This window comes from Rhizobium grahamii CCGE 502 (assembly GCF_000298315.2).
GTDB lineage: Bacteria > Pseudomonadota > Alphaproteobacteria > Rhizobiales > Rhizobiaceae > Rhizobium > Rhizobium grahamii.
This window is the reverse complement of the sequence record NZ_AEYE02000013.1, coordinates 168860-223841: the sequence shown is the minus strand read 5'-3', so window position 1 is coordinate 223841 and position 54982 is coordinate 168860. Positions and strand designations below refer to the sequence as shown.

Below are 54982 nucleotides of genomic sequence, written 5' to 3'. Positions count from 1 at the left end.
CTATGTGTCCGTGCTCTTCCGGCCACCGAACAATCCCTATGTCGCGCAGAAAGTCTTCGACTTTCGCAGCGCCCGCATGGGCAAGCTTGTCCCATCTCACGCTGGTTCGTCGTTTGCGCTGGCCCGGCAGCTTGAAGCGGGGCAGGGCGTCGGCGTGCTGGTTGACCAGAAGTTTGGCAAGGGACTGAATACGAAGTTCTTCGGCCTCGACGTAAAGACCAATCCGCTGCTCGGCAAGCTCGTCCGGCAGTTCAACTGCGACGTCTATCCGGCACGCTGCATTCGGCTTCCGGGAAATCGCTACCGGCTGGAAATAGAGCCGAAGCTTGCGATGCCTCGGGATGCCAACGGCAATCTCGACATGGTCGCGACCGCGCAGCTCCTGAACGACAAGGTCGAAAGCTGGGTTCGAGAATATCCTGAGCAATGGCTTTGGTATCACGACCGCTGGAAGATAAAGCACGACGTGCTGAAGTAAACGCTCTGGCGATCCCTACATCTTGTCATTGAAAAACAGTGATATGCGTTCATTGAATGTGAACGAGCGTCATGTTACCAATTTCCATCAAGGCGAGTGGCCGGGCGCCGGCGGCTTCAACTTGTGTGATGCAAAGCTCGGCCGATCTGGGTGGCATTCTTTTAGCGGATGTATTTGGAGGCGTCTTGCTGGGGCTTTTTCGGGCGTTTTCATTGTGTTGTTCGCAAATCGACGCGGCCATCGCTGCGGGGGATGATCTGCGCGTAAGCGTACTCGATTGCTCGGTCGAGCCACTTGTCGATGCTATCCTGGCGCATCCCGCAACGACAGTTCTCGAAGTTCACATGCAGCTCGAATTTGTTGGCTGCCTTATCGAGCAGTATGCCGAAGACAGCGAGTCCGTGCGCGGCTATGTCGGATTGCTCTCATCCTTGATGGACAAGTATTTCGGTAGCGCGACGCCGCGGTGGCGGATGCCTCCGGTGGAACGGCTGCCTGTAGCCGATCCCTTCGCATTTACGCCGAACGTCGATAACGGCAACTTCCTGAACGCTGCAATCCTCGATGCAATGCCGGACCGCGTCGCCGTGCTGACGCGAGACTATCGCTACCTCTATTCCAACACCGTGAACTCGGCATATCTCGGCCGGAAGCCAATCGACATGATTGGGCGTCATCTGATCGAGTTCATCGGCGAAAAGCGCTTCTACGAGGGGGCGAAGGCGAAGCTCGACGAATGTTTCGCCGGACGTGGCAGCGATTATGCGTACGAGCGTCGCGACGGCGCCGCCATGAGGACTGTTCGCTGCCGCATGTCACCGCTTCGCGATTCGTCGGGAAGCGTCATTGGAGCTCTGATCGTCCTACAGCACGCCGGAGCGACAGCGTCCACCGTCGCGGCTTAGTCAGTTCTTGGTCCAGACGGCGAGTTCATACCCATCCGGATCACTGAAGTGAAACCGGCGTCCGCCGGGGAATCCGGTGATCGGCTTCACTATGGTTCCGCCGGCGCTTTCCACACTTGAAAGGGCGGCTTCAAGATCGTCAGCATAGAGGATGATGAGAGCTCCGCCGGGCCGCGGAGTGCCCAATGTCGTAAAGCCGCCCTTGAGCCGCCCATCATCGAATTCGCAGTATTCCGAGCCGTAGTCGGTAAAGGACCAGCCGAAAGCCTTGCCGTAGAACGCCTTCGAGGCCTCGATGTTGTTGACATTGAATTCGACGTAATCGATGCGTCGGTTGTCCGTTGGTGTGGCCATGATTGCCCCCTATGTTTCCATCAATGCCTTCAGTGCCGCCAGATCTTTCGCAATATGGGCGGCATCGGCCTCGAACTGCTCATCGGTCATGCCGGGGATGCGTAACAACGTGAACATAATCTCGCAGCCATCGCCATTCGGCACGATCCGGAGCGCGTTGTAGACCCGCAAACCGCTCTCGATCGTCACCGTGTGATCGATGACGCCGAACTCGTTGTGCGGGACAAAGCTGACCCTCACCGTGCCGAGCGCCCCGGTGGCAATCCAGTCGTCGCCGCTGCGCTCCAGCCCCGAGGCCAAGCCGGACGCCCAAAGCGGCATGTTTTCAGGGGCCGCGGCAAAGGCATAGACATCACGCCAGTTCCGGTCGATGGAGCGGTGGACGATCTTTGCGAGCATCGTAGACATGGCGCTTTCCTGCGTGGTTCTAAATGGAAATAGCAGAATGTCCGTTTTCGTATTGAACAAAACGGACATTCAACCGCCCAATTGCTGCTGGAGCTGCATTGGCGTCAGTGTCGAAATTTCGCGCGCATCGCGGGTCATGTGAGCCTGATCCGCATAGCCAGCCGCTGCGGCCAGTTCCGCGAGTGGGAGGGCCTTCGGACTTCGACATAGACCGAGCATTCCCTGAAAGCGGCGAATTCGAGCGAGCATTTTCGGCCCATAGCCGAAATGGGTATGGCAGCGCCGGCGAAGCTGGCGGGCGCCGATGGAAAGTTCGTCCAGCATTACATCGGCGACGCTCCCTGACTGCGAAAGGTCGCTCGCTCGCATAAATACCGATGCCATGTCACTGGCTGGTGCCGTATGTCTGGTGGCCGCCTGCTCAAGTGCGGTCTTCAATTGCAGCAGGCGTTCGTACGGTTCCGCACAGCCTCCCAGCCGTTCATTCAATCGCAGCGCCGCTGCGCCCCAGAAATCCTCCAGAGGAATGGATCGGCCGACAATCTCGCAGAGTGGCACCCGGAGCCAGTCGGCGGCGGCGCCCGGGGTGAACCGAGCCCCCACGATCCTCTCTCCGCCGGCAATCGGTGGGAAGGCACTACGCCGGTCGGGCCCGGCGACCACAAGTCTGCCACCCATCCAGACGATGTCGCAGTAGCCGTCCGGCACAATGGCAATCCTGTGCTCGGGGCCGTCGTGGATATCGTGTGACCACAGGCAGTGAAAATGAGCTGCAAGCAACGGCGTCGGCGCGTACTCCCTGTACCAACCGGCGCGTGACGCCAAAACGGCGGCCTCCTGTGCTGCTGTGCGGCTCATCGTTGCCATTCCTGTGATGCTATGAGGGAATATGGCTTAGTTTGGAATGCCGGCAATGCGAGGCCAATTCGAAGCCGAATCGAACTTGCCGTTTGAGCCAGAGAGTGCCACAACACCGGTCCAAATTGACTCATTGGAGGTGTATCGTGGAAAAGGCAGAAATCGGGCTGATCGGCCTTGCCGTCATGGGTTCCAACCTGGCGCTCAACATTGCGGAAAAAGGCAACAAGATTGCTGTTTTCAACCGTACTCCTGAGAAAACGGATGAGTTCTACGAAAGCGCCGGCGATCTGAAGAAGCAGATCATTCCCTGCAAGACGATCGAAGAGTTCGTCGAGGCGATCCGCCCGCCGCGCCCGATCATTATCATGATCAAGGCCGGCGAGGCCGTCGACCAGCAGATGGAGGCGCTGCGGCCGCACCTTACCAAGGGCGACATCATGATCGATGCCGGCAACGCCAATTTCCGCGACACGATCGCTCGTTTCGATCGCCTGAAGAACACCGACCTGACCTTCATCGGCATGGGCGTCTCGGGTGGCGAGGAAGGTGCGCGTCACGGTCCTTCGATCATGGTCGGCGGCACCGAAGACTCCTGGAAGCGCGTCGAGAAGGTACTGACCTCGATTGCTGCCAAGTACAACGATGATCCGTGCGTCGCCTGGCTCGGCAACGACGGTGCCGGCCACTTTGTCAAAACGATCCATAACGGTATCGAATATGCCGACATGCAGATGATCGCCGAGATCTACGGCATCCTGCGCGACGGTCTCGGCAAGAGCGCCAAGGACATTTCCGGCATCTTCGGCGAATGGAACAAGGGTCGCCTGAATTCCTATCTGATCGAGATCTCCGAAAAGGTGCTGGCTGCGACCGATCCCGTGTCCGGCGGCCCGATGGTCGACATGATCCTCGACAAGGCCGGCCAGAAGGGCACCGGCAAGTGGTCGGCGATCGAAGCGCAGAACATGGGCATCCCGGCAACGGCGATCGAAGCGGCGGTTGCCGCCCGCAGCCTGTCGTCGATGAAGACCGAGCGCGAAGCTGCGGAAAAGATCTTCGGCAAGCCGGAGTACAAGTTCCCGATCGCCTACGGTCCGGAACTCGACAAGGATCTCGAATTGGCGCTGTTCGCCGCCAAGATCGGCGCCTATGCGCAGGGCTTCGCTGTCATGGCGGAAGCGTCACGCGAGTTCAACTGGTCGCTGCCGATGCCTGTCATCGCCAAGATCTGGCGTGCCGGCTGCATCATCCGCTCGCAGTTCCTCGACGAGATCACCTCGGCCTTCACCAAGGCTCCGGATGCAGCCAACCTGATCGTGACGCCGGCCTTCTCCGAGATGGTGAAGGAATCGCTGCCGGCCCTACGTCGTGTGGTCGGTGCCGCTCTGCAGGCTGGCCTGCCGGTTCCGGCCCTGACTTCGGCTTTGACCTACTTCGACGCCTACCGTCAGGGCCGCGGCACAGCCAACCTGATCCAGGCGCAGCGCGACTTCTTCGGCGCGCATGGCTTCGACCGCCTCGACGGCAAGGACTTCCACCACGGCCCATGGGGCAGCGGTGCGGCCACATTCTAAGTTTGCTGAGAGTTTGCCAGCCGGGCTCACCCGGCTGGCAAATCGCATCAGAAGCGGATGTCCTCGATCGGACGAACCAGGATACGGGCGTTGCCAGCATCGAAATCGTCTAGGGTTTCGTTATGGTGCGCGACGATGTCGGCGAAGTTCAGCGTGTCCGAGTCGGCTGTCGTGTGCCCATCGGCAACAAGCGTGACATTGTAGCCCAGCGACACCGCACGCCTGACGGTCGTGTCCACGCAGAACTGTGTCATGCAGCCGCCGACGATGAGATGCGTGACGTTTCGCTCCGCCAACCTGTCGGCGAGATCCGTTTCGAAAAACGAGTCCGAGCTTTTCTTGTGAACAACCGTGTCGCCGTTGACTGGCGAAAGTTCCGGCCGGATCGCCCAGCCGTCAGTGCCGACAGCCAGCCGGTGACCGGGATCGCCGTCGTGCTGCACGAGCACAACGGGTGCGCCGACCCGATGGGCTTCGGTACGCAACGACTGCAGGCGTGAAACGGTTTCGTTCAGCGCTGCATCGATGATGGGTTGACGCTCGGGACTGCTCTTTCCCGCAAGAATGGCGTTTTGAACGTCAATGATCAGCAGTGCCGTGGTCATGTCCCGTGAATCTCCACCGTGATTGCTCGTATTCCAGCGCCGGCAGATAGCATTGCCGTGACGATGAGTTATTTGACCTTTCGCGACCAGACCGGCTGGCTGATGCTTTGCAGCAGCTCCGGCTCAATCCCGTCGATGCGCGCGATGACTGCCTTTGCCATCTCCCGACCGGCATGGCGAACATCCTCATAGGCGGTGATGATCTCCGGGCGGATCCAGTTGAGGATCGGCGCCGATTCCTTTGAGACCATATCCACGTCCACGCCAAGCCGCTTGCCGCCGGCTTCAATGCCGGCGTTGACGGCGATAGCAGCGCTTCCGGCCGAGCAGACGATTCCGTCCGGCGCATTGGGCGCGCGCATCATCGCCTCGACGGCGTTACGGATTTCCTCCAGCGGGTTGTCGATCGTGACGCGCAGCGGTACTTCCTCGGCCCCGTAGTCGTGCAATCCCGTCTGAAAGCCGATGCGGGTATGGGTGTAGTACGTCAGCTTGCTCGGCGGTTGAAGGAGTGCAATGCGCTTGCGGCCCCTGCCGACGAGCTTTTCAACCGCCTGATGCGCAAACGCCTCGTTGTCGAAGTCGTGAAAGGGATGGGTGAGGCCGGCATCGGTGCGCCCATGCGTCGCAAACGGCATGTTGTGCTCGGCGAGCAGGCGGACGCGCGGATCGTCGGGCTCGATGCGGGAGATGATCACGCCATCGGCCGAGCCCGTTTCGAGGATGTAGCGCACCGGCAGCATCGGGTCCTTGCTGTGAGAGTGCGGGGTAACGACGATGTGATACGGCGTGCCGGTCAGCACTTCCGAGATGCCGAACACCATCTGGCTGCTGAAGCCCATGATTTCTTCATCGATGCTGAGGACCAGCGCAATAACATTGGTTTTGCCGGTTCGCAGGCGCACGCCCGCCCTGTTCGGCTGGTAGCCGAGCTGGCGGGCGACCATACGAACGCGCTCCTTGGTCTCCGCGCCGATATCAGGAGCATCCTTGAGCGCCCGCGATACGGTCGTAACGCCAAGCCCCGTCATGAAGGCAATCGTCTTGAGTGTCGGTCGTTCTCGAGTTGCCTCGGAGGCCGCCCCTGCAAAATTTGCTTTGTTTTCCATCCCTTTAGGCCGTCCTGCGCGATTTTGATCCGCTTATAGTGTCTTTTCGAAGCGCTGTAAGCACAATGAGCGCAAAAGCTGCTCCTCCCCTCCGAAGAAGCAAAATCTGTAACGATACAGTTCAAATGTCGAGTGTCTTTTTTCAGAAATGCGAAACGTATGCTCTCATTGGTTGAAACCGGGATTTTTGCCCGGATTTTTTGCGGATGCGAGCACTGGTGAGCGCAAAGATCTTAAGGCGATTCAAAAATACATATAAAAATCATATAAATACGTAGATTGTGCAAGCGCGAGATTCGTCACCTATCCTTGTAGCACACTGTCGAAATACGAGGCAGTTTGACAGGCAATGGTAGCAAATGGCCGGCAAAGGGAAAATTTTCGCGTATGGCTGTTGCGCCCAAATATCGATTGAATTAAGTTTTTCCGGCAACGTTTCAGTGAGGGAGGAGAACTCATGAATTTTCGTTTGATGGCGGCTGCACTTGCCGCTTCCGTCGTGCTGCCGCTCGGTGCGGCGAATGCGACCGATCTTGAAGTCACCCATTGGTGGACATCCGGCGGCGAAGCTGCTGCCGTGGCTGAGCTCGCCAAGGCATTCGACGCGACCGGCAACAAGTGGGTCGATGGCGCGATCGCCGGTTCCGGCGGCACTGCGCGTCCAATCATGATCAGCCGCATCACCGGCGGCGACCCGATGGGTGCCACGCAGTTCAACCATGGTCGCCAGGCGGAAGAACTGGTCCAGGCTGGCCTGATGCGCGACCTGACCGACGTCGCAACCGCCGAGCACTGGAAGGACATCATCCGTCCGTCGAGCCTGCTCGATTCCTGCACGATTGACGGCAAGATCTATTGCGCCCCGGTCAACATCCACTCCTGGCAGTGGCTGTGGCTCTCGAATGCAGCCTTCAAGAAGGCCGGCGTCGAAGTGCCGAAGAACTGGGACGAATTCGTCGCTGCCGCTCCGGCGCTTGAGAAGGCCGGTATCGTTCCGCTCGCCGTTGGTGGTCAGCCGTGGCAGGCTGCCGGCGCGTTCGACGTGCTGATGGTGGCGATCGCCGGCAAGGATACCTTCCTGAAGGTGTTCAAGGACAAGGACGCTGAAGCGGCTGCCGGTCCGGAGATTGCAAAGGTCTTCAAGGCTGCTGACGACGCTCGCAAAATGTCGAAGGGCAGCAACGTCCAGGACTGGAACCAGGCAACCAACCTCGTCATCACTGGCAAGGCCGGCGGCCAGATCATGGGTGACTGGGCGCAGGGCGAGTTCCAGCTTGCTGGTCAGAAGGCCGGCACCGACTACACCTGCCTTCCAGGCCTCGGCGTGAACGAAATCATCTCCACCGGTGGTGATGCGTTCTACTTCCCGCTGCTGAAGGACGCTGACAAGTCGAAGGCGCAGGACGTTCTCGCCAAGACGCTGCTCGATCCCAAGACCCAGGTTGCTTTCAACCTGAAGAAGGGCTCGCTGCCGGTTCGCGGCGACGTTGATCTCGCAGCCGCCAACGACTGCATGAAGAAGGGTCTGGACATCCTCGCCAAGGGCAATGTGATCCAAGGTACCGACCAGCTCCTGTCGGCAGACAGCCAGAAGCAGAAAGAAGACCTCTTCTCTGAGTTCTTCGCAAATCCGTCGATGACGCCGGAAGCCGCTCAGAAGCGCTTCGCTGAAATCATCGGTTCTGCTGACTGATCGTCGCATTCCGATACTGTTGCGATCCGGCTCCGTTTGACGGGGCCGGATTTCCCGGAACTCCCATCGTGATCCGGGTGGCAGCAGCGCTCGGGACTGACACGTGCTGACGCACGGGCCTGTCCCGGTACGGGAGTGAGAAGAGGAGGCGACCGGCAGACGGTTTGCCGCTCTGGATCACAGAGGAATTGCGATTCAGGAGGAATTACAATGACGGGTCAAGCGAAAGCAGGCCGGCCAAATCAACTACTGCGCAATCTGAATTCGAAGATTGCCTCCATCCCTATGATCCTGACCGCGCTGGTCATTTTTCTCGGCGGCACGGCGTGGACGGTGTTCTATTCATTCACAAACTCGAAGCTCCTTCCTCGGTTGAGCTTTGTCGGTTTCGACCAGTACAAGCGCCTTTGGGCTGCTCCGCGCTGGATCGTTTCTATCGAGAACCTTGCCGTCTATGGCGTTCTCTCCCTTATCTTCAGCCTTGTGATCGGCTTCGTGCTCGCGGCGCTGATGGATCAGAAGATCCGCTTCGAGAACACGTTCCGTACGATCTTCCTCTACCCCTTCGCGCTGTCCTTCATCGTGACGGGCCTCGTCTGGCAGTGGGTGCTCAATCCTGAATTCGGCGTCCAGTCCGTTATCCGTTCGCTCGGTTGGTCAAGTTTCACCTTCGATCCTCTCTATACCCCAAGCATCGTTATCTACGGGATCCTGATTGCCGCTCTCTGGCAGGGCACGGGACTTGTCATGTGCCTGATGCTTGCCGGCCTGCGCGGCATCGATGAAGACATCTGGAAGGCCGCACGCGTCGACGGCATCCCGATGTGGAAGACCTATCTCTTCATCGTCATTCCGATGATGCGGCCAGTGTTCATCACGACACTCGTGATCATCGCCAGCGGCATCGTCAAGGTCTACGACCTCGTGGTGGCGCAGACATCGGGCGGTCCGGGCATCGCCTCGGAAGTGCCGGCAAAATACGTCTACGACTACATGTTCCAGGCTCAGAATCTGGGGCAGGGGTTTGCCGCCTCGACCATGATGCTGATCACCGTCGCGATCATCATCGTTCCCTGGGCCTATCTGGAATTCGGAGGGCGTAAACGTGCCTGATGCTATTGCTCTCAAGACTGCCGATGGCGCAGCCGGAAAGTCCTTCTCGGGTCCAAGCGGTCCGAAGCCGAAGCGGGTCATTTCTCCGCGCAACATCATGCTCTACGGCACGCTCTTCGTCGCGGCAGCCTATTACCTGCTTCCGCTCTACGTGATGATCGTCACGTCGCTGAAGGGCATGCCGGAAATCCGGCTCGGCAACATCTTCTCGCCGCCGGTTGAGATCACCTTCGAGCCGTGGGTGAAGGCCTGGGCGACGGCCTGCACGGGTCTCAACTGTGACGGTCTCTCGCGCGGCTTCTGGAATTCGGTGCGCATCACCGTTCCGTCAGTGGTTGTCTCCATCGCCATTGCCTCGGTGAACGGCTATGCGCTCGCCAACTGGCGCTTCAAAGGATCCGAACTGTTCTTCGCGATTCTCGTCGTCGGTGCGTTCATTCCCTATCAGGTGATGATCTATCCGATCGTTATCGTGCTGCGCGAAATGGGGATCTACGGGACCCTGACCGGACTCATCATCGTGCACAGCATCTTCGGCATGCCGATCCTGACGCTGCTGTTTCGCAATTACTTTGCATCGTTGCCGCAGGAGCTCTTCAAGGCGGCGCGCATCGACGGGGCGGGGTTCTGGCAGATCTTCTTCAAGATCATGCTGCCCATGTCGCTGCCGATCTTCGTCGTCGCCATGATCCTGCAGGTCACCGGCATCTGGAACGACTTCCTGTTCGGCGTGGTCTTCACGCGGCCGGAGTACTACCCGATGACCGTGCAGCTCAACAACATCGTCAATTCTGTCCAGGGCGTGAAGGAATACAACGTCAACATGGCCGCAACGATCCTGACGGGTCTGGTGCCGCTCGTTGTCTACTTCGTATCGGGACGACTTTTCGTCCGTGGCATTGCCGCCGGCGCAGTGAAAGGCTGATCCATGAATTCAAGTGTTTCCATCCGTGATCTGTCTTTGAATTTCGGCGCTGTCAGCGTTCTCAAGGACCTCAATCTCGAAATCAACGACGGCGAATTCCTCGTCCTGCTCGGCTCGTCCGGCTGCGGCAAGTCGACGTTGCTGAACTGCATCGCCGGCTTGCTCGACGCGTCGGACGGCCAGATCTTCATCAAGGGCAAGAACGTCACCTGGGAAGAGCCCAAGGATCGTGGCATCGGCATGGTGTTCCAGTCCTACGCGCTCTATCCGCAGATGACGGTCGAAAAGAACCTGTCCTTCGGCCTGCAGGTGGCCAAGGTATCGCAGCAGGAGATCGACAAGCGCGTGGCACGCGCCTCCGAGATCCTGCAGATCCAGCCGCTTCTGAAGCGCAAGCCGGCCGAGCTTTCCGGCGGCCAGCGCCAGCGCGTCGCCATCGGTCGCGCCCTGGTGCGCGACGTCGACGTGTTCCTGTTCGACGAGCCGTTGTCGAACCTCGACGCCAAGCTGCGTTCGGAGCTGCGCGTCGAAATTAAGCGCCTGCACCAGTCGCTGAAGAACACGATGATCTACGTCACGCACGACCAGATCGAAGCGCTGACGCTCGCCGACCGCATCGCGATCATGAAGAACGGCATCATTCAGCAGCTCGCCGATCCGACGACGATCTACAACAAGCCACGCAATCTCTTCGTTGCCGGCTTCATCGGTTCGCCGTCGATGAACTTCCTGCGCGGCGAGATCGCCAAGCAAGGCGACCAGATGTTCTTCACGGCAAACGGCGTCAACTTCTCCCTGGCCGGCTACGATACGCCGGAAGCGCTGCAGGTCGGCCGCAAGGTCATTCTCGGCGTTCGCCCGGAACATGTGAAGGTCAACGAGAACCTCGGCGCAGAAGTTCATGACGCAACCGTCGACATCGAGGAGCCGATGGGCGCCGACAACCTGCTCTGGCTGAAGCATGCCGGCCACACGATGTCGGTGCGTATCAACGGCGCCCGCCGCTTCAGCCCGGGTTCGGCCGTCAAGCTCGGTTTCGATATGTCGCTGGCGTCGCTCTTCGACGCCGAAACCGAGCTTCGCATCTGAAATCGCAATGCGGGCGGAGCCATCGGTTCCGCCCGTTCGTTCAATCGGCCATCTGGCCACCAAGTTCGGCTGCGGCTCGCGGGTGCGGGCATTCCCAAGCGCGGCCCGATCGGGATAATGCTATGACATCCTTGCCGAAAAACGGGTTCAACCTCGACCTCTCCGGATCGTGGACGCTCACCTCCGCCGATGGCGAAGTCACGACGGCGATTGCGCTGCCGGGTGATGTGCATACCGCGCTGCATACCGCCGAACTCATTCCTGATCCCTACTTCGGCCGCAATGAAGAGTCGGTGCAATGGGTAGCGCATCGCGACTGGGTTCTGGAGCGCAGCTTCACGTTGTCGGAGCCGGATGGCGACTGGTACCTCGACATCGATTACCTCGATACCGTGGCCGCAGTCTTCATCAACGGCTCTCCGGTTCTGCTCGCGGACAACAGCTTCCGGCGCTATCGACCCGACGTCGGCGGCCAGCTGAAAACCGGCGAGAACTTTATCCGCATCGTCCTGCATTCGAGCATCGCGGCTGGCGCCGACCGGCAGGGTAGGCAGCCCTTCTATATTCCCTATTCGACGGGCAACTCGCCGATCCCCAACGGCAACATGCTGCGCAAGCCGCAGTGCCATTTCGGCTGGGACTGGAACATCGCGATTGCGCCGCTCGGCCTCTACGGGACGATCGCGCTGCGCAAGCTCGAAACGGCCCGCATTGAGCACGTCACGACGCGGCAGGTGCACAATCTCAACGGTTCCGTGAACCTGCAGGTGACCGCGACCCTGTTTGCCAAGAACCCGGGCATCGTGCCGGTGCATTTCTCGCTCGACGGCGAGCGGGTGCGCCTAGATGTCGGCGTCAGCGCGGGCGAGACGGTCGTCAACCACGTGTTCGAGATCGACAAGCCGCGGCTCTGGTGGCCGGCGGGCAGCGGCGTGCAGGCGCTTTATACGCTGACGGTCGATTTGCCATCGGATGCCGTCACCAAGCAGATCGGTCTTCGCACCGTCGAATTGATCACGACGCCGGATGCTGTCGGCGCCCGTTTTGCGCTGAAGGTCAACGGCCGCGAGATTTTCTGCCGCGGCGCCAACTGGATCCCGGCCGATGCGCTGTTTTCGCTGTCGTCGCCCGAGAAGACCGAGGACCAGCTGCAATCGGCCAAGTCCGCCAACATGAACATGATCCGCGTCTGGGGCGGCGGGTTCTACGAACATGATCATTTCTACGATCTCTGCGACCGGCTCGGCCTCATGGTCTGGCAGGACTTCATGTTTGCCTGCAACCTCTATCCCTCGACCGAGGACTTCCTCGACAACGTCGCGCTCGAGGTCGACTATCAGGTCCGCCGCTTGAACTCGCATCCGTCGATCGCGCTCTGGTGCGGCGACAACGAGCTGGTCGGCGCGCTCACCTGGTTCGAGGAATCGCGCAAGGACCGCGACCGCTATCTCGTCTCCTACGATCGCCTGAACCGGGTGATCGAGCAGGCGATGAAGAAGGCGGCGCCGGATGCGATCTGGTGGCCGTCGAGCCCGGCGTCGGGCTATCTCGATTTCGGCGATGCGTGGCATGCCGATGGCTCCGGCGACATGCACTACTGGTCTGTCTGGCACGAGAACAAGTCGTTCGACAATTACCGCTCGGTGCGGCCGCGCTTCTGCTCGGAGTTCGGCTTCCAGTCCTACACCTCGCTGCCCGTCATCAAGACCTATGCCGATGCCAAGGACATGAACGTCGCGTCTCCGGTCATGGAGCTGCACCAGAAGAACGCCGGCGGCAACGAGCGCATCGCCGGCACGATGTTCCGCTATTTCCGCTTCCCGAAGGATTTCCCGAATTTCGTCTATCTCAGCCAGATCCAGCAGGGTCTCGCGATCAAGACGGCGGTGGAATACTGGCGGTCGCTGAAGCCGCATTGCATGGGCACGATCTACTGGCAGCTCAACGACACCTGGCCGGTGGCCTCCTGGTCGAGCCTCGATTACGGCGGTCGCTGGAAGGCGATGCACTATCTGGTCAAGCGCTTCTTCCAGCCGGTCGCGGTCGCTGCCATCCCATCGGATGACGGCAAGCAGATCCGCTTCTCGCTGGTCAACGACACGCTTGATGACGTCAGCGTCGACCTCTCGATCTCTGTTCTCGACATGAAGGGCGAGCGCAAGCACCTGAAGGATGTGCAGGCGGTCTGCACGCCTGACGCTGCGGTGACGGCCACCAGCATAGACGTCTCCGAGATCCCCTCGGGCACGCTGCTTGCCTGGCGCTTCACGGCGTCGAACGGCATGGGCGGTGAGGGGCACTATGTGCACGGCACCTACAAGGCGCTGGAACTCGAGCCCGCAGGCCTGATGGTCACGCACGAATATGTCGAGGAGGACGGCTCCGTCTGCCTCAACGTCACCGCCAAGGGACTTGCACTCTTTGTGATGATCGAAACCGAGACCGACGGCAAATATTCCGACAACGCCTTCGATCTGGCGGCGGGCGAGACGCGCCGCATCACCTTTACCCCGGCCAAGCCGCTCGAGGGCGGCGCCTTGCCGGACTTCCGTTTCTACGACCTGCAATCTTGTCAGTCCGTGGATTGATCCTGACTGAAATGCAATGGGCACGAGGCCCGAGGAGGATAGTATGACGAAACTGAGTTTCCAGCTTTATAGCGCCCGCAACTTCCAGCCTTATTCGGCGATCTTCGAAAAGCTCGGCAAGGCCGGCTACCAGGAAGTCGAAGGCTTCGGCGGCATCTATGCCGATCTCGACGACGCCGGCCTGAACGGCCTGCGTGCGGAACTGGACAAGAACGGTCTTGTGATGGCGAGCGGCCATTTCAGCCCTGACTTCCTTGACGGCGAAGTCAAGAAGTCGCTGAACATCGCCAAGATCCTCGGCATGGATTCCATCTATGCACCGCATCTCGCGGCCGAGCAGCGCCCGACCGATGGCGCCGGCTGGCTGGCCTTCGGCAAGCGCCTGCAGGAAATGAGCAAGCCCTACAAGGATGCGGGCTACGAGTTCGGCTGGCACAACCACGACTTCGAGTTCGTCAAGCTCGCGGACGGTTCGCTGCCGATCGAGCGCATCTTCGAAGGCGCGCCCGATATCTCCTGGGAAGCCGATATCGCCTGGGTCGTTCGCGGCGGCGCGGATCCCTTCGCATGGATCGAGAAGCTTGGCCCCCGCATCACCTCTGTTCACGTCAAGGACATCGCGCCGGCTGGCGAAAACAAGAACGAAGATGGCTGGGCGGATGTCGGCCACGGCACGCTGCCCTGGGCAAAGCTAATCGCCGCGCTGAAGGGCACCAAGACCAAGCACTACGTCGTCGAGCATGACAATCCGGCCGATGTCGATCGCCTGATCACCCGCTCGATCGCATCCTTCAAGACCTACTGAGGCACATCATGACCAAGGAACTTGGCGTCGGCATCATCGGATGCGGCAACATCTCCACCACCTACTTTTCGCTGGCTCCGCTTTTCAAGGGGCTTAAGGTTGTGGCTTGCGCAGATATCAACGTGCAGGCCGCTCAGGCACGCGCCGAGGAATACGGCGTCAAGGCGCAAACGATCGACGAGCTCCTCGCCAATGATGAGGTTGATGTCATCGTCAACCTGACCATCCCGGATGCGCATTTCCCCGTTTCGAAGGCGATCCTCGAAGCCGGCAAGCATGTCTATTCGGAAAAGCCGCTGGTTCTCACCCTCGAGCAGGGTGAGGAGCTGCGCCGCATCGCCAAGGAGAAGAACCTCTCCGTCGGCTGCGCACCTGATACCTTCCTTGGCGGCGCGCATCAGCTGGCCCGCAAGTACATCGACGAGGGCGGCATCGGCCGCGTCACCTCGGGTGCCTGCTACGTCATGAGCCCGGGCATGGAGATGTGGCATCCGAACCCGGACTTCTTCTTCCTGCCCGGCGGTGGCCCGATCCTCGATCTCGGCCCTTACTACATCGCCAACCTGATCAACCTGATAGGTCCGGTGAAGCGCGTCGGTGCCATGACCTCCATGGCGTCCGAAACCCGCACGATCACCAGCCAGCCGCGTCATGGCGAGATCATCCCGGTGAAGACGCCGACGACGATCCAGGCGATCCTGGAATTCGTCAGCGGCGCGACTGTGACGCTGACCGCGAGCTGGGATGTCTGGTCTCACCGCCATGCCAACATGGAGCTCTACGGTACCGAGGGCTCGATCTACGTGCCGGATCCGAACTTTTTCGGCGGCGTCGTTGAGGCAAGCGGCACGGACAAAGACATCAAGCCGCTCGACGGCTGGGAGCATCCTTTCGGCATCTTCAACCAGGAGAGCCCGCAGGGACCGCGCGCCAACTACCGCACGGCCGGTCTGGCCGACATGGCGATGGCGATCATCGAGGGCCGCGATGCGCGTTGCTCGCTCGACCGCACGCTGCACGGCGTCGATGTCATGACCTCGATCCTGAAGTCGGGCGAGGAAGGCCGCTTCATCGAGCTGACGACGACCTGCACGCAGCCGGCCGCACTCGGCATCGAAGAGGCACAGGCACTCTTGAAGTAAGGGCCTAAAGGTCTATGGTCCGGCGCGGGCGACGAGCCCGCGCCGTTTCTATACGAGGGATGAAGACAATGAGCTGGCAACCGGCTTCCGACCGCTATTCGAAGATGAAATATAACCGCACGGGCCGCTCCGGCCTGAAGCTGCCGGCCGTTTCGCTCGGCCTCTGGCACAATTTCGGTGGCGACACGCCGCATGACCGCAAGATCGACATGTGCCGCACCGCGTTCGATCTCGGCATCACCCATTTCGACCTCGCCAACAATTACGGCCCGCCTCCAGGCAGCGCCGAGACGGCCTTCGGCGAGATCATGCGCACCGAGTTTGCCGGCCTGCGCGACGAGCTGATCATTTCGTCCAAGGCCGGCTATGACATGTGGCCGGGTCCCTACGGCGAGTGGGGCAGCCGCAAGTATCTGATTGCTTCTTGCGACCAGAGCCTGAAGCGCATGGGTCTCGATTATGTCGATATCTTCTATTCGCACCGTTTCGATCCGGATACGCCGCTGGAAGAGACCTGTGGCGCGCTCGACCATATCGTGCGCTCCGGCCGCGCGCTCTATGTCGGCATCTCGTCCTACAACTCGCAGCGCACTCGCGAAGCCGCCGCCATCCTTAAGGAACTCGGTACGCCGTGCCTGATCCACCAGCCGAGCTATTCCATGCTCAACCGCTGGGTCGAGGACGATAAGCTGCTCGATACGCTCGACGAGGTCGGCATGGGCTCGATCGTGTTCTCGCCGCTGGCGCAGGGCATGCTGACGACGAAGTATCTCGGCGGCATCCCTCAGGACAGCCGCGCGGCGCAGAACCACTTCCTGAAGAAAGACTTCATCCGCCCACAGATCATCGACAACATCCGAAAGCTCAACGAGATCGCGGAGCGCCGTGGCCAGACGCTGGCGCAGATGGCGATCGCCTGGGTGCTGCGCGGTGACCGCGTGACGTCTGCGCTGATCGGCGCCAGCCGCTCGTCGCAGATCGGCGATTGCGTCAAGGCGCTCGACAATCTGGAGTTTACTGCCGAGGAGCTCAAGGAGATCGATGGCTACGCCCGCGAGGCCGATATCAATCTGTGGGCCAAGTCTGCAGAACGCGAATAAACCGAGGCGCCCGGAACAACCTTCCGGGCGTTTTTTCCGTTGAGTTTTGATGTACGTGCCGCAAGCTGCGGGCGCGTCTTGAGGGAGGAGCTTTCACCATGATCCGCAACCCGATCCTGCCGGGCTTCAACCCGGATCCATCCATCTGCCGCGTTGGGGACGACTACTACATCGCCACCTCGACGTTCGAGTGGTATCCCGGCGTCCAGATCCATCATTCACGCGATCTGGTGAACTGGACGATGGTGCGGCGACCGCTGGAGCGCCAGTCGCAGCTCGACATGCGCGGCAATCCCGATAGTTGCGGCGTCTGGGCGCCTTGTCTGTCCTATGCCGACGGGCTGTTCTGGCTTGTCTATACCGACGTCAAGCGTTTCGACGGCAACTTCAAAGATGCGCACAACTACATCGTGACGTCCCCAACTATCGAAGGGGAATGGTCCGAGCCCATTTACGTGAATTCTTCCGGCTTCGACCCATCGCTGTTCCATGACGATGACGGTCGCAAGTGGTTCCTCAACATGCAGTGGAACCACCGGACCGAGAGCTTTGGCGGCGCGCCGAAGTCACCGGCGTTCGACGGTATCCTCATGCAGGAGTGGGATGCGGCGACGAAGTCGCTGAAGGGGCCGATCAAGAACATCTTCGCCGGCAGTTCGCTCGGCCTTGTCGAAGGACCGCACCTCTTCAAGCGCAACGGCTATTACTACCTGACGACCGCAGAGGGCGGCACCGGCTACGATCATGCGGTGACCATGGCGCGTTCGCGTGACATCGATGGTCCCTATGAGATGCATCCGAAGGTGCACCTCATCACGTCAAAGGACCATCCGGAAGCCGTTCTGCAGCGGGCAGGGCACGGCCAGTATGTCGAAACGCCGGATGGCCAGGTCTATCACACGCATCTCTGCGGCCGACCGATGCCGCCGAAGCGCCGCTGCACGCTTGGCCGGGAGACCAGCCTGCAGAAGTGCGTCTGGAAGGATGACGGCTGGCTCTACCTCGAAAACGGCACCACCGTTCCCGATGTCACCGTTCCGGGACTTGATGGTGCCGTGGCTGCCGAGAAGCCGATGCGCAGCGAATACAGCTTCGATGGCGGCAGCCTGCCTGCCGACTTCCAATGGCTTCGCACGCCGAAGCCGGAGCGTATCTTCAACCTCACCGACCGGGCAGGGCACCTCAGGCTGATTGCGCGGGAAAGCATCGGCTCGTGGTTCGAACAGTCGCTCGTCGCGCGTCGCCAGGAGCACCACAGCTTCCGGGCGGAAACGGTGGTTGAATTCGATCCCGACACCTACCAGCAGGTCGCCGGCCTGACCCACTACTACAACAGGCACAAGTTCCATGCGATCGGCGTAACCCTGCACGAAAAGCTGGGCCGCTGCGTCACGATCTTCTCCTGCGATGGCGACTACCCGAACAGCCGCCTCAGCTTCCCGGCAGGCGGCGGTGTGGGCCTTCCGGCGGAGGGGCGTGTGCAGCTTTCCATGGAAATCCGGGACAACGACCTCCAGTTCTTCTGGCAGACGGAAGGCAAGGGGGCGTGGCAGCCGATCGGTCCGGTGCTCGATGCCGGCGTCGTCTCCGATGAAGGCGGGCGCGGCGAGCACGGCTCGTTTACCGGCGCCTTCGCCGGGGTCTTCGCCTTCGATACGTCGGGGCGCGCAAAGACGGCAGATTTCGACTGGTTCAACTACGACGAACTTTGATCGAAAGGTCCGATATCCCCCGGAAACCCGGGCGATATCGCATCCTTTAATTTAGTATATGCTTTTAAGTATGTGTTATGATTACAGAAGTTTAATCTAAGTTTCAGTTTCGGTTCATCTTTTTGGGCCTAGGTTCGGGCGTGTTCAACACGAGGAACCTCCCAATGAAAAAGCTCATCACCCTCCTTTTCGCCGCTACTGTGATCGCCGCTCCGCTGCTGGCAACGACCGAAGCGAGCGCCCAGGATCATCGTCGGCCGGTTGTTGTGGAGCGCGATGTTCACGTCAAGAAGTACAAGTGGTCGCGCGGCCATCGCATGACGCAGGCCGAGCGCCGCAATATGCGCGACGTACGCGACTATCATCGCTACCGCCTGTCGGCTCCGCCGCGCGGCTATCGTTGGGTGCAGGCCGATAACAACTTCCTGCTCATCGGCTCGGTCAACGGCGTGATCGCGAATATCGTCATTCGCTAAGCGCTGACGTCACCACGTGAAGGGCGGCTTAAATGCCGCCCTTCTGATTCAATCGGGTGCCTGTTTGCGCAGAAGCCGCTGTATCGCGGCGGCCACCCGAACCAAGGCTCCTGTCGGAGCTTCCGCTCGTGGTGGCGTAGCCAACTCCTCAATCGGCGGCAGGGGCTCACATTCCTCGCAGTGATAGCGATAGGGTTTTGGAACTTGCGTCGTCACGCCACGCGCTCTTCCCAGCTCGCGAAGGGATCCGGAAGCCCACGCCATTTTTCGGGTACGAAGATTTCCTCCGGCACAAGGCAGGCATCCAGCTGCCGCCGTATCCAGTCCTCGTCCATCGGATCGCTGCCGATGAAGACGATCTCCTGGCGGCGGTCGCCCCATATGGGGTCGAGATAGGGCGATAGCGCTGTCATGAAGCGTTCGTCGTCCGGCCATCGCTCGCGCGGCACTGAGCTCCACCAGAGCCCCATCTTGCTTGCCCGGAGCAGCGCTCCGGCCTGACTGACTTCGCCGACGTGATGCGGGCGCGTCGCCAGCCAGAAGAAGCCCTTCGCCCTGACGACCCCAGGCCACGCGGTATCGAAGAAGCGCTGCAGTTTGGCAGGTTCGAAGGGCCGCTTTTCCCGATAGACGAAGGAGCGAATGCCGTATTCCTCGGTCTCCGGCACGTGGTCGGAAAAGCCGTGCAGTTCCTTGTACCAGAGCGGATGCGTTTCGGCGCGCTCGATGTCGAAGCGTCCGGTTCCCAGCACGTCGCCAAGGTCGACCTGGCCGAAGTCGGTTTCAACAAGCCGGGCGTCCGGGTTGAGTCCTACGATGATCTGGCGTGCCGCCTGGCGCTCGGCTGGCGTCGCCGTGCCGACCTTGTTGAGGATGATCACATCGGCGAATTCGATCTGTTCGACCAGGAGGTCGATGATGGTCCTGACGTCGCCATCGCCTGCGGTTTCACCGCGATCGGCCAGAAAGTCCGCGGACGCATAGTCGGAGAGCAGGTTGGCAGTATCGACCACCGTGGCCATAGTATCGAGCCGAGCAATGTCGGAGAGGCTTTCACCGTTCTCGTCACGGAACTCGAAGGTCGTCGCGACCGGCAGGGGCTCGGCAATTCCTGTCGATTCGATGAGGAGATAATCGAAGCGGCCCTGTTCCGCCAAGTGGCGCACCTCTTTCAGGAGATCGTCGCGCAGCGTGCAGCAGATGCAGCCGTTCGTCATCTCCACCAACTCTTCGTCAGTTCGCGACAGGTTGGCGCCACCGTCGCGCACAAGGGCGGCGTCGATATTCACCTCGCTCATGTCATTGACGATCACGGCGACACGCAGACCCTGGCGGTTTCCGAGGATGTGGTTGAGCAGGGTGGTCTTGCCGGCGCCCAGAAAGCCCGATAGCACCGCTACGGGAAGCTTCGTATTCATTCACTTATCCGATATGTTATATAGTTACATTAATTGTGCTGAAAAAGGCGGACTGCGAGGTCCGCCTTTGCCGTGTGTTATTCAGCTTTCTCGCGAAAGGCAGTCCTTCATGCTGTTGGCAATGCCGTTCATGAGGTTGAAATAGAGGTCCGGCCCGGCGTCGAGTGTTGCGGCCTCGGGGTCAAGGGTACCGGCTTTCGCCTTCGTGCCCTCGATCACCACATCGACCAAGCGCGGCTGGAATTGCGGTTCGGCGAAGACGCAGGTGGCGCCGAGTTCACCGACCTTTTCGTGGATCTCGGCAATGCGTTCCGCGCCGGGGATCGTTTCCGGGCTGACGGTGATCGAGCCGGCGACCCGTACATGATAGCGGTTCTCGAAATACTGGTAGGCATCGTGGAAGACGATGAACGGCTTGTCCTTGACCGGTGACACGATGCCCGTGATTTCCGTGTCCAGCGCATCAAGCCTGTCGTCCAGCGTCTTGGCGTTGGCCTGGTAGGTGAGGGCATTGGCGGGATCGGCTGCGACGAGCGTGGTGGTGATCTCGGCTGCCATCGCCTTGGCATTTTGCGGATCAAGCCAGAGATGGGTGTCGAATGCCCCATGATCATGGTCGTGATCTGCGTCGGCATGGGAATGATCGTGCCCATCGCCTTCATGGTGATCGTCACCGTCATGGTCGCCATCATCGTGCGGCTCGAAGGCGCCGCCTTCGCGGAATTTGAGCTTGGTCAGGCCGGGCGCCTTGTCGAGCTCGGCGACCACGGCATCGGACCCGATCGCCTCCAGCGGCTTCTCCAGAAACGCTTCGAGCCCGGGCCCGACCCAGAACACCACCTTGGCGTTCTGCAAGGCGCGCGCGTTTGACGGCTTCACATTATAGGTATGGGGCGAGGCAGCGCCGTCGACGATCAGTTCCGGCGTGCCGACACCCTGCATGATCGCCGATACGAGCGAGTGAATCGGCTTGATCGAGGTCACCACGACAGGCGCATCCGCCGTTCTGCCCGCCTCGGCAAAGAAGATGGCGGGGACTGCGAGGGTAAGGGCCATCGCGAATTTCATCGGTGTACTCCGCTTGAATTGTATTTGTAATGTTATTACATCAATTGCGTTATGCTATAACGTGTGCGATAGCAAGTCGCAACAGCACATTCGGAAAAATGATGTTCTCTCCCGCAAATTCCGAAGCGAAGCCATTGGTCTCGCTTTCCAATGTCGGCGTCCAAAGAAACGGCCGCTGGCTTGTCCGCGGCGTGGATTTCTCCGTTTCGCGCGGCGAGATCGTCACTCTGATCGGCCCCAACGGCTCGGGCAAGTCAACCACCGTCAAGACGGCGATCGGCGTATTGAAGCCCGACGAGGGGAGGGTGGAGCGCGCCACCGGCCTCAAGGTCGGCTATGTGCCGCAGAAGCTGGCGATCGATTGGACGCTTCCGCTCACGGTGCGCCGGCTGATGACGCTGACCGGACCACTCTCCGACGCCGATATGACGGCTGCTCTCGAAGCCGTGGGCCTGTCGCACATGCTTGGCGCCGAGGTGCAGCATTTGTCCGGCGGTGAGTTCCAGCGGGCCTTGATGGCGCGCGCGATCGCGCGCAAACCTGACCTGCTGGTACTCGACGAACCGGTGCAGGGCGTCGATTTCTCGGGCGAGATCGCGATCTACGATCTGATCCAGTCGATCCGCAACTCGACGGGCTGCGGCATCCTGCTGATCTCGCACGACTTGCATGTCGTCATGGCGGCGACGGATACGGTCATCTGCCTCAACGGTCACGTCTGCTGCCGCGGCACCCCGCAGGCGGTCACCCAGAGCGCGGAATATGTCCGCCTGTTCGGCAGCCGTGCGGCACAGGCGCTCGCCGTCTACAGCCACGACCACGACCATACGCATCTGCCCGATGGCCGGGTGCTGCATTCCGACGGCTCCGTTACCGATCACTGCCACCCCGACGATGGCCACCACCATGGCCATGACGGGCACGGCCACGACCACTCGGCATATGACCACGCCGGTCACGACCATGACCACGGCCATGCTGGCGGCGATCACCATCATGCCGACGATCATATCCACGATCACAGGCACCCGGCAGGAGAGCGCCATGTTTGACGATTTCTTCGTCCGCGCCATCCTCGCAGGCGTTGGCCTTGCGCTGACTACTGGCCCGCTCGGCTGCTTCATCATCTGGCGGCGCATGGCCTATTTCGGTGACACGATCGCCCATTCGGCTCTGCTCGGCGTCGCGCTGTCACTGCTGCTGCAGTTCAACCTGACGCTCGCGGTGTTTCTCGTGGCGGCGACGGTGTCGATCCTGCTGCTGTTCCTGCAGAAGCGCCAGGCGCTGTCGGCGGATGCGCTGCTCGGTATCCTCTCGCATGCGACGCTGGCGATCGGCCTCGTGATGGTCGCCTTCATGAGCTGGGTGCGCATCGATCTCATCGCCTTTCTGTTCGGCGATATCCTCGCGGTCTCGAAGACTGATATCGTCACGATCTGGGGCGGCGGCATTCTCGTTCTGGCGGCAATCGCCTGGCTCTGGCGGCCGCTTCTTGCCTCCACCGTCAATCCCGAGCTTGCCGAGGCTGAGGGGCTGCAGCCGGAGCGGGCGCGGCTCTTCTTCATGCTGCTGATGGCCGTCGTTATCGCCATCGCCATGAAGATCGTGGGTATCATGCTGATCACCTCGCTGCTGATCATCCCGGCGGCAGCGGCCCGGCGCTTTGCCTCGACGCCGGAGGTGATGGCCATCTTCGCCTCGCTGATCGGTGCGGTCGCCGTGGTCGGCGGGCTGTTCGGCTCGCTGACCTACGACACGCCCTCCGGCCCGTCGATCGTCGCCGCGGCCCTGATCCTCTTCATTCTGAGCCTGCTGCCGAAGCGCGGGCAGGCCCCGGAAGGACAACGTTCATGAATGCACCTGCTTTGACCAAGAACCAGGCTCTCGTTTTCGAGGTTCTCGAAAAGGCCGACGGACCGCTCAGCGCCTACACGATCCTTGACAAGCTGCGCGATCACGGTTTTCGCGCGCCGCTGCAGGTCTACCGCGCGTTGGAGAAGCTGCTTGAGTATGGCGTCGTGCACCGGCTCGAGAGCATCAACGCGTTCGTCGCCTGCGCGCATCCCGACCAGAACTGCCACAGCCACGGCATCGTCGCCTTCGCGATCTGCGAGAGCTGCGGCCATGTGATGGAATTCCACGACCACGAGGTCGATCACCGCCTCATGGATTGGACGCGGGGAAAGAAGTTCAAGGCGGAGAAGACTACGATCGAGATTCGCGGCCTGTGCGAGGCGTGCGCCGCTTAGCGCTGACGCCGGACCGCCGCAATCTAATTCGCCATAAGGTTGCTGATAATTTGTTATGTAATTATTGATTGTGGCTGTGGCTAATTTATGATGTGCGGCAGGGCTGGGGACCGCACACATGCTGAAACGCCATCTATCTTCGCTGATATTAGCCATTCCGCTCAGCGGGTGTTCCATCTTTGCACCTAATTACAACGAGGCCGTCTATACGAAGCTCGACGGCGCGCATTCGAGTCTGACGAAGATCGAAACTACGCTGGAGACGAAAGCGCCAGGACATGCGCGCTATCGTGATGTGGAGCCATACTACATCGAAGCTCTCGCGATGGTGAAGGATGCGGGCGACATCGCCGGGCGGCGCCCGGCTTATCTCCAGGGCAAGCCGTCGGCGCGCGCAGCCCAACTCGTGGCCGACAACATCGAGCGCTGCCGGCAGTCAATCGAACTATCGCGAGCCGCTTTCGAGGAGAGCGGTCAGCAGCCTAGCGAATCCGACAGTATTTCGATCGCTCGGAACACCTGCAGCATTGCCAAGACGATGGAAGGCTCATTGAAGTAGGGGGAATATCCGTGCCTGCTAATGCGAATTTCGCACCAAAATCTGCCGAAGAACTGCTTGAAGGCCTGCTGTCCGTCGCGGCGGCGACGGCAAAGGGGCAATGGACCGCCATTCGCGACGAGATGACGTATCAGCTGCGTTTCATCGCGCAGAAGACCGCCAAGGTCATGGCAGAGCTTGCGGCAAAGACGATCACCGTCAAGACTGCCGACCTGAGGCTGCATCTTCTCGAACTCAATCTCAACAGCGCGTTGGCCGAATTCGAATTCCTTCTTTATGTCGCCGCGCAGAAGATCCTGACCGCCGTTTTCAACCTCGTGAAGACGGCCGTCAAGAACGTGACCGGCGTCGGCCTGCTGTTCTGACGGTCAGAGTAGGCGCAGGTCGCGCGCGAAACGCTGCCAGTTGCCGACATATTTCTCCGCCGAGCGGCGGAGCTTTTCGATCGCCGCCTCGTCGAGCGTGCGGACCACGCGCGCGGGCGATCCGACGATCAGGGAATTGTCGGGAAACTCCTTGCCCTCGGTGATCAGCGCGTTGGCACCGATGAGGCAGTTGTTGCCGATCCTGACGCCGTTCAGCACCGTAGCCCCCATGCCGATCAGCGAATTATTCCCGATCGTGCAGCCGTGGACGATGGCGTGATGACCGATGGTGCAGCCTTCACCGATCGTTACCGGAAAGCCGGGATCGGTGTGCAGCATCGCGCCTTCCTGGATATTCGTCGCCGCCCCGACCACAATCGGCTCATTGTCGCCGCGCAGCACTGCCCCAAACCAGATACCGACATCGAGACCAAGCGAAACCCGGCCGATGACATGGGCATCCGGCGCGATCCAATATGTGCCAGATGGCGGCAGGTCAGGTGTCAGTTCGCCAAGTGCATAGACAGGCATTGCGTTTCCTCTCAGGCTACCTTGACCGACAGCGTGGCGATACCGTCGATACCGCACTTTACGTGGTCGCCCTTCTTCACGGCGCCGACGCCGGCTGGCGTACCGGTCATGATGACGTCACCCGGCGCGAGGATGAAGAGTTTCGAGAGTTCGGCGATGATTTCAGGCACCTTCCAGATCATCTGGTTGAGATCGCCATCCTGGACGCGCTTGCCGTTTAGTTCCAGCCAGATACGACCGGCCGAGGGATGCCCGAGTTGGGCCGCCGGGACGATCGGCGATACGGGTGCGGAATATTCGAAGGCCTTGGCGACCTCCCAGGGACGACCGAATTTCTTCGCCTCCGCCTGAAGATCGCGGCGCGTGAAGTCGATGCCGACGGCATAGCCGTAGATGCAATCAAGCGCCGTTTCAGCGGGAATATCCTGGCCGCCGGCCTTCAGCGCCAGAACGCATTCGACCTCGAAATGCACATCGCTTGAGAGCGGCGGGTAGGGGAAATCCTTGCCTTCAGCCACCAGGTTTTCGGCATTCTTCTGGAAAAAGAAGGGTGGCTCGCGGCTCGGGTCATGCCCCATCTCGATCGCATGGTCGGCATAGTTCCGCCCGACGCAGTAGACGCGACGGACGGGAAACGCGTCAGCGGTGCCTTCGACGGGAAGCAGGACTGGTTGCGGAAGAGGGATGACAGTCGCGGGAAGGGACATTGCAAGCTCTTGCTGTTTGTGAGTCCCGGCATCTTAGACGGAAAGGAAGCGGCGGGGAAAGTGCGGTTCGCCGATTAGTGGTTGCCTTGCATGCTGGCATTGCTGCCCTGCGCGCGGCAAACTGGCATTTCACCCATCTTTGCGCTATGAGCGCGGCATGACCACATCCAATTTCTACGCCGAGGCCCTGAAGTCAGCCCAGCCGATCTTCGCCGTTGCGCCGATGATCGACTGGACCGATCGCCATTGCCGCTATTTCCACCGGCAGATCAGCCGCAATGCGCTGCTCTACACGGAAATGGTCGTGGCCGATGCGATCATCCACGGGCCGCGCGAACGGCTGCTGTCCTTCGATGCAGCGGAGCATCCTGTGGCGCTGCAGCTCGGCGGATCGGATCCGGCAAAGCTTGCCGAGGCGGTCAGGATCGCCGCGCCCTACGGCTACGACGAGATCAACCTCAATGTCGGCTGTCCGTCGGACCGGGTACAGTCCGGTACTTTCGGCGCCTGCCTGATGCTGACGCCCGAGACCGTGGCAGCCTGCGTGGCAGCGATGAAGGCAGTGGCCGACGTACCTGTCACGGTGAAATGCCGGATCGGCGTCGACGAGCAGGATCCGGAGGCGGCGCTGCCCGGCCTTTTCGACCGGGTGCTCGATGCCGGTGCCGACGCCATCTGGATCCATGCGCGCAAGGCCTGGCTGAAGGGCCTGTCGCCGAAGGAGAACCGCGAGATCCCGCCGCTCGACTACGAGATCGTCTACCGCATGAAAGAGGCGCGGCCGGATGTCTTCATCGGCATCAATGGCGGCATCCAGACGCTCGACGAGGCAGCCGGGCATCTCGACCATATCGACGGCATCATGCTCGGGCGTGCAGCCTATCAGAACGCCGCCGTGCTCGCCGATGTCGACCACCGCTTCTATGGCGCGGCGGCGGAGGCGGCAGACTGGGGCGATATTCGCGATCGGATGATGGCCTATGCCGAGCGCCACATCGCCAATGGCGGGCGGCTGCAGCAGGTGGCGCGACATATGGTCGGGCTGTTCACGGGGCTGCCCGGCGCGCGGCGCTATCGGCAGATCCTTTCGACCGATGCCGTCAAGGCAGGAGCCGGGCCCGAGGTGGTTGCCGCCGCCTTTGCGGCGGTCGATTTCGAAGGTGCGCGGGAAGCGGTCGGCGCATAGCGCTGCCGCGCGACGGGGCGGGCGTGCCGGTGAAGCGTCTGCCTGTGGCGGTTCAGCCGAAACCCATCCTTGCTGAAAGGCATCCAAACCTCCCATGCTTTGCCCGCTTCACCGTGCTGAACGCGGATGCCTCACTGACGCAGTGGACGTCCTAACATTGCGACGAGTGTCGCACGGTTTCCGGGAGAGGGGACGTTTGCCATGAGGGACTGTTGCTCGAACCATCTTGGGCGAGCCAACCCTGCGATCGCCGCAACCGTGTCGCGCATCTCGATAGAGTTGATTCGTTCTCGAGCCGCATTGCCGCTCGCGCGTTTCGCGGGACAGCCGCACCATCGCGCAAACGAAAAACGGCGCCCCTTGCGGAGCGCCGTTCTCTTTCCTGCCGAGGCAGAAAATGAATTAGTTAGCCGAGATGTTGACGGCCTTCGGGCCCTTGCCCATGCGGTCCGGCTCGGTGTCGAAGGTAACCTGCTGGCCTTCGCGCAGCGACTGGATGCCGGAAGCCTGCAGCGCGGAGATGTGGACGAAAACGTCCTTCGCGCCGCCTTCTGGCGTGATGAAACCAAAACCCTTGTCCTGGTTGAAGAATTTTACGGTGCCCTTGGTGGCCATTGGGATAGTCCTTTTCCCTTAGTCTGTTTGGTATCCATCCCCCGCGAGAGGAAACGGACGGCTTTAGCTTTCGCGCTCCCTCATCAAAATTCAGCGCGCGAAGGGTCAGTCGAGTAGTTCACGAACGGGGAAAGAACGTCTACGTACGCGGGTGTCCCCCACGCCGCCTTCCTGCCGGAAAGCTTTACCACATCAGTCCAGTCACCGGCATGCAAATGCCCGAGAGCCGCATTTGGTGACAGCATTCGAAGCAAAAGGCAAGCGGCAATATTGTGGCACGCGATTCTGCGAAACGGGAATCGCCAAAGATTCAGACACTTGACGAATGGTAAGCATTCACGCCGGCTGCTGTCCCGTTTCCGGAAACTGTGCCGGAACGGCACCGTCGCGCCCGAGTTGGCAGCGCAGGCGCGAGGGCAATCGTTGCGCCGGCTATCCAAATTCGGAACTCCGAGCCTGCGACGGTCGATCGGCGAATCGAAAATGCCCTGCCATTCCGTTCGCCGGCCGTCCGAAGCCCCGCATTGTCGTGCGGCACCGTCGGCGCGCGCGGGTGCAGGCATTGCGCCCGAGATCATCGCCCGTAACGTGTTTTCCAGCTCCATGCGGCAGGCGCCTGGCCGGCCCTGATCCTGATCGCGTCGAGGCCGCCATGGGCGCGATAGCCGGGCGGCAGGGCGTGGCGGACGATCTCGGTCACCGCCTGGTGATGCTCGTCTACGCCACTCAGGTGGAATGGACTGATAACGACAGACGGCAAAACCGTGAGGACTGCGCCGCTCTCGGGATAATGGGTGAATTGAAGTAGACTAACTACCACGGGGTGGAGTTTCCGGAAGTTGAACGGACGGTCAGAAAAGGCCTACGAGGAAATAGGAATCAACGTCGTGCGCAAGCGGCATGTGATCGAAGGCGGAAGTAGGCGAAGACTGAATCTTCCGTTGATTGGATCATCCTCATCAAGCGACGGAAGTGCCGTGTCACGATTTTTGAACGAAGCTGTGACAACCGCGCGCCAAGATTGTTGTTGTTTGCTGCTTCACTCACCGCGCGGACGCGCGGTGAGTGGATCGCGGATCAAGTCCGGGATGGCGGGTAGGATGAGACGGCGGCGACGGATGACCTGCAGACATAAGGCGCTTACTGCCCCGGCCGCCCCGTCTTACCTTTCGTCCGCCCCTTACGCTTCACGTCGCCCGGATCCTCATAACTTCCGACGCCCGTCTTGCCGCGCACCAGCGGCCTGACGTCGTCGCGCTCGGACTGGCCTTCCAGCAGCGGTGAGAAGCGCTTCGTGCCCTTGGCGGCGTCGGGCTTGTCCGGCAGGTGGCCGGCGACCGGCTTTTCGGTGCGGCCGACGGTCATTTCGTCGAGGCTGTTTCGGCGGAAGAGGGTCTTGCCGGCGGGGTCGGCGACGTCGCGGCCCATATCGTCGAGATCGGGCTTGCGGAAGAGCGGCGTCTCGGTGTCGGTGCCCGGGCCCATGTCGTCGAGGCCGGGCTTGGCGAAGAGGGATCCGCCGCCGGCGGCCGGCTTGCCGCTCTTCTTGCCGCTGCCTTCCTGCGAGCGCGCTTCCTCGCGCGCCATAGGGTCGTCCATGACGGCGAGTTCTGCGGCCTTGAGGCGCTTGATCTCGTCGCGCAGGCGCGCGGCCTTTTCGAAGTCGAGGTCGGCGGCGGCGTCGCGCATCTGCTTTTCCAGCGCGTTGAGATGCGTCTGCAGGTTGCCGCCGACGAGGTTGCCGCCGTCTGCGAAACCCCTGCCCGAGACGCCCGAGATGTCGGCGCGGACGTGGTCGCGCTCGTAGACGCTATCGAGGATGTCGGAGATCTTCGCCTTGACGCTCTCTGGCGTGATGCCGTGTTCCGTGTTGTAGGCCACCTGCTTTTCGCGACGGCGGGCGGTCTCGTCCATGGCGCGCTGCATCGAGCCGGTGATGTTGTCGGCATAGAGGATGACCTTGCCGTCGACGTTACGCGCGGCGCGGCCGATCGTCTGGATCAGCGAGGTCTCGGAGCGCAGGAAGCCTTCCTTGTCGGCATCGAGGATGGCGACGAAGCCGCATTCGGGAATGTCGAGGCCTTCGCGCAGCAGGTTGATGCCGACGAGGACGTCGAAGGCGCCGAGGCGGAGATCGCGGATGATCTCGATGCGCTCAAGCGTGTCGATGTCGCTGTGCATGTACCGGACGCGGACGCCCTGTTCGTGCAGGTATTCGGTCAGGTCCTCGGCCATGCGCTTGGTCAGCACGGTGCAGAGGGTGCGGTAGCCCTTGGCGGCGGTCTCGCGGATCTCGCCGAGCACGTCGTCGACCTGGCTGCGGGCGGAGCGGACCTCGACCGGCGGGTCGATCAGGCCGGTCGGGCGGATGACCTGTTCGGCGAAGACACCGCCTGCCTGTTCCATCTCCCAGCCGCCGGGCGTGGCCGAGACGGCGACGGTGTCGGGGCGCATCGCGTCCCATTCCTCGAAGCGCAGCGGCCGATTGTCCATGCATGAGGGCAGGCGGAAGCCGTATTCGGCCAGGGTCGCCTTGCGGCGGAAGTCGCCTCGGTACATGCCGCCGATCTGCGGGATGGTGACGTGGCTTTCGTCGATGAAGACGATGGCGTTGTCGGGGACGTATTCGAACAGCGTCGGCGGCGGGTCGCCGGGGTCGCGGCCGGTCAGATAGCGCGAATAGTTCTCGATGCCCTGGCAGGAGCCTGTCGCTTCGAGCATTTCGATATCGTAGCGGGTGCGCTGTTCCAAGCGCTGGGCCTCCAGCAGGCGGCCGGCCTTTTCCAGTTCGACGAGGCGGCCCTTCAGCTCCTCCTTGATCGACTTGATGGCGGCGTTCAGCGTCGGGCGCGGGGTGACGTAGTGGCTGTTGGCGTAGATCTTCACCGATTTCAGGTCGCCTGTCTTGGCGCCGGTCAGCGGGTCGAACTCGGTGATGGCGTCGATCTCGTCGCCGAACATGCTTATGCGCCAGGCTGCATCTTCCAAGTGGGCCGGGAAGATTTCGATGGTGTCGCCGCGGACGCGGAAGGAGCCGCGCTGGAAATCCATGTCGCGGCGCTTGTATTGCTGGGCGACGAGGTCGGCGAGCAGCTGGCGCTGGTCAAGGCGGTCGCCGACGTTCGTCTGGAAGGTCATGGCGGTATAGGTCTCGACCGAGCCGATACCGTAGATGCAGGAAACGGAGGCGACGATGATGCAGTCGTCGCGTTCGAGCAGCGATCGCGTCGCCGAGTGGCGCATGCGGTCGATCTGCTCGTTGATCGAGGATTCCTTCTCGATATAGGTGTCGGAGCGCGGGACGTAGGCTTCCGGCTGGTAGTAGTCGTAGTAGGAGACGAAGTATTCGACCGCGTTGTCGGGGAAGAAGTTCTTGAACTCCGAATAGAGCTGGGCGGCGAGCGTCTTGTTCGGCGCCAGGATCAGGGCCGGGCGCTGGGTCTGCTCGATCACCTTGGCCATGGTGAAGGTCTTGCCGGAGCCGGTGACGCCGAGCAGCACCTGCGAGCGGTCGCCGTTCTCCAGGCCCTCGACGAGGTCCTTGATCGCGGTCGGCTGGTCACCGGCAGGCTGGTATTCACTGTCCATGCGGATCGAAATGCCGCCTTCGGACTTGTCCGGTCGGGCGGGGCGGTGCGGCGTCCAGATCTTGCCGTTCTTGTGCAGCGGGTTGCCGCTCTCGATCAGCGCCGACAGGGCCTCGACGGTGGCGGTGACCGCGGTGCCGGCCTGCAGCGAAGCGGCTTCCTCGAGCGTCGTGTCCATGCCCGCGACCGGGTTGAGGCCGGCGGCGGCGCGGGTCTTCGGGTCGGTCGAGCCGCCCATTGAGGTTCCCCTCGCGGATTTGGAGGCGGCTATTTCCACCTTCTTGCGATGCTTGCCGGCCTTCGAGGCGATCTGGCGTTGCGTCTCGACACTTGACGCCTCGGCATCGGCCTCCAGCTGCTTCACCCAGTCGGAGACGGAACCGGACAGGGGAGCACCTTCAAAGGACGACTGCGGGGTTTCCTCGAAGCCATTCGGGGCTGTGGATTTCTTCGGAGTTTTGGCCATCGGCGGAATATGGCGAGAGTCACCGCGAAAGTGAAGGGGCAAAGAGTACAAAAGGGAAACAAAAGAATCGTTCGGATTTGGCAAACAGTGGCGTCGGATTTTGTCGGGTGCGATTGTCGGCGTTGGCGTCGGGCGAACGTCCTTGGTGCCCAAGCTACGCAAGTTTTCATGGAGGAAAATGAGTATGCGGAAGATCATTACGGGTGCATTCGTCAGCCTCGACGGCATCATGCAGGCTCCGGGCGGTCCGGATGAGGATCCGATCGGCGGTTTCCGTTATGGGGGTTGGGCCGCGCCGTATTTCGACGAGGCGATGGGAGAGTCGGTCGGCGAGATGTTCGCCAATCCGTTCGATCTGCTGCTTGGCCGCAAGACCTATGACATCTTCGCCGCGCACTGGCCGTATGTCGCGGCCGACGATCCGATCGGTCCGCTGTTCGACCGGATCACCAAATACGTCGCCACCCGCAATCCGGAGTTCAAGACCAGCTGGCAGAACAGTCAGGTGCTCGGAGCCGACGTGGTCGGCGCGCTCAAGGCGTTGAAGGCAAGCGATGGACCTGACCTGCTGACGCAGGGGTCGACCGACTTCCTGCAGACGCTGTTCCGGAACGATCTCGTCGACGAGCTGTCTATCTCGTTCTTTCCCGTTGTGCTCAGCCGGGGCAAGAGGCTGTTCGGTGAAGGTGTCTTTCCCGGTAAGCTGAAGCTCGTCAGTTCGCGGGCTTCGGGCACTGGCGTCACGGTGAACAAGTATGTTCGCGACGGCGATATCGTGACAGGCTCGTTCGAATTCGAACAGCCGACCGCTGCCGAGCTGGAGCGCCGCAGGAATCTCACGTGAGAACGGCTCTCGATCTGCGGAGGATGCCATGAGCGATATTCCCGTTATCAAGATGCGGCCGAAGGGCGGGGCAGAGGAGCAGCGCATGCTGATCCCGAGCGAAAGCATGGTCGTCGATGCGTTGCGAGGCGCGCCGGCGGGAAAGTTGTCCGATCTGGCGGAGATGCGGCGTGCGCTCGCGGTGAAAGACGGTGCGGATGCCTGCTGCCCCGTGACGGTGCAGCAGCATCTGGTGCACATCAGCGAGGAGGGCAGCGCGCCCTTCTGGCGTGTCGTGGATCCCGACCGGCCCTTCGCCCGGCGCATGACCGGCGGGCCGGATCGCATTCGCGAAAAGCTTGCCGGCGAAGGCTGAGTTGCGGTCAAACTGTCGCAGGCGGGAACAAGGGCAGTAATGCTGACGTTAAACGAGGCTGCCTGTCACAGCTTCGACCTCGCCCATCCCCGGGCGATCCCTCTCTTCGACGGCATCCGGACATTGCCCGCCTCGCCGCCGCTTTCGGACGGAGGAACATGATGTCCGCATTGCAAAGCCTGCGCGCGCTCACACCGCAGCATCGCAACACCGTTATTGCCAGCTATCTCGGCTGGACACTCGACGCCTTCGATTTCTTCATACTGGTTTTCGTTCTCAAACACATTGCCGAGGAGTTTCATACCGACGTCGCGGCCGTGTCGGTCGCGATCTTCCTGACACTTGCCATGCGGCCGCTCGGTGCACTGCTGTTCGGGCTGGCGTCGGACAAATATGGCCGCCGCATCACGCTGATGGTCAATGTGGCGCTCTATTCGCTGTTCGAGTTTCTGACCGGTTTCTCGACCGGGCTGACCATGTTCATCATGCTCAGAGCGCTCTATGGTATCGCCATGGGCGGCGAGTGGGGCGTCGGCGCTTCGCTTGTCATGGAAACCGTGCCTGAGGATAGCCGCGGCATCGTCTCCGGCATCCTGCAGGCCGGTTACCCCTCCGGCTATCTGCTCGCCTCGATTGTCTTCTTTCTGCTGTTCCCGGTCATCGGCTGGCGCGGCATGTTCTTCGTCGGTGCGCTGCCGGCGTTGCTGGTGCTCTATATCAGGCGCAACGTCGAGGAGAGCCCGGCGTTTATCAAGCGCCAGAAGCAGGGGCGCCGACCGTTCCTTACGGTGCTGCGTGAAAATGTGCCGCTGTTCCTGTGGTCCGTGTTGCTGATGACGGCGTTCAACTTCTTCAGTCACGGTACGCAGGATCTCTATCCGACTTTCCTCGAGACCCAGCGCAACTACGACAGCTACACGACCGGCGCGATCGCCATCGTCTATAATATAGGGGCGATCTGCGGTGGCCTGTTCTTCGGCGCTCTGTCGCAGAGGATCGGGCGCAAGAAGGCGATCGTCATCGCCTCGCTGATTGCTGTGTCGGTGGCGCCGCTTTGGGTCTATGCGCCGGGACCGGTGCTGCTCGCGATCGGGGCATTCCTGATGCAGTTTTTCGTGCAGGGCGCCTGGGGCATCGTGCCGGTGCATCTCAACGAATTGTCGCCGGATGAGGTGCGCGGCACCTTCCCGGGCTTTGCCTATCAGCTCGGCAACCTGCTCGCGTCAGGCAACGCGACGCTGCAGGCCGGATTGGCCGAGCGTTGGGACGGCGACTATGCCTACGCGCTGCTGATGGTCGCGGCGATCGTTTCCATAGTCGTCGCTCTGCTCGCGGGCTTCGGTTACGAGAAGAAGGACGTGCGGTTCGGAACGGAGGAGGCCGAGGAGCCGCACGGCGTGCGCGCATGATCGGCCAAGCGAACCGCTGGAGGCGGGCGCGGTGTGGCCGCGCCCGCTTACCGTTCGAGTTCAGACGATCACGGGCATCAGGAAACGGACGAACTCGGATTCCTTGGTGTTTCCGTTCTTTTCGAGCAGCGGGAAGGTTTTCTCGCAAACCGTGTTGCTCTGGTTTCCACCAAGCAGTGTGATGGTCGTATTGGTCCAGGAGACCACGAAACCGACATGACCGTTGCCGGTTGCCCAACTCGGATCGGTGAAGGGCGCATAGCGACGAACCGCTATCGCGCCTGGTTTCGGTTCCTTGAGCACGAGGAACTGGTGCTTCTTGTTCCAGAAGAACGAACGGGCGCCGGGATGATCGGTACCCATGTGGCCGCTGCTGACTAGGCAGTAATTGACGAAGGCGGCGCACCAATCGACCTCGTCGCCGCCGACAACCTCGAACCACGGTGCGCAGACCTTGAAGTAGTTGAGGATGCGCGGATTCTCGCCGGGATCTGGCCACTGGCTGCGTTCATGCACCGGGAGGGCTGCTTCGCGGCGGGCAATGGTCATCCAGTCCTGCGTTGCCGATGCCGCTGAGGATGCCACGCCAATCGCCGCTCCCATCAGCGGTGCAGGCGGTGCGTTCGGTCTGATTGTGCCGGGCTTCCAGCCCTCAACCACCTGAATGAACTTCGCGATCTTTCGGAAATCGTCCATTTTCAGGTCGGCGAGAACCGCAGTCAGTGCAATGCCCGTCTTGTCGTGGATGAACTGAGCGTACTCAGCCGACTTGTTCTCCTCCGGTGGCGCGTAGCGGAAAATCGCCTGCTTGAGCGTTAGCTTGATATAGGTTGCCGTTCGCAGCAGCGCGATGATTGCCGCCTTTCCGGTATCCTCGTCAGGAAAGATTGCGAAGCTGCCGTCATTGCCGATGGCGCCACAATTGATCGAGAAGTCACCCTTGCGGATATTCCCCGCGTTGCAGTTGCGCCAGGAGCGAGATCCGCCTTCGCGGATTTCGTCGCGGCCACTCGCGTCGGTATAGAGGATCGTTTTCGGTGCGATCGCTCGCGCGTGGACGAACGGTCCATGCGCGCCGGCGGGCGGCGGGGCAGGGCTGTCCATGTTCGCCACGGGTGGCGTGCTGGGCAGGGTCTCGCTGAGACTAGCTCCGTCCGAGGAAGACTGCGCGAGATCGTAGGTGACCGAATAGGTGCCGCCGGCATCGACAATCGAGCCGATCTTCATTTTCGCCTGCGCCAGAGCGGCGAGCACTCCGGCCAAACTGGTTTTGCCTATATCTGTGATGGTGTCCATGGCGCGTCCCCTCCGGCAGACGACTGGTGAAGGCGATCCGGACTGGCGACGCGCGGCGAGTTAATTTGTTCCGCTGCAGCGTGTCGGACTGTCAATCTGCGGATGCCTTTCCCATTAGGCGCACAGCGTTTGAGGAATTCACACAAATCAACATCAACCACTGATTGTTGAATGAGCGATCCTTTGAGGTGTTGTCCTCGATTTCGGACGCGCGCGAGCGGCGGCAGGCCGGCATAGCCTCTTGCAGAGTGGAAATTTGGCGATACATGCTGCCGCCAGTTTCAATTCCGGGAATCACCCATGCCTTTCGCTCTCAGCCCAGCCGCCGTCTGGCCGGTCGTCATGCTTTTCGCGTCCAACATCTTCATGACCTTCGCATGGTACGGCCATCTGAAGCACAAGGGCGCGGCACTGTTCATCGCTATCGTCGTCAGCTGGGCGATCGCCTTTTTCGAATACTGCCTTGCCGTGCCGGCCAACCGCATCGGTTCGGCCGTCTATTCAACGGCGCAGCTGAAGACGATGCAGGAAGTGATCACGCTTCTCGTCTTCTCCGGTTTCTCTGTCTTCTGGCTCGGCGAGAACCTGACCTGGAACCACGCGATCGGCTTTGCCCTGATCGCGGTCGGTGCGTCCTTCATTTTCCGCGGCTAGGGCCAACCGTTGGCTACTGCGCTACGTGCCTAACGCTCCACGAAGGCGCGCAGGCGTTCGAGGGCGTCGTCCCAATGCCGGGAGACGCTGTCTAGATAGGCACGCATCTCGCCGATCCGATCGGGTTGGAAAGCGTAGTGGCTTTCCCGCCCGACTTTGGCGGAGCGAACGAGGCCGGCCTGTTCCAGCACGTGCAGATGCTTGGTCACCGCCTGCCGGGTGAGGACAGTGCCGACCGAAAGCCCTGCGATCGAGCGTTCGCGCCCGTCGCTGAGGGTTGTCAGCAGCGACAGGCGCGTCGGGTCTCCCAAGGCGGCGAACAGGATTGCCGCGTTCTCGTGGTGGAAATCGACGTTATCTATCGACGTATTCCTTGATGTTTTTCATCTGTTCGGCCCAGCCCCCGTCGTTCATACGGAATGCCTCCTCGCGGCGATGCGGCGGGACTTTGTCAAAACCCGATTCCGTGACCGTCAGGCGCGAACCCGACGACGTCGGCTCCAGACGAAACTCCACGAGCGTCGGCTCTTCCTTGGAATAGTCGACGTTGGGATCGATGCCGTAGGGATGCCATGTGAAGGAAAAAAGCTTGGGCTTCTCCATGCGTTTGACGGTGGCTTGCCAGCGAATGTGCTCATAGCCGGGATGGGTGATGTGGCCAGTGGAGTTCTGGCCGGGCACGAACGGTCCATCGAGTTGGACGCGGAACCATTCGCCGAATTCGCGATGATCGGTGATGGCCTTCCAGACGCGCTCGACCGGAGCGTTCAGTTCGATGATTTTCTCGATGCGATCAGACATATCGGCAACCTCCTGGTTGCCTTTTATCTCATGGTAGTCGTGAAATGGCAACCAAAAAGTTGCGTATTTATCCAAGGACGTCATAGATGCGGAAAATGAAGCTGACCTGATAGAGCAGATTGAGCCAGACGAAGGCGGCGTGGAAGCGGCGGTTGGCCGTCCATGCGGCGATGACGCAGAGGATGACATAGGCGATGTTGCGCGCCGGAAACTCCCAGCCGATGGACTGGATATGGTCCGCCCCCTTGATCGCGGTATCGATGATGTCGACGGCATAGGTGAGGGCGAGCGTGCCGAAGAACCAGCGCCGACGCGAATAGAAATACTCTTCGTAGCCGCCATACTCGTCCAGCGAGGCGGGAAAGAGCAGCGCGCAGAGCATGAAGAACAGGCAGCAGAACGAGACGAGAAACAGGTAGATGCCGAAATGCAGCACCGGCACGGCCTGCAGCCGATACTCCCACCACCAGATGTGGATGATGAAGAGGAACATCGATGCCGCCCAGCCGAGATGTACGGCATAGGGCTTGCCCTTTCCCGGATGCTGGATGATGCTGGCGATGCCCGTCAGCAGCCGCGCGAGGCTGAGCGAGATCACCATCCCCATCACCACCTTGATGTGGAGAAAGACCTCGGGCGAGCTGACCGATTCCATGGGCTACTCCGCTGGAACGGGCTTCGGCTTTCCGGTCTCGTCGAGCGCGACCATGATGAAGGTCGCCGCCGTCACTTGCTCCATGTTGTTGTAGCGGGCACGGGTTGCCCATGCCTCGACCGACAGCGTGATTGAGGTGCGGCCGACAGCTTCGATCGTGGTGAAGACCGAGAGTGTATCGCCGATCTTCACTGGCAGGGCGAACGCCATTTCCTTGACCGCGGCGGTTACGACGCGACCCTTTGCGCGCTCCGATGCCGTGATGCCAGACGCAAGGTCCATCTGTGCCATGACCCAACCGCCGAAAATATCGCCTGCCGGATTGGCGTCGGCGGGCATGGCCACGGTGCGAAGGGTCAGGGCGCCATTCGGCTTGGCGTCGGTCATGGAAGGCTCCTGTTCAAGAAAACGGACAACGATTCCGAGCGACCCTAGCGCAGAAGCCCTGGAAGCGAAACGCGCTGATGTCTGAAGGGTGAGGCATCCCTCTCCGAAACTCAGACTATAGTTCTATGAGATATTACCTAGCGTGCTTTGGAGCAATGTTGGGCGGTCAATGTAAATCAATGACTTGCGCGAAGATGCGAGACGTTTGAGAAAATCATCACCTTACGGCAAGTCAGTGAGATCTAATTAAAATTCACCATCCAGTAAGGCCTGCATAGCAGTATTTGACTATGATCAAATTCTGAACTGCTGGGGCTCAATGCGTAACGTCAAGATTTCCACCCGCCTCTATTCTCTTGTGGGGCTGGCGCTGACTATTCTGGTGCTCGCCATCACCTTCTTCCTCAACTATTCGCATGCCAAGCTGGAGAGCGAGCGCAAGCATGGTCTTGCGCAGATGGACGCGACGGCGACCGCCATCTTCGAGAAATACTACAAGCTGGAACAATCCGGCGCGATGACGCGAGAGCAGGCGCAAACTGCGGCGAAAGACGTGATCTCAGCCATGCGCTACGGCGGCAATGGCTACTTCTGGATCAATGACATGCATCCGACGATGATCATGCATCCGATCAAGCCGGAACTGAACGGAACGGATTTATCCCAGAACAAGGATCCGACAGGGAAATTCATCTTCGTCGAGTTCGCCAACACCGTGAAGAAGAGCGGCGAAGGCTTTGTCGACTACTACTGGCCGAAGCCGGGTGCGGCGGAGCCGGTGCTGAAATACTCGCATGTGGTCGGCTTCGAACCCTGGGGCTGGGTCGTCGGCACAGGCGTCTATGCCGACGATCTTGCGGCCCTTTATCGTCAGAATGCGATCTGGGCGGCCGGTGCCTGCCTCGTCGGCGCGATTGTCATCATCGCGGTTGCCTTTGGCATCGTGCGCAGCGTGACGTCGCCGATCGCTCGGCTCAAGGGCGCGATGAACGCCATTGCCGACGAGCGCGACGCGGTCGACATCGTCGACCACAACAGGCGTGACGAGATCGGCGCAATGGCGAAATCCCTGCTTGTGCTGCGGGATTCCGTCCGTGAGCGTGCAGTGATGCGGGACCGCGAGAGCCGGCATCAGTCGCAGATCGAGGAGGAGCGTCGGGGCAACGAGGCCAACTTACGCTCGGCGGCGGATCGCCAGAGCTTTGCCATTCAGTCGCTCGGTGCCGGCCTCGAGAAACTGGCGGCAGGCGACCTGACCGTGTCGATCGGCGATCTCGGCGACGACTATGCCAAGCTGCGATCCGACTTCAACTCCGCGGTTGGCGCGCTGAATGGGGTCATCCAGGCGATCGCGGAATCGACGCGTGTCGTCAACGACAGCGCCGGCAATATCAGCGGAGCGACAAACAATCTGTCGAAGCGCACCGAGCAGCAGGCGGCCGCCCTTGAAGAAACAGCGGCGGCTCTTGACGAGATTACTGCGACGGTGCGGACGGCGTCGGAACGCGCGGCGGAGGCTCGCGAGATGGTAGCGGAAACCAAGACCAGCGCCGGCAAGTCGGGTGAGATTGTCCGCAATGCGGTGACTGCGATGAACCGGATCGAGAATTCGTCCAACCGTATCGGTCAGATCATCGGCGTCATCGACGAGATTGCCTTCCAGACGAACCTGCTCGCACTCAACGCCGGTGTCGAGGCGGCGCGCGCAGGCGAGGCGGGACGCGGCTTCGCGGTGGTCGCGCAGGAAGTGCGTGAACTGGCGCAACGCTCGGCCAATGCCGCAAAGGAGATCAAGGTGCTGGTCAGCACCTCGGCAAGCGAGGTCGGCAACGGCGTCATGCTGGTGCGCTCCACCGGCGATGCCCTGCTCGAAATCGAAGAACTGGTCAATCGCGTCAACAACCATGTCGCCTCGATCGCCACAGCGGCTCGCGAGCAGGCGACGGGGCTCAACGAGATCAACACTTCGGTCAATCACATGGACCAGATGACGCAGCAGAATGCCGCGATGGTGGAAGAGACCACTGCTGCAAGCCAGACGCTGGCCGAGGAAAGCCGGCAGCTGAGCACATTGCTTGCCAACTTCAGACTCGCCAGCGGCGGAGGTCGGATGTCGCGCGCAGCCTGATTGCTCGGCTAACGAAAACCCCGAAAGTCTCTCGCGCAATGTTGCGGGAGACTTTTTCGTGCCGGCCACCTGTTCGTGCGTCCCTTGAATTTGCGCTTTCAGATAGTAAGGTGCAGGCGTCCCGCAGCGGAGGCCTGGAATGCTTCGATTCGCGCCTTGCGTGCCGATGAGTTTGTTCGGCCTCGTGTTTTGCATGTCGTCGACAGCGTTTTCACCGAGCAGGGCTGCTGACTTCGATGCTGAGCGCATGGAGCCTGAGAGGGAATGGGCGGTCATCGTCAGCCCATATGCCTGGGCTGCCTCGCTGAATGGCAGTGGATCGCTCGCCGGCTTCGACACGGATGTGGACGTTCCGTTCTCCGAGATTTTCGATCACCTCGATTTCGTCCTGATGGGAAATGTCGAGGTTACGAACGGAAAATGGGGCGTCTATTTCGATGGGCAGCACGTTCAGACAAGTCAGGACGAACAGGCTTTCGCGCACGAGATCGGGCTTGATATCAAGACCACGACGCTCTCTGCAGGCGCATTCTTCAAGGCCTACGAGGTCGACCTGGGTGGCCAGACAGTCTTTGGAAACCTCGGACGATCTCCTTCGAGCCGACTGCTGGTGTCCGTTGGACGGAATTGAAGGCGGACGTTTCTGCTTTCGGCACCAGCACAACGAAAAGCGCGGACTGGACCGATCCGTTCATCGGTCTTCGAATGAATGCGGACATCACCGACCGCTGGAACCTGTTTGCCGAGGCTGACATCGGTGGTTTCGATGTCGGATCCAAGGTCAGCGTCAATGCGCAGGCCTACCTCGGCTACAGAATGGAGATGTTCGGCAAACCAACGATCCTCAGGGCCGGCTATCGCTTGCTGTATCAGGACTACGAAAACGACGATTTCACCGGTGCCAACAAGTTTCGCTGGGATGTCAGCCAACACGGACCGGTCGTCGGCTTCTCGATGCGCTTCTAGTTCAGTTCAAACAACGAATGGAGTAGCGGATGATCTTCGGCACCAACCCTCTGGCTCGTTCACTTGTGGCGCTCGCCGTCGGATCGATGTTGGTCCTTGGGCAGACAGCGGCTGAGGCATGCACGCGCCTGGTCTATCTCGGTCCGGATGGACACATCATCACTGCCCGGTCGATGGACTGGAAGAGCGATGTCGCCACGAACCTTTGGGTGCTGCCGCGTGGCATTGACCGCAGTGGTGAGGCTGGTCCGAACTCCATAAAGTGGACGGCGAAATACGGCAGCGTGGTTGCCACCGGATACGACGTATCCACGACCGATGGGGTCAACGAGGCAGGTCTCAATGTCAATCTGCTGTGGCTCGTCGAGTCCGAGTATCCAAAGTTCGACAAGGACAGCAAGCCGGGCCTGACGATCGCGGCGTGGGGGCAATATGTGCTCGACAACTTTGCGTCCGTGGACGAGGCGGTGGCAGCGCTTGAAAAGGAGCCCTTCACTGTTGTCAGCGACAACGTGCCGGGCGAGAACCGCCTGACGACGCTTCACCTTTCGATGTCCGACAAGACTGGTGACAGTGCGATCGTGGAGTACATCAAGGGCAGGCAGGTCATCCACCATGACCGAAAATATCAGGTGATGACGAATTCGCCGAGCTTCGACGAGCAACTCGCCCTGAATTCCTATTGGAAGCAGATCGGTGGGACGGTCATGCTGCCGGGTACAAATCGCGCCTCCGACCGGTTCGCACGCGCGTCGTTCTATGTGAATGCGATTCCAAGGGATGAAGATCCGAACAGGGCCTTGGCGAGTGTCTTCAGTGTCATTCGAAACGCCTCCGTGCCTTACGGCTTGAACACGCCGGAAGAGCCGAACATCTCCTCGACACGCTGGCGGACGGTCGTAGATCACAAGCGCATGCTCTACTTCTTCGAGTCCGCGCTGACGCCCAATACGTTTTGGGTCGACCTCAAGGCAATCGACTTCTCCAAGGAGAGCGGTAAGGTGAAGAAGCTCGATCTGGGCGAGAACCAGGACCACACCTATTCCGGAGACGCGACGAAGGACTTCAAGGAGTCCGCGCCGTTCAAGTTCCTCGGTCTTTAGATGTGGGGAGACTGGGCACGCCGGTCGTTGCCGGCGTCAGAAGCATGAGAGGGACCGCATGAACCGTTTGTTGCTGCGCCTGTTCGTGTCGTTCTCGACGCCGGGGCTGGCCCTTGGCTTCATTTTCTTCGCCGCGTCACTGACGCCAAGTCTCATGCCACGCTCCTATTTCATTCAAGGCGCTCTGTCTGGCATTGCTGCCGCGGTCGGGTATCTCATCGGGGTAAGTTTCACTTGGCTCTGGAAGTACTTGCAGCTGCCGGTTCCCGGCGACCGCAGACTGCCCGGCAACCTGATCTTTTGTGGACTCGGCCTCGTGCTGGCCACGGTTTTACTTTGGCGGGCTGCCGACTGGCAGAATTCGATCCGCGACCTATGGCATATGGAACGAGTCGATACGGCCGACCCCTTCAAGGTTGCGTCCATCGCCATCCTTGTCTTTTTCGCGGCCTTTCTGGTTGGGCGGCTGTTCCGACTTACCTGTCTGTCCTTTTCGGAATGGCTGTCGCGTTTCGTACCGCCTCGGGTCTCGCAGGTGGTTGGCGGCGCGCTGGCCATCGTGCTCTTCTGGTCCGTCGTGAATGGCGTGCTGCTGCGCTCGGCTCTCCATATGGCAGACACATCCTTCCAGAAATTGGATGCACTGCTGGAAGACGACGTCCCCGTACCCGCCGAACCCGCGAAAACAGGAAGCGCCGCCTCGCTTGTCAGTTGGGAGGGACTTGGTCGCCAGGGCCGTCATTTCATCTCGTCGGGGCCGACAGCCGGCGATATCGGCGATTTCTGGAAGGTGCCAGCGCGGGAGCCGATACGAACCTATGTCGGCCTGAACAACGCAGAGACGATTGAGCAGCGCGCAAAGCTTGCGCTGGATGAAATGAAGCGCCAGGGCGCGTTCGAACGCTCGCTGCTCGTGATCATCGTCCCGACCGGCACCGGTTGGATCGACCCGGAGGCAATGGATACGCTCGAATATCTGCAGCATGGGGACGTGGCGAGCGTGGGTCTCCAGTATTCCTATCTGACCAGCTGGCTTTCGTTGCTCGTCGAGCCGGAATACGGATCGGCTTCCGCCAGGGCGCTGTTTCGCGAAGTCTATGGTTACTGGACGACGCTGCCGCGAGACAAGAGGCCCAAGCTTTACCTGCACGGCCTCAGCCTTGGAGCGCTGAATTCCCAGATCTCCGCCGATATCTTCGATATCGTGGCGGATCCGTTCCAGGGTGCTCTGTGGAGCGGCCCGCCGTTCGAAAGCAGGATGTGGCGAGACGTGACGGCGGCGCGCAATCCGCAATCGCCCGCGTGGTTGCCGCAGTTCCGCGACGGATCGCTCATTCGGTTTACCAACCAGACGGACCATCTTGATATACCGGGTGCACAGTGGGGGCCCATTCGTCTCGTCTACCTGCAATATGCCAGCGATGCCGTGACGTTTTTCGATCCCCATTCTTTCTATCGGGAGCCGGCTTGGATGCGGCAGCCGCGGGGGCCTGATGTTTCGCCGAGCCTGCGTTGGTTTCCAGCGCTGACGATGCTGCAATTGCTCGTCGACATGGCAACCGCGACGACGTCCCCGATGGGGTACGGCCATGTCTATGCTCCGCAACACTACATTGATGGTTGGATCGCCGTGACGGACGCGAAGATCGACGCGGAGCAGGTCGACGCCTTGAAGCGGTTGTTCCAGGAGCACCCAGCGCAGACCGGCGAGGGCGACTAGTTATCCACAGATCGCGCCTCAAATCGGGAAACGCTGTGCGTTAACCATGTTCATTAGGTTTTCATTTAGCGTCTCGTATCAGTTTGCGCCGCAGTGGCTGGGAAACCACAGCATTGAGGCTCGAAACAATGACCTACAGCGGCTTGCTTTTTACTGCCATCGTGGCGGGTCTGATCACAATTCTGGCAGTCGGCAGTCGTCCTGCCAGCGAAGCCGCGTCCAACTGGCCGCAGATGCAGGTGATGAAGACAGACCGGATCGTTACAGGCAGCGTTCCAGCCCGATAGATGAGGGCGCGTCGCATTTGCCCTGCGCAAGCGGCGACAGGTGCATCAAATCGACACTTCCGGCGCGTCTCAGAGAGATGCCACGCCTGACGTTCAGGCATTGTTAGCCATCCCAGGGGCAATGCCTTTGTCCAGGCAGGCGGATGACCTAAGTCGACATCATGGGAGAGAAATCATCATCCGAGTCGCGGCCGTGCCTGATCGATCTGGTGATCGTCGGACTGGTCGCGGGACTTCTGGCCTGCCTGCTGCGCGGCGGCAGCATCGGTCCGATCGCGCCGGTGGGCTTGGGAACGGCCCTGTCCTGGTATTTTCTGGGCTTCCCGATCATCAGGACAAGAAATCGCTCGCGTTAAATTGGTAGTCCGAAGCAAGAGCACGTTAAGAGTCGAGGGCTTAAGCGGGTAGGGTTCTTTAAGGCAATTTACCCATGTGTAGTTCCGATCAACGTTACGATGTCATCTGCGACCCGCTCGATTCATGGATCGTGTGGGACAACGAGACTGAAGAGCCTGCTTCTTTTGGCGGGCAGATATTGCACGGCTTGACCGAAGGCCATGCCATCGAAGTCGCCAAGATCATGAACGAGCTCTACGGCAGCGACAAACGCGATGCGCCGATGGCGTTTCGCAGCCTTGGCGCTTGAAGTCCTGAAGGCTGTCGACAGGTGCGCTTGGCCATCGGGCTGGCCCCGTCATAGAGTTCAGGTTACTCTCCGCCATCGCGGGCTTTGACGGCGCGGCGTGGAGGGCGGATATCATGGGCACGAAGGAATTATTCTCAATCGCTGCCGGTCATGCCGCCCGCTTTCGCGAGAAGAACGACCGCCGTCCCCATCACCCCTTTCATGACTATTTCGCCTCGGTAGATGCCTTTGCCGGTCCGCTGCCCGAACAGCCATCGCCCATGGTCGACGTGCTCGAGCAATTGGTGACGGCAGCGGAGCCCGGATTGCATCTGACGACCGGAGCGCGCTTCTTCGGCTGGGTCATCGGCGGCTCTCATCCGATGGGGGTTGCTGCTGATTTCCTGACGAGCGCATGGGGACAGAATGCCGGCAACCATATGGTGTCGCCTTCGGCTGCTGCGGTTGAAGCAGTGGCTGCGGCCTGGCTGCTTGAACTGCTCGGGCTCCCGGCAAGCAGCTCTGTCGGCTTTGTCACCGGCGCGACCCTGGCAAATTTCACCTGCCTTGCGGCTGCTCGGGGCGAGGTGCTGTTGCGCGCCGGCTGGGATGCAGATGCCAATGGACTGTTTGGAGCGCCGCCCATTACCGTGCTGATCGGCGATGACGCGCATACGACCGTGTTTTCGGCCCTGCAGTTTCTCGGACTTGGCCACGATCGCGTGGTGCGCATTGCGACGGATGATCAGGGGCGCATCAAGCCCGCAGCGTTCGAGCGTGCGGTAGCGGACATCTCCGGACCCTGCATAGCCATCCTCCAGGCTGGCCAGATCAATACCGGTGGCTGCGACGATTTCGGCCGCCTGGTTCCACTTGCCAAATCGAAGGGTGCATGGGTGCATGTCGACGGTGCATTTGGCCTGTGGGCGCAGGCTTCAGCTCGGCGATGCGATTTGACGGCTGATGTAGAGCAGGCGGACAGTTGGGCCACCGACGGGCACAAGTGGCTTCAGACGCCGTATGATTGCGGCTATGCGATCGTGCGCGACGAACTGGCGCATCGGCGCGCGATGACCATCGCGGCGAGCTATTTGCCGCTTGCCAGCGAGGGCGAGCGCAATTCCTCGGACTATGTCCCGGAACTATCGCGACGCGCACGCGGTTTTGCCACATGGGCGATGATCAAACACCTGGGGAGCAGTGGTGTCGGCGCTCTGGTTGATCAAGCATGTGACGCTGCAAAGGCCGTCGCTTCGGCTCTTGGTGAGGAACCGGGCATCGTTATTGGCAATGATGTCGTTCTCAACCAGGTTATCGTGCGCTTCGGAGCGGACCTGCCTCCTGAGCAGGGCGATGAGCTGACGAAACGGACGATCGGGGCCTTGCAGCGCGAGGGCGTCCTGTTTGCCAGCGGAGCGGCATGGCGCGGCAGGCACGTCATGCGGCTTTCGGTTTCCAACTATCAGACGGATGCCGACCAGGCGGAGAGGGCGATTGACGCAATCTTGCGAGCCTATCGACGAGAGCGCCGCGACGCCATAGTGACCGAGCGGTGACCTGTCGTTCGCGCTAGAACCCGCGACCCTTCAGCCAGGTGTCAATCGAGAGAGCGCCTGCACCGACGGCCGCGAGCACGAACATGCCGCCTGCAATCGCGAGATCCTTTTCGAAATGAAAGAGCTCGTTCTGGTCGCTGAAGTTGGTGTGATAGAGCGTCGCCGTCGCAACGCAAAACAGGCCCAAGGCGCTAGCGCCGATGCGGGTCGAAAAACCGGCCGCGATGGAGAGACCAGCAACGATCTGCAGAGCGATCGTTGCCACAAGCAAGGGGACGCTCAAGCCGAATTGCGCGGCCATCTCGATGGCACCGGAAAAATTCACCGCCAGCGATACTCCCTCATGCAGAAAGATCCAGGCAAGAAGCAACCTGCCGATCAACAGGGCGACGTCGCGCGCACTTGTCACGACCGGGGATTTTCCGCCTGCCATATGGACCTCCAGCACGCTGCCAACGAACCCGGGATAGCGTTCCCGCATCTTACCTGAAAGCAGCAGATTCGTCAGGCTTTACCGGGTGGCTAGGCTGCATCCATCTTTCGGTTGTCGTCGCTGACCGAAACCTGGTAGATCCGGAACCGGTTCTTGCCCTGAGACTTCGCCTCGTAGAGCGCGGCGTCGGCGCAGACGAAGATGTCGGAGCGCATGGTTGGGTCGAAGAAGGCGACGCCAACAGACGCGCCGACATGCATCCGGGAGCCATCCCGTTCGACGGAGCGGTTGAGGCACTGGACGACCGTCTCCGCGAGCCTGGCGACACTACCGGCGCTGTCGTAACCGCTGACAAGCACCGCGAACTCATCGCCGCCGATGCGTGCGACCAGATCTGCCCCCTGGCATGCCGCCAGCAGGCGCTCCGCTGTTTCCTTGAGGCATTCATCGCCAGCCTGGTGACCGAAGGTGTCGTTGATCCCCTTGAAGCCATCAAGGTCGATGAGAAGCAGGGCTGCGGCGGTGCCGTTGATACAGCGGAGGGGCAGGCGTTGCAGTGCAGTCTGAAATTGCGCACGGTTCGGGAGGCCCGTCAGGATGTCGAATTCTGCGAGATAGCGAATCTGGTCGAACATCGTCTTCTCGGCCGTGATATCGAGTTTCATGCCGAAGATGCGGACAGGCACGCCGTCTTCACACTCGACGGTCGCGGTAATGCGGATCCATCGCGTATGGCCCTTGGGCGTGACGATCTCCGCGTCGAGTGTAAAGCCTGAGCGTTCCTCGATTGCACGCGTGCGGACGCGAGCAAGCTCGGCGAGGGACTCCTTCGAGTAGCACTTCAGGATTTCGGCGCGATCGAGTTCGGCGTCGTACGGCGCATCGAAGAGATCATAGACCATCTTGGTCCAGACAAGGCGATTATCCGGCAGGCTGCATTCCCAGACGCCGATCCTGGCGGCCTCGGACGAGCGATCGAAGATCTTGCGGCTGTGGGCAAGCGCAACTGCCTGCTGTTCGAGCTGTTTTTTTGTTTCCGCGAGCGTGTTTTGGAGCGCCTCCATAGCAGCCTGGCGGCCGCGCCGGGAGGGCGCCACGCAATCTGCGATTTTGGCGAAGGCAGCGAAGAATTTCATGCTCGACCCAACGTTGGATGGCCCAATCTTACAATCGTTGGAATGACTTAAGATTTCGTTTTGTACGCGGCGGCGCAAACTGTCTTGTCGCGCGCGCGTGTGCTGGTCCGGTACTGTTTTGGGCTCAAGGCCCGCCTTCGTTGGTCCGGGTAAGCTTTCGTTCACCGTTCGTCACTAAATTTCGGTTGAAGTTTTAGATCCCTGCCGTTCCTCGGAAGCGATGAGAGCATGGCGTTTGTTTCCATTCTTCGGCGATATGTGCTGCCAACGCTGCTCTCGACGGCGTTGGTAACATGTTCGACCGATGGCCTTATTCCGCCCGGCGACGTCGACAACGGGACACGGGTAGGTTCAATTTCGCCGCCGCGCCATGTGCCGGCGGCGCAAATGCAGATGCCGCCAAGCGAGCAGCCCTATCCGGTTGCAAATGCACCGGTTGCCGATACGGCGGGTTCGGTCGATTACCTCAATACGCCAAATCTTTCCGGAACCGGACACAGCCGCGCCGGCGCTCCCTCACAGACGTTGCAGGCGTCCTCGCGGCCCGGACGACTGCCGATGATCGACAGCGATGAGGCCATGGCAGGCGCGCAGGGTGCGGCCGGTTCGCTTCGCGGCCAGCCGGCAACCTGGGGTGGGACGCAGCAGCTCTCGGTGCCCGAGGGTGGCGTGAACATGGATGCCGAACTTGGTGCCGAACCGGTTGTCGGCCTCGCCGAGGAACAGCAGCAACAGATCGCCGAGGGGCAGTCCGATCAGCCGGTCGTGGATGGCATCGGGACCGACAACCCTACCCAGCTCAATCGCGCGCGCATCCCGGCGCCGGCGGCACAAGCACAGATGAGCAGCGCGCCTGTCTGGAATGACGGCAGAGCGGTTGTGGCGCCCGCGCGAGTGCCCGAGGAGAACGACGAGCAGGAGGTCGCCATGCTGCGGCCGAACAACCCGACCGCGCCGATGATGAGTGCGCCCGCGGCTCCTGCTGATCCGAGCGTCATGCCGGCCTCGGAGCTTGCCTGCCGCCACGAGCTGAAGCGAATGGGCGTTGTCTATACCGAGAAGCCACCAATCTCGAACGGGCCCGCTTGCCAGGTGCCGTATCCAATCTCGTTGCAGGGGCTTTCCGGCAATATCGGCGTCAGGCCAGCGGTGACACTGAATTGCCAGGTGACGCTCGCTTTTGCCAAATGGGTCAAGAACGAGCTCGCCCCGTCCGCGCGCTTTCGCTACTGGTCGGGCATCAAGACCATTCAGCCGCTTGGCGGATATAGCTGCCGCCGCATGAACAACAGCCGGCAGCGCTACAATCCGATGTCCGAGCATGCCCGCGGCAACGCGATCGATGTCGGTAAGTTCGTTCTGAAGAGCGGCCACGCGATCGATGTGCGCAAGAAGGGGCTGTTCTCGTTCCGGGAGGGCAGGCTGTTGCAGGCCGTGCGCACCGACAGCTGCAAGTATTTCAATACGGTACTGGGACCCGGGAGCAACCCGGAACACTGGAATCATTTCCATTTCGATCTGCGCGCACGCCAGAGCGGCAGGGTCTACTGCCGCTGAAAAGGAAAGGCCGGCCCGAAGGCCGGCCCAAGGCGAACGCGGCGCGGGCGGCGCCGCCCGGCCGAGTCAGATCATGTAATGACTGGTAATGCACTTCACGCATGTCGAGGAAGCACGGGAGCGTAACGAGATCGCTCGGGCGGCTGCTCCGCAAGGGGTGCGGCGGGACGGAGAGCGCTTGCTGCCTCGCCGTCTTTATGCCGCAGAAAGATCACCGGGTGATGACATGCTGCAAAGCCGGAGTTTTCCACAGGCTTGGACATTTTTTTCGCTTGGAAGCGTTTTCACGGAAGTGAATACTCTGTTCAGCGGTGCCGGGATGTCAAAGCCACCGGAAACGCATATATAGCGGCGAGCAACTTTTCGCCGCAGCCTCCAGAAGAGCCCTTCATGGCACCGATCATTTCCATCCGAAATCTCACCAAGACCTACGCCAACGGATTTCAGGCTCTCAAGGGCATCGACCTCGATGTCGAGAAGGGCGAAATCCTGGCATTGCTCGGGCCGAACGGGGCGGGCAAGACGACGATGATCTCGATTGTCTGCGGCATTACCAATCCGAGCGGGGGCACTGTTTCCGTCGGCGGTCATGACGTGGTGAAGGATTTCCGGGCGACGCGCTCGATGATCGGGCTCGTTCCCCAGGAGCTAACCACAGATCAGTTCGAGACTGTGTGGAATACGGTCAGCTTCTCGCGCGGTCTGCACGGCAAGCGATCCAACCCCGCGCATATCGAGAAGGTGCTTCGCGATCTTTCGCTTTGGGACAAGAAGGACAACACGCTGCGGCAATTGTCTGGTGGCATGAAGCGAAGGGTGCTGATTGCCAAGGCGCTATCGCATGAGCCGGAAATTCTCTTCCTCGACGAGCCCACCGCAGGTGTCGACGTGACGCTGCGCAAGGACATGTGGCACGTCGTCGAAAAGCTGCGCCGCTCCGGCGTCACGATTATCCTGACCACGCACTATATCGAAGAGGCGGAAGAGATCGCCGACCGTGTCGGCGTCATCAACGGCGGCGAGCTGTTGTTGGTCGAAGACAAGACGGCGCTGATGGCGAAGCTAGGCCGCAAGCAGCTTATTCTCGAACTGAACGAGCCGATGCAGGCGTTGCCGGATCGCTTTGCCGGCAACGGTCTTTCGCTTGCGGCAGACGGCAGCCGACTGATCTACGATTTCGATACCCAGAAGGAGCAGGAGAGCATTGCCACGCTGCTGAAGCGGCTCAGTGAGCACGACATTCACTTCAAGGATCTTTCCACGCAACAGAGCTCGCTGGAAGACATCTTCGTGGCGCTCGTGGGAGGGGCAAAATGAACTTCGAAGCCATCAAATCCATCTATTTCTTCGAAATGGCCCGCACCCGCCGGACGCTTCTGCAAAGTGTCGTTTCGCCGGTGATCTCGACATCGCTCTATTTCATCGTTTTCGGCGCGGCGATCGGTTCGCGCATCCAGCAGGTTGAAGGCGTGTCCTACGGCGCGTTCATCACGCCCGGCCTGATCATGCTGACGCTGCTTGGGCAATGCATCAGCAATGGGTCGTTCGGCATCTACTTTCCGAAGTTCACCGGCACGATTTACGAGGTATTGTCGGCGCCGGTGGCAATGACCGAAATTCTGCTTGGCTATGTCGGTGCCGCCGCGACAAAAGGGTTGATGATCGGGGTGATTATCCTGCTCACTGCGAATGTCTTCGTGGACATCCGGATCGAGCATCCGGTGATGATGGTTCTGTTCTTTCTGTTGACGGCGATCACGTTCAGCCTGTTCGGCTTCATGATCGGCATCTGGGCTACGAACTTCGAGCAGTTGAACCTCATTCCCATGCTCGTCGTGCCGCCCTTGACCTTCCTCGGTGGCAGCTTCTATTCGATCAACATGCTGCCGCCCTTCTGGCAGGCAGTGAGCCACTTCAACCCCGTGCTCTATCTGGTCAGCGGCTTCCGCTGGAGCTTCTTTGGCATCGCGGACGTCAATCCGCTGGTGAGCCTCGGGATGATCTCGATCTTCCTGGCGATCTGTCTAGGGACGCTGGCCTGGATCTTCAGGACGGGATACCGGCTGCGGAGCTGAACGCTGCCTCTAGTCCCGCATCCGAAGCTCGTCAGTCTGGATCTGCAAGGATCCAAGGGTCGAGAGGAAGCTCATTCCGAGAAGGCTCTGATCGAGCTTGCCGTCCTGTGCGACGCTGGCGGGAACGTTATGACGGATGATCGGCCCGATCGCGACCTCGGACAGCATGACACGGGCGGCGCGGGCGCGGCCGTTGGCAGTCATCACGCTCATCGAATATTCGAGGTTGTCGGGGATAATGCCTACTCGCTCGGCGTCTTCGCGGGACAGCGCGATCATGCTGGCACCGGTATCGACCAGCATCGAAATACTCTGGCCGTTGATCGTGACATAGGCCTCGTAATGGCCGTTCAAAAGCTTGTGTAAGATGACCTCCTGATCACCCTCGCTGGTGGTCACGACCACTGCGCGGCCCGGGACAAGACCTGCGAGCAGACGATTGCCGACCCCGAGCGCTTCCTGCCGATAGAGATAAAGGGTCGCAAGGCCGAGGATCAGGACAAGCCAGATCATCAGGTTGCGAAGGGTCTCGCTGGCGCTGGCGCGGCGCGCCCAGATGCCGGCGGCCAGCATCAGCGCGATCGGAAGCAGATAGATGAAACGGCCGAAATCGTCGGTCCGCATGCCGAAGATCCGGCTTGTGTCGCCGCTGAATAGAAGGACGGCGAGACCCAGGCCAAGGACCGCAAGGACGATCGTCAGACGGTTCATGCACGCCGCTCCGGAATAATCTGCGTAGCCTGCGAGATATCCTGTCCTTTTGCGAAAAGCCGTGCGGGCAGTAAAGCCATGAGCCGTTCGCGCTCGTCGTCGGAAAATGACATCCAACCACCGATCTCGGCAAGCGTACGACCGCAGCCCGTACAAAGGCCGGTCTTTGGGTCGATAGAGCAGACATCGATGCAGGGTGTTTGCATGCAATCTATATCGAGATTTCACAGGGCCATGGCAAGGGCGCAGACGGCGGCGATTTCCGAAATCTGTTGCGCCGCGCCGAGGGTGTCACCCGTATGACCTTCAAGCTTGCGGTGGACGAACCGGGTGAAGGCCATGACGGACAAGCCGCAGCCGAGGAGAGCGCAAACGAGGGGAAAGAGACCAAGGCTCGGCCAGAGAAGCAGAGCGGACAAAACACAGCCGGAAACGAGCGCCATGTGCATTGAGCCTTCGCCGGGTTGCCCGGCGGCGGCTGCCACGCCCACGGGTCTTGCCGATGGCAGCCGGTGCCAGTGCCAGACGAGCGCGCCGCGGCTGATGCAGGCGATTGCGGGAATCGTGAGCGCCGCGGCAAGTGGCGGCGCTGCGCGCGCGATCGCAGCGAGTGCAGCCGCCCGCAGCGCGAACGACAGGATCAGCGAGATAGCACCATAGGTGCCGATGCGGCTGTCCTTCATGATCGAGAGCGCGTGGTCGCGGTCGCGCCCGCCGCCCAGGCCGTCGGCGCAGTCGGCAAGGCCATCCTCGTGCAGCGCGCCCGTCAATATCGCTTGAACGGCCAGTGCTGCAAACGCGGACATTAGACGGTCCGCGCGCAGGCCGAGCATGACCAGGAAGACAAGCGCGGGCACGAGCGCAATGACAATGCCTGCCATGGGAAAGGCGCGGGAGGCGCGGTCAAGCTTGCCGTCGAAGCCGACGAAGGCGAAAGACGGCATCGGAATGCGGCTGAGGAAGGCGACGGAGCGAGCGAGGTCGGCAGCATAGTTTCCGATGTACATTCTCACCCCGACTCCGCGACCATATGCAGCGCTTTAGGAGTTGTTCGCCCCGGCGCCTACCTTTAAGAGAGTGGCGACGAAAGAAGCTGATTTGCAGCGAAAAGACAAGTTACCGACCAAGACAAGGAAATCGCATTCATGAGCGTTTCAGGCCTGCCATTCGACGATTTTCGGGCACTTCTGCGCGATCTCCCGGGACCGGATGCCAGGGCACTTGCTACCGCGCGCGAGCGCGATGCGCAGTTGACGAAGCCACCCGGCGCGCTCGGACGGCTCGAGGAGATTGCATTCTGGCTTGCGGCCTGGACGGGCAGGGCACCTGCGGTGAACCGGCCGCTGGTGGCGATCTTCGCCGGCAATCACGGCGTCACCAGGCAAGGCATCACGCCGTTTCCGGCGGCCGTTACGCAGCAGATGGTGGAGAATTTTGCGGCTGGCGGCGCTGCGATCAATCAGATCTGCGTGGCCTATGACCTTGGGCTGAAGGTCTTCGATCTCGCGCTCGACTACCCGACCGGTGATATCACCGAAGAGCCCGCATTGTCCGAGCGCGATTGTGCGGCAACCATGGCCTTCGGCATGGAGGCGATTGCAGGCGGCACCGATCTTCTTTGCATCGGCGAGATGGGGATCGGCAACACCACGATCGCAGCAGCGATCAACTATGCCCTTTACGGCGGGAACGCGCGGGACTGGGTTGGCCCGGGCACCGGTTCCGAAGGCGAAATGCTGGAACGCAAGATAGCTGCGGTCGAAAAGGCGGTGGCGCTGCACAGTGACCATCTGGACGATCCGCTGGAGATCATGCGCCGCCTCGGCGGACGCGAAATCGCGGCGATGGCCGGGGCAATCCTCGCCGCCCGTGTCGAGAAGATCCCGGTGCTGATCGACGGCTATGTCGCCACGGCGGCTGCCGCCATCCTGAAGGCCGCCAATCCTTCGGCGCTCGATCACTGCTTGATCGGCCACGTGTCCGGCGAACCCGGACATTTGCGCGCGATCGAAATGCTTGGCAAAACGCCGCTTCTCGCTCTCGGGATGCGGCTCGGCGAGGGGACCGGCGCGGCGCTCGCGGCCGGTATCGTCAAGGCAGCAGCGGCCTGCCATTCCGGCATGGCAACGTTCTCGCAGGCAGGCGTCAGCAACAAGCACTGAAACCTTCAGGTTTATGACAGGTTGATGACAGAGTTCTTGCCGCGGGGACCGTGAACCGGTATCGCAATTTCTGACTGATGGCGGCAATGGCCGCCATTGAAGGACGACGAGGGCACTTGATGAAACCTGCCGTGACAAAACTCACCGGCATCAGCCACTTCTTTGCAGCCGCCAGCTATTCGCTTGGCGGCTTTCGCCGGCTGATCAAGGAGGCGGCGTTCCGGCAGGAACTGTTGTTCTTCGCGGTTTCACTGATCCTGCTGGTCTCCGTCGGCGCGACGCTGGCCGAGCTGATGATCGCCGTCGTCCTGTTTCTCGTCCTCTTTGCCGTCGAAGCACTGAACACCGCGATCGAGGAAGTCATCGACAGGATTTCGCCGGAGATCTCGATGGTCGGGAAGCACGCCAAGGATCTCGGCTCGTTTGCGGTCCTC

57 protein-coding genes and 1 pseudogene (2 of these 58 cut by a window edge) are annotated in these 54982 nt (G+C 60.9%); 36 read left to right on the top strand and 22 right to left on the bottom strand.

The annotated features are described in order from the left end of the window. Positions 1-478, top strand: the 3' portion of a protein-coding gene (locus RGCCGE502_RS11250) for a lipid A biosynthesis lauroyl acyltransferase (RefSeq protein WP_016554285.1). It extends 458 nt beyond the left edge of the window; only the last 478 of its 936 coding nucleotides appear in the window; the start codon falls outside the window, past its left edge; the stop codon is at positions 476-478. A gap of 185 nt (positions 479-663) precedes the next feature. Next, positions 664-1383, top strand: coding sequence for a PAS domain-containing protein (locus tag RGCCGE502_RS11245; RefSeq protein ID WP_040674437.1), 720 nt, complete (start codon positions 664-666; stop codon positions 1381-1383). Here the strand turns inward: RGCCGE502_RS11245 and RGCCGE502_RS11240 are convergent, their stop codons facing one another. The 3 genes from RGCCGE502_RS11240 to RGCCGE502_RS11230 form a co-directional block, all read right to left on the bottom strand. Continuing rightward, a complete protein-coding gene (locus RGCCGE502_RS11240) occupies positions 1384-1737 on the bottom strand; it encodes a VOC family protein (RefSeq protein ID WP_016554283.1) in 354 nt (117 codons plus the stop codon). It lies immediately after the preceding gene. Positions 1738-1746: 9 nt separating this feature from the next. After that, complete coding sequence (locus RGCCGE502_RS11235) at positions 1747-2145, bottom strand: SRPBCC family protein (RefSeq protein ID WP_016554282.1); 399 nt, start codon at positions 2143-2145, stop codon at positions 1747-1749. Positions 2146-2214: 69 nt separating this feature from the next. Continuing rightward, on the bottom strand, positions 2215-3003 hold the full coding sequence (locus RGCCGE502_RS11230) for a DUF6597 domain-containing transcriptional factor (protein WP_016554281.1): 789 nt from the start codon (positions 3001-3003) through the stop codon (positions 2215-2217). Positions 3004-3149: 146 nt separating this feature from the next. Between RGCCGE502_RS11230 and gnd the strand changes: the two genes are divergently transcribed. Beyond that, positions 3150-4580 carry an NADP-dependent phosphogluconate dehydrogenase gene (gnd, locus tag RGCCGE502_RS11225; RefSeq protein WP_016554280.1) on the top strand — a complete coding sequence of 477 codons (1431 nt, stop codon included), beginning with the start codon at positions 3150-3152 and terminating at the stop codon, positions 4578-4580. Positions 4581-4627: 47 nt separating this feature from the next. On the opposite strand, the gene RGCCGE502_RS11220 is transcribed toward gnd, so the two are convergent. Next, a complete protein-coding gene (locus RGCCGE502_RS11220) occupies positions 4628-5185 on the bottom strand; it encodes a cysteine hydrolase family protein (RefSeq protein ID WP_016554279.1) in 558 nt (185 codons plus the stop codon). Positions 5186-5253: 68 nt separating this feature from the next. Further along, positions 5254-6294, bottom strand: coding sequence for a LacI family transcriptional regulator (locus RGCCGE502_RS11215; protein WP_016554278.1), 1041 nt, complete (start codon positions 6292-6294; stop codon positions 5254-5256). A 457-nt stretch (positions 6295-6751) separates the two neighbouring features. On the opposite strand from RGCCGE502_RS11215, the gene RGCCGE502_RS11210 reads away from it, so the two are divergent. The 10 genes from RGCCGE502_RS11210 (at position 6752) to RGCCGE502_RS11165 (ending at position 18937) form a co-directional block, all read left to right on the top strand. Beyond that, entirely contained in the window at positions 6752-7987 is a 1236-nt protein-coding gene (locus RGCCGE502_RS11210) for an ABC transporter substrate-binding protein (RefSeq protein ID WP_016554277.1), read from the top strand. 210 nt (positions 7988-8197) lie between these two features. Further along, entirely contained in the window at positions 8198-9100 is a 903-nt protein-coding gene (locus tag RGCCGE502_RS11205; RefSeq protein ID WP_016554276.1) for a carbohydrate ABC transporter permease, read from the top strand. Then, positions 9093-10025 (top strand): carbohydrate ABC transporter permease, encoded by a 933-nt coding sequence (locus RGCCGE502_RS11200; protein WP_016554275.1) that lies wholly within the window; start codon positions 9093-9095, stop codon positions 10023-10025. The genes RGCCGE502_RS11205 and RGCCGE502_RS11200 overlap by 8 nt, the downstream gene beginning before the upstream one ends. Before the next feature lie 3 nt (positions 10026-10028). Continuing rightward, the gene (locus tag RGCCGE502_RS11195) at positions 10029-11114 is read left to right on the top strand and encodes an ABC transporter ATP-binding protein (RefSeq protein WP_016554274.1); all 1086 of its coding nucleotides are present in this window, start codon (positions 10029-10031) and stop codon (positions 11112-11114) included. 122 nt (positions 11115-11236) lie between these two features. Beyond that, entirely contained in the window at positions 11237-13702 is a 2466-nt protein-coding gene (locus RGCCGE502_RS11190; RefSeq protein ID WP_016554273.1) for a beta-mannosidase, read from the top strand. A 43-nt stretch (positions 13703-13745) separates the two neighbouring features. After that, the gene (locus tag RGCCGE502_RS11185) at positions 13746-14507 is read left to right on the top strand and encodes a sugar phosphate isomerase/epimerase family protein (protein WP_016554272.1); all 762 of its coding nucleotides are present in this window, start codon (positions 13746-13748) and stop codon (positions 14505-14507) included. 8 nt (positions 14508-14515) lie between these two features. Beyond that, positions 14516-15649, top strand: coding sequence for a Gfo/Idh/MocA family protein (locus tag RGCCGE502_RS11180; protein WP_016554271.1), 1134 nt, complete (start codon positions 14516-14518; stop codon positions 15647-15649). Between the two features lie 68 nt (positions 15650-15717). After that, entirely contained in the window at positions 15718-16749 is a 1032-nt protein-coding gene (gene mgrA / locus RGCCGE502_RS11175) for an L-glyceraldehyde 3-phosphate reductase (protein WP_016554270.1), read from the top strand. 98 nt (positions 16750-16847) lie between these two features. Continuing rightward, positions 16848-18461, top strand: a complete 1614-nt coding sequence (locus RGCCGE502_RS11170; RefSeq protein ID WP_016554269.1) for a glycoside hydrolase family 43 protein — start codon at positions 16848-16850, stop codon at positions 18459-18461. Positions 18462-18625: 164 nt separating this feature from the next. After that, complete coding sequence (locus RGCCGE502_RS11165; RefSeq protein WP_016554268.1) at positions 18626-18937, top strand: RcnB family protein; 312 nt, start codon at positions 18626-18628, stop codon at positions 18935-18937. Positions 18938-19149: 212 nt separating this feature from the next. Here the strand turns inward: RGCCGE502_RS11165 and RGCCGE502_RS11160 are convergent, their stop codons facing one another. Together RGCCGE502_RS11160 and znuA are read right to left on the bottom strand one after the other, a co-directional pair. Next, a complete protein-coding gene (locus RGCCGE502_RS11160) occupies positions 19150-20355 on the bottom strand; it encodes a GTP-binding protein (RefSeq protein WP_016554267.1) in 1206 nt (401 codons plus the stop codon). Between the two features lie 81 nt (positions 20356-20436). Further along, a complete protein-coding gene (gene znuA, locus RGCCGE502_RS11155) occupies positions 20437-21423 on the bottom strand; it encodes a zinc ABC transporter substrate-binding protein ZnuA (protein WP_016554266.1) in 987 nt (328 codons plus the stop codon). Positions 21424-21524: 101 nt separating this feature from the next. On the opposite strand from znuA, the gene RGCCGE502_RS11150 reads away from it, so the two are divergent. From RGCCGE502_RS11150 to RGCCGE502_RS11130, 5 genes are all read left to right on the top strand, one after another. Beyond that, the gene (locus RGCCGE502_RS11150; RefSeq protein WP_019279876.1) at positions 21525-22475 is read left to right on the top strand and encodes an ATP-binding cassette domain-containing protein; all 951 of its coding nucleotides are present in this window, start codon (positions 21525-21527) and stop codon (positions 22473-22475) included. After that, positions 22468-23277, top strand: coding sequence for a zinc ABC transporter permease subunit ZnuB (gene znuB / locus RGCCGE502_RS11145; RefSeq protein ID WP_016554264.1), 810 nt, complete (start codon positions 22468-22470; stop codon positions 23275-23277). Before RGCCGE502_RS11150 ends, znuB begins: the two co-directional genes overlap by 8 nt. Beyond that, the gene (locus RGCCGE502_RS11140; RefSeq protein ID WP_016554263.1) at positions 23274-23672 is read left to right on the top strand and encodes a Fur family transcriptional regulator; all 399 of its coding nucleotides are present in this window, start codon (positions 23274-23276) and stop codon (positions 23670-23672) included. The genes znuB and RGCCGE502_RS11140 overlap by 4 nt, the downstream gene beginning before the upstream one ends. Before the next feature lie 118 nt (positions 23673-23790). Further along, the gene (locus RGCCGE502_RS11135) at positions 23791-24231 is read left to right on the top strand and encodes a hypothetical protein (RefSeq protein WP_016554262.1); all 441 of its coding nucleotides are present in this window, start codon (positions 23791-23793) and stop codon (positions 24229-24231) included. Between the two features lie 11 nt (positions 24232-24242). After that, entirely contained in the window at positions 24243-24596 is a 354-nt protein-coding gene (locus RGCCGE502_RS11130; protein WP_016554261.1) for a hypothetical protein, read from the top strand. A gap of 3 nt (positions 24597-24599) precedes the next feature. On the opposite strand, the gene RGCCGE502_RS11125 is transcribed toward RGCCGE502_RS11130, so the two are convergent. Together RGCCGE502_RS11125 and RGCCGE502_RS11120 are read right to left on the bottom strand one after the other, a co-directional pair. Next, complete coding sequence (locus tag RGCCGE502_RS11125) at positions 24600-25127, bottom strand: gamma carbonic anhydrase family protein (RefSeq protein ID WP_016554260.1); 528 nt, start codon at positions 25125-25127, stop codon at positions 24600-24602. 11 nt (positions 25128-25138) lie between these two features. Continuing rightward, positions 25139-25834, bottom strand: a complete 696-nt coding sequence (locus RGCCGE502_RS11120) for a fumarylacetoacetate hydrolase family protein (protein WP_016554259.1) — start codon at positions 25832-25834, stop codon at positions 25139-25141. A gap of 157 nt (positions 25835-25991) precedes the next feature. Between RGCCGE502_RS11120 and dusA the strand changes: the two genes are divergently transcribed. Beyond that, positions 25992-27020: a tRNA dihydrouridine(20/20a) synthase DusA gene (gene dusA / locus RGCCGE502_RS11115; RefSeq protein WP_016554258.1), complete on the top strand. Its 1029-nt coding sequence runs from the start codon at positions 25992-25994 to the stop codon at positions 27018-27020. 402 nt (positions 27021-27422) lie between these two features. Here the strand turns inward: dusA and RGCCGE502_RS11110 are convergent, their stop codons facing one another. From RGCCGE502_RS11110 to uvrB, 3 genes are all read right to left on the bottom strand, one after another. After that, positions 27423-27635 (bottom strand): cold-shock protein, encoded by a 213-nt coding sequence (locus tag RGCCGE502_RS11110; protein ID WP_007533154.1) that lies wholly within the window; start codon positions 27633-27635, stop codon positions 27423-27425. A gap of 574 nt (positions 27636-28209) precedes the next feature. Beyond that, a complete protein-coding gene (locus tag RGCCGE502_RS36550) occupies positions 28210-28455 on the bottom strand; it encodes a hypothetical protein (protein WP_141652317.1) in 246 nt (81 codons plus the stop codon). A gap of 320 nt (positions 28456-28775) precedes the next feature. Next, positions 28776-31688, bottom strand: a complete 2913-nt coding sequence (uvrB, locus tag RGCCGE502_RS11105; protein WP_016554257.1) for an excinuclease ABC subunit UvrB — start codon at positions 31686-31688, stop codon at positions 28776-28778. 184 nt (positions 31689-31872) lie between these two features. On the opposite strand from uvrB, the gene RGCCGE502_RS11100 reads away from it, so the two are divergent. The 3 genes from RGCCGE502_RS11100 to RGCCGE502_RS11090 all read left to right on the top strand — a co-directional run bounded on the left by RGCCGE502_RS11100 (position 31873) and on the right by RGCCGE502_RS11090 (position 34296). Next, positions 31873-32532, top strand: coding sequence for a dihydrofolate reductase family protein (locus RGCCGE502_RS11100; protein ID WP_016554256.1), 660 nt, complete (start codon positions 31873-31875; stop codon positions 32530-32532). 28 nt (positions 32533-32560) lie between these two features. Beyond that, complete coding sequence (locus tag RGCCGE502_RS11095) at positions 32561-32887, top strand: hypothetical protein (protein WP_016554255.1); 327 nt, start codon at positions 32561-32563, stop codon at positions 32885-32887. A gap of 161 nt (positions 32888-33048) precedes the next feature. Then, a complete protein-coding gene (locus RGCCGE502_RS11090) occupies positions 33049-34296 on the top strand; it encodes an MFS transporter (RefSeq protein ID WP_016554254.1) in 1248 nt (415 codons plus the stop codon). A gap of 60 nt (positions 34297-34356) precedes the next feature. On the opposite strand, the gene RGCCGE502_RS11085 is transcribed toward RGCCGE502_RS11090, so the two are convergent. Continuing rightward, positions 34357-35592 carry a TIGR02594 family protein gene (locus tag RGCCGE502_RS11085; RefSeq protein ID WP_016554253.1) on the bottom strand — a complete coding sequence of 412 codons (1236 nt, stop codon included), beginning with the start codon at positions 35590-35592 and terminating at the stop codon, positions 34357-34359. A gap of 300 nt (positions 35593-35892) precedes the next feature. Here RGCCGE502_RS11085 and RGCCGE502_RS11075 point away from each other — a divergent pair, with 300 nt between their 5' ends. After that, positions 35893-36246 carry a DMT family protein gene (locus RGCCGE502_RS11075; protein ID WP_016554252.1) on the top strand — a complete coding sequence of 118 codons (354 nt, stop codon included), beginning with the start codon at positions 35893-35895 and terminating at the stop codon, positions 36244-36246. Between the two features lie 29 nt (positions 36247-36275). On the opposite strand, the gene RGCCGE502_RS11070 is transcribed toward RGCCGE502_RS11075, so the two are convergent. The 4 genes from RGCCGE502_RS11070 to RGCCGE502_RS11055 form a co-directional block, all read right to left on the bottom strand. After that, positions 36276-36608: an ArsR/SmtB family transcription factor gene (locus tag RGCCGE502_RS11070; protein ID WP_280114296.1), complete on the bottom strand. Its 333-nt coding sequence runs from the start codon at positions 36606-36608 to the stop codon at positions 36276-36278. Further along, a complete protein-coding gene (locus RGCCGE502_RS11065; RefSeq protein WP_016554250.1) occupies positions 36601-37047 on the bottom strand; it encodes an SRPBCC family protein in 447 nt (148 codons plus the stop codon). The genes RGCCGE502_RS11070 and RGCCGE502_RS11065 overlap by 8 nt, the downstream gene beginning before the upstream one ends. A 67-nt stretch (positions 37048-37114) precedes the next feature. Next, positions 37115-37702 carry a hypothetical protein gene (locus tag RGCCGE502_RS11060; protein ID WP_016554249.1) on the bottom strand — a complete coding sequence of 196 codons (588 nt, stop codon included), beginning with the start codon at positions 37700-37702 and terminating at the stop codon, positions 37115-37117. Positions 37703-37705: 3 nt separating this feature from the next. Continuing rightward, positions 37706-38089 (bottom strand): acyl-CoA thioesterase, encoded by a 384-nt coding sequence (locus tag RGCCGE502_RS11055; protein WP_016554248.1) that lies wholly within the window; start codon positions 38087-38089, stop codon positions 37706-37708. 319 nt (positions 38090-38408) lie between these two features. On the opposite strand from RGCCGE502_RS11055, the gene RGCCGE502_RS11050 reads away from it, so the two are divergent. The 8 genes and pseudogenes from RGCCGE502_RS11050 (at position 38409) to RGCCGE502_RS11020 (ending at position 46474) form a co-directional block, all read left to right on the top strand. After that, positions 38409-40217 (top strand): methyl-accepting chemotaxis protein, encoded by a 1809-nt coding sequence (locus tag RGCCGE502_RS11050; protein WP_016554247.1) that lies wholly within the window; start codon positions 38409-38411, stop codon positions 40215-40217. A gap of 166 nt (positions 40218-40383) precedes the next feature. After that, positions 40384-41183 (top strand): annotated as a pseudogene (locus tag RGCCGE502_RS39180) (hypothetical protein). An 86-nt stretch (positions 41184-41269) separates the two neighbouring features. Further along, complete coding sequence (locus RGCCGE502_RS11040; protein ID WP_439332338.1) at positions 41270-42286, top strand: linear amide C-N hydrolase; 1017 nt, start codon at positions 41270-41272, stop codon at positions 42284-42286. A gap of 58 nt (positions 42287-42344) precedes the next feature. Further along, positions 42345-44006: an alpha/beta hydrolase gene (locus RGCCGE502_RS11035; RefSeq protein WP_016554245.1), complete on the top strand. Its 1662-nt coding sequence runs from the start codon at positions 42345-42347 to the stop codon at positions 44004-44006. 128 nt (positions 44007-44134) lie between these two features. Then, positions 44135-44293: a hypothetical protein gene (locus RGCCGE502_RS37220; RefSeq protein WP_019279870.1), complete on the top strand. Its 159-nt coding sequence runs from the start codon at positions 44135-44137 to the stop codon at positions 44291-44293. 161 nt (positions 44294-44454) lie between these two features. Next, a complete protein-coding gene (locus RGCCGE502_RS11030) occupies positions 44455-44649 on the top strand; it encodes a hypothetical protein (protein WP_016554244.1) in 195 nt (64 codons plus the stop codon). 74 nt (positions 44650-44723) lie between these two features. After that, on the top strand, positions 44724-44939 hold the full coding sequence (locus tag RGCCGE502_RS11025; protein WP_016554243.1) for a hypothetical protein: 216 nt from the start codon (positions 44724-44726) through the stop codon (positions 44937-44939). 113 nt (positions 44940-45052) lie between these two features. Further along, a complete protein-coding gene (locus RGCCGE502_RS11020; protein WP_016554242.1) occupies positions 45053-46474 on the top strand; it encodes a pyridoxal phosphate-dependent decarboxylase family protein in 1422 nt (473 codons plus the stop codon). 13 nt (positions 46475-46487) lie between these two features. Here the strand turns inward: RGCCGE502_RS11020 and RGCCGE502_RS11015 are convergent, their stop codons facing one another. Both RGCCGE502_RS11015 and RGCCGE502_RS11010 read right to left on the bottom strand, forming a co-directional pair. Continuing rightward, positions 46488-46907, bottom strand: coding sequence for a DoxX family protein (locus tag RGCCGE502_RS11015; protein ID WP_019279869.1), 420 nt, complete (start codon positions 46905-46907; stop codon positions 46488-46490). A gap of 89 nt (positions 46908-46996) precedes the next feature. Beyond that, positions 46997-48043, bottom strand: a complete 1047-nt coding sequence (locus RGCCGE502_RS11010; protein WP_016554240.1) for a sensor domain-containing diguanylate cyclase — start codon at positions 48041-48043, stop codon at positions 46997-46999. 228 nt (positions 48044-48271) lie between these two features. Between RGCCGE502_RS11010 and RGCCGE502_RS11005 the strand changes: the two genes are divergently transcribed. The 3 genes from RGCCGE502_RS11005 to RGCCGE502_RS10995 all read left to right on the top strand — a co-directional run bounded on the left by RGCCGE502_RS11005 (position 48272) and on the right by RGCCGE502_RS10995 (position 51675). Further along, positions 48272-49600 (top strand): extensin-like domain-containing protein, encoded by a 1329-nt coding sequence (locus tag RGCCGE502_RS11005; RefSeq protein ID WP_016554239.1) that lies wholly within the window; start codon positions 48272-48274, stop codon positions 49598-49600. Between the two features lie 390 nt (positions 49601-49990). Further along, positions 49991-50917 (top strand): ABC transporter ATP-binding protein, encoded by a 927-nt coding sequence (locus RGCCGE502_RS11000; RefSeq protein WP_016554238.1) that lies wholly within the window; start codon positions 49991-49993, stop codon positions 50915-50917. Then, positions 50914-51675: an ABC transporter permease gene (locus RGCCGE502_RS10995; RefSeq protein WP_016554237.1), complete on the top strand. Its 762-nt coding sequence runs from the start codon at positions 50914-50916 to the stop codon at positions 51673-51675. The genes RGCCGE502_RS11000 and RGCCGE502_RS10995 overlap by 4 nt, the downstream gene beginning before the upstream one ends. A gap of 9 nt (positions 51676-51684) precedes the next feature. Here RGCCGE502_RS10995 and RGCCGE502_RS10990 read toward each other — a convergent pair whose 3' ends face one another. Genes RGCCGE502_RS10990 through RGCCGE502_RS10980 form a run of 3 tightly spaced genes read right to left on the bottom strand, consistent with a single transcriptional unit; the run spans position 51685 to position 53393 of the window. After that, the gene (locus tag RGCCGE502_RS10990; RefSeq protein ID WP_016554236.1) at positions 51685-52386 is read right to left on the bottom strand and encodes a TIGR02281 family clan AA aspartic protease; all 702 of its coding nucleotides are present in this window, start codon (positions 52384-52386) and stop codon (positions 51685-51687) included. Continuing rightward, positions 52383-52592 carry a DUF1289 domain-containing protein gene (locus RGCCGE502_RS10985; RefSeq protein WP_016554235.1) on the bottom strand — a complete coding sequence of 70 codons (210 nt, stop codon included), beginning with the start codon at positions 52590-52592 and terminating at the stop codon, positions 52383-52385. Before RGCCGE502_RS10985 ends, RGCCGE502_RS10990 begins: the two co-directional genes overlap by 4 nt. Before the next feature lie 18 nt (positions 52593-52610). Next, positions 52611-53393, bottom strand: a complete 783-nt coding sequence (locus RGCCGE502_RS10980; RefSeq protein ID WP_016554234.1) for an adenosylcobinamide-GDP ribazoletransferase — start codon at positions 53391-53393, stop codon at positions 52611-52613. Between the two features lie 138 nt (positions 53394-53531). Here RGCCGE502_RS10980 and cobT point away from each other — a divergent pair, with 138 nt between their 5' ends. Beyond that, positions 53532-54548 (top strand): nicotinate-nucleotide--dimethylbenzimidazole phosphoribosyltransferase, encoded by a 1017-nt coding sequence (gene cobT, locus RGCCGE502_RS10975; protein WP_016554233.1) that lies wholly within the window; start codon positions 53532-53534, stop codon positions 54546-54548. A 119-nt stretch (positions 54549-54667) separates the two neighbouring features. Continuing rightward, a protein-coding gene (locus RGCCGE502_RS10970) for a diacylglycerol kinase (RefSeq protein WP_016554232.1) crosses the window boundary here: on the top strand, positions 54668-54982 show its 5' portion. 66 nt of this gene lie beyond the right edge of the window; the window shows 315 of its 381 coding nt (coding positions 1-315); it begins with the start codon at positions 54668-54670; its stop codon lies off the right edge, out of view.

Bases quoted from the DNA above. Each gene is read 5' to 3' on its own strand.
- RGCCGE502_RS11240 (WP_016554283.1), bottom strand. From the start codon at position 1,737: ATGGCCACACCAACGGACAACCGACGCATCGATTACGTCGAATTCAAT.
- RGCCGE502_RS11235 (WP_016554282.1), bottom strand. From the start codon at position 2,145: ATGTCTACGATGCTCGCAAAGATCGTCCACCGCTCCATCGACCGGAAC.
- RGCCGE502_RS11230 (WP_016554281.1), bottom strand. From the start codon at position 3,003: ATGAGCCGCACAGCAGCACAGGAGGCCGCCGTTTTGGCGTCACGCGCC.
- RGCCGE502_RS11220 (WP_016554279.1), bottom strand. From the start codon at position 5,185: ATGACCACGGCACTGCTGATCATTGACGTTCAAAACGCCATTCTTGCG.
- RGCCGE502_RS11215 (WP_016554278.1), bottom strand. From the start codon at position 6,294: ATGGAAAACAAAGCAAATTTTGCAGGGGCGGCCTCCGAGGCAACTCGA.
- RGCCGE502_RS11210 (WP_016554277.1), top strand. From the start codon at position 6,752: ATGAATTTTCGTTTGATGGCGGCTGCACTTGCCGCTTCCGTCGTGCTG.
- RGCCGE502_RS11205 (WP_016554276.1), top strand. From the start codon at position 8,198: ATGACGGGTCAAGCGAAAGCAGGCCGGCCAAATCAACTACTGCGCAAT.
- RGCCGE502_RS11195 (WP_016554274.1), top strand. From the start codon at position 10,029: ATGAATTCAAGTGTTTCCATCCGTGATCTGTCTTTGAATTTCGGCGCT.
- RGCCGE502_RS11190 (WP_016554273.1), top strand. From the start codon at position 11,237: ATGACATCCTTGCCGAAAAACGGGTTCAACCTCGACCTCTCCGGATCG.
- RGCCGE502_RS11185 (WP_016554272.1), top strand. From the start codon at position 13,746: ATGACGAAACTGAGTTTCCAGCTTTATAGCGCCCGCAACTTCCAGCCT.
- RGCCGE502_RS11180 (WP_016554271.1), top strand. From the start codon at position 14,516: ATGACCAAGGAACTTGGCGTCGGCATCATCGGATGCGGCAACATCTCC.
- mgrA (WP_016554270.1), top strand. From the start codon at position 15,718: ATGAGCTGGCAACCGGCTTCCGACCGCTATTCGAAGATGAAATATAAC.
- RGCCGE502_RS11170 (WP_016554269.1), top strand. From the start codon at position 16,848: ATGATCCGCAACCCGATCCTGCCGGGCTTCAACCCGGATCCATCCATC.
- RGCCGE502_RS11165 (WP_016554268.1), top strand. From the start codon at position 18,626: ATGAAAAAGCTCATCACCCTCCTTTTCGCCGCTACTGTGATCGCCGCT.
- RGCCGE502_RS11160 (WP_016554267.1), bottom strand. From the start codon at position 20,355: ATGAATACGAAGCTTCCCGTAGCGGTGCTATCGGGCTTTCTGGGCGCC.
- znuA (WP_016554266.1), bottom strand. From the start codon at position 21,423: ATGAAATTCGCGATGGCCCTTACCCTCGCAGTCCCCGCCATCTTCTTT.
- RGCCGE502_RS11150 (WP_019279876.1), top strand. From the start codon at position 21,525: ATGTTCTCTCCCGCAAATTCCGAAGCGAAGCCATTGGTCTCGCTTTCC.
- znuB (WP_016554264.1), top strand. From the start codon at position 22,468: ATGTTTGACGATTTCTTCGTCCGCGCCATCCTCGCAGGCGTTGGCCTT.
- RGCCGE502_RS11140 (WP_016554263.1), top strand. From the start codon at position 23,274: ATGAATGCACCTGCTTTGACCAAGAACCAGGCTCTCGTTTTCGAGGTT.
- RGCCGE502_RS11135 (WP_016554262.1), top strand. From the start codon at position 23,791: ATGCTGAAACGCCATCTATCTTCGCTGATATTAGCCATTCCGCTCAGC.
- RGCCGE502_RS11125 (WP_016554260.1), bottom strand. From the start codon at position 25,127: ATGCCTGTCTATGCACTTGGCGAACTGACACCTGACCTGCCGCCATCT.
- RGCCGE502_RS11120 (WP_016554259.1), bottom strand. From the start codon at position 25,834: ATGTCCCTTCCCGCGACTGTCATCCCTCTTCCGCAACCAGTCCTGCTT.
- dusA (WP_016554258.1), top strand. From the start codon at position 25,992: ATGACCACATCCAATTTCTACGCCGAGGCCCTGAAGTCAGCCCAGCCG.
- RGCCGE502_RS11110 (WP_007533154.1), bottom strand. From the start codon at position 27,635: ATGGCCACCAAGGGCACCGTAAAATTCTTCAACCAGGACAAGGGTTTT.
- uvrB (WP_016554257.1), bottom strand. From the start codon at position 31,688: ATGGCCAAAACTCCGAAGAAATCCACAGCCCCGAATGGCTTCGAGGAA.
- RGCCGE502_RS11100 (WP_016554256.1), top strand. From the start codon at position 31,873: ATGCGGAAGATCATTACGGGTGCATTCGTCAGCCTCGACGGCATCATG.
- RGCCGE502_RS11095 (WP_016554255.1), top strand. From the start codon at position 32,561: ATGAGCGATATTCCCGTTATCAAGATGCGGCCGAAGGGCGGGGCAGAG.
- RGCCGE502_RS11090 (WP_016554254.1), top strand. From the start codon at position 33,049: ATGTCCGCATTGCAAAGCCTGCGCGCGCTCACACCGCAGCATCGCAAC.
- RGCCGE502_RS11085 (WP_016554253.1), bottom strand. From the start codon at position 35,592: ATGGACACCATCACAGATATAGGCAAAACCAGTTTGGCCGGAGTGCTC.
- RGCCGE502_RS11075 (WP_016554252.1), top strand. From the start codon at position 35,893: ATGCCTTTCGCTCTCAGCCCAGCCGCCGTCTGGCCGGTCGTCATGCTT.
- RGCCGE502_RS11065 (WP_016554250.1), bottom strand. From the start codon at position 37,047: ATGTCTGATCGCATCGAGAAAATCATCGAACTGAACGCTCCGGTCGAG.
- RGCCGE502_RS11060 (WP_016554249.1), bottom strand. From the start codon at position 37,702: ATGGAATCGGTCAGCTCGCCCGAGGTCTTTCTCCACATCAAGGTGGTG.
- RGCCGE502_RS11055 (WP_016554248.1), bottom strand. From the start codon at position 38,089: ATGACCGACGCCAAGCCGAATGGCGCCCTGACCCTTCGCACCGTGGCC.
- RGCCGE502_RS11050 (WP_016554247.1), top strand. From the start codon at position 38,409: ATGCGTAACGTCAAGATTTCCACCCGCCTCTATTCTCTTGTGGGGCTG.
- RGCCGE502_RS11040 (WP_439332338.1), top strand. From the start codon at position 41,270: ATGTTGGTCCTTGGGCAGACAGCGGCTGAGGCATGCACGCGCCTGGTC.
- RGCCGE502_RS11035 (WP_016554245.1), top strand. From the start codon at position 42,345: ATGAACCGTTTGTTGCTGCGCCTGTTCGTGTCGTTCTCGACGCCGGGG.
- RGCCGE502_RS37220 (WP_019279870.1), top strand. From the start codon at position 44,135: ATGACCTACAGCGGCTTGCTTTTTACTGCCATCGTGGCGGGTCTGATC.
- RGCCGE502_RS11030 (WP_016554244.1), top strand. From the start codon at position 44,455: ATGGGAGAGAAATCATCATCCGAGTCGCGGCCGTGCCTGATCGATCTG.
- RGCCGE502_RS11025 (WP_016554243.1), top strand. From the start codon at position 44,724: ATGTGTAGTTCCGATCAACGTTACGATGTCATCTGCGACCCGCTCGAT.
- RGCCGE502_RS11020 (WP_016554242.1), top strand. From the start codon at position 45,053: ATGGGCACGAAGGAATTATTCTCAATCGCTGCCGGTCATGCCGCCCGC.
- RGCCGE502_RS11015 (WP_019279869.1), bottom strand. From the start codon at position 46,907: ATGGCAGGCGGAAAATCCCCGGTCGTGACAAGTGCGCGCGACGTCGCC.
- RGCCGE502_RS11010 (WP_016554240.1), bottom strand. From the start codon at position 48,043: ATGAAATTCTTCGCTGCCTTCGCCAAAATCGCAGATTGCGTGGCGCCC.
- RGCCGE502_RS11005 (WP_016554239.1), top strand. From the start codon at position 48,272: ATGGCGTTTGTTTCCATTCTTCGGCGATATGTGCTGCCAACGCTGCTC.
- RGCCGE502_RS11000 (WP_016554238.1), top strand. From the start codon at position 49,991: ATGGCACCGATCATTTCCATCCGAAATCTCACCAAGACCTACGCCAAC.
- RGCCGE502_RS10995 (WP_016554237.1), top strand. From the start codon at position 50,914: ATGAACTTCGAAGCCATCAAATCCATCTATTTCTTCGAAATGGCCCGC.
- RGCCGE502_RS10990 (WP_016554236.1), bottom strand. From the start codon at position 52,386: ATGAACCGTCTGACGATCGTCCTTGCGGTCCTTGGCCTGGGTCTCGCC.
- RGCCGE502_RS10985 (WP_016554235.1), bottom strand. From the start codon at position 52,592: ATGCAAACACCCTGCATCGATGTCTGCTCTATCGACCCAAAGACCGGC.
- RGCCGE502_RS10980 (WP_016554234.1), bottom strand. From the start codon at position 53,393: ATGTACATCGGAAACTATGCTGCCGACCTCGCTCGCTCCGTCGCCTTC.
- cobT (WP_016554233.1), top strand. From the start codon at position 53,532: ATGAGCGTTTCAGGCCTGCCATTCGACGATTTTCGGGCACTTCTGCGC.